This is a genomic window from Micromonospora sp. NPDC005163, assembly GCF_053599835.1.
Genome location: NZ_JBSFYP010000005.1, coordinates 1 through 54,554, shown reverse-complemented (window position 1 = coordinate 54,554; position 54,554 = coordinate 1). Strand labels below are relative to the sequence as shown.

Genomic DNA, 54,554 nt, shown 5'->3' with positions numbered 1-54,554 from the left:
CCTCGGTGATCGCGGTCGCCTTCGGCGTCATCTTCTGGGCCTGGGGCCTGGTCTGGAGCGCCACCGAGGGGGCGTTCGCCTTCTTCCCGCCGGCACAGACGCTGATCTACGGCGTCTGGCTGATGCCGGCCGTGGTGGGCGGCCTGGTCATCCGCAAGCCCGGCGCCGCGCTCTACTGCGAGACGGTCGCCGCGGTCCTCTCCGCGCTGCTGGGCAGCCAGTGGGCCGGCACGGTGATCCCGCAGGGCATCGTGCAGGGCCTCGGCGCCGAGTTGGCCTTCGCGGCCTTCCGGTACCGCTCGTTCCGGCTGCCGACCGCGGCGCTGGCCGGCGCGCTGACCGGGCTCAGCGCCGCGCTGTTCGACTTCTTCGTCTGGAACGCCGAGTACGAGCTGGTCGACTACCGCATCCCGTACGCGCTGCTCACCATCGTCAGCGCCACCGTGATCGCCGGCGTCGGCGGTTGGGTCCTCACCCGCGCGATGGCAGACACCGGCGTCCTGGACCGCTTCCCGGTCGCCCGCGACCGCGCCGCCATCTGACCCCCACGTCTTCCCCGTTGATCAAGAGGTTTGCGTCAACAAGGGGCGGCGAACTGACGTAAACCTCTTGATCAACGACGTGAGAGCGGCCCGGGCGGGGGAAGGGGGGTGTGGTGAGCGGGGTCCAGCTACGGGGGTTCGGGTGGCGGCACGCCGGGCGGCTCGCGTGGGCCGTACGCGGTGTGGACCTGCGGGTCGAGGCTGGGGAGCGGGTGTTGTTGCTCGGCCCGTCGGGGGCCGGCAAGAGCACGCTGCTCAGCGCGCTGGCCGGGCTGCTGCCGGAGGACTCCGGCGAGCAGGAGGGCACCGTCGAGATCGATGGGCTCGACCCGCGCAAGGGTCGGGAACGGGTCGGCATCGTCTTCCAGGACCCGGAGACCCAGCTGGTGATGGCCCGTAGCGGCGACGACGTCGCCTTCGGGCTGGAGAACCGGGGGGTGCCGACGGACGCGATCTGGCCCCGGGTGGACGAGGCGCTGCGCCGGGTCGGCTTCCCGTACGACCGGGACCGGCCCACCGCCGCGCTCTCCGGCGGCGAGCAGCAACGCCTCGCCCTCGCCGGTGCGCTGGCCCTGCGCCCCGGCCTGCTGCTGCTCGACGAACCGACCGCCAACCTCGACCCGGCCGGGGCAGACCTCGTCCGGCGGGCGGTGGCCGGCGCGCTGGACGCCGACACCACGCTGGTCCTGGTCGAGCACCGGGTCGCCGAGGCGCTTCCGCTGGTCGACCGGGTGGTCGTCCTGGAGCCCGGCGGCGGGGTCCGCGCGGACGGCCCGCCCGCGGCGGTCTTCGCCGCGCACGGCGCCGCCCTCGCCGCCGAGGGCGTCTGGGTGCCGGGTCATCCCGTGGCCATCCGGCGGGCGACCGCCGCCCCCGGCGAGCTGCTGCTCACCGCCGACCGGCTCGGCCTGCCACCCCGGCTGGCCCCCACCGACCTGGCGGTACGCGCCGGCGAGGCGCTCGCCGTGCGCGGGCCGAACGGGGCCGGCAAGTCGACTCTCGCGCTGCTGCTCGGTGGGCTGCTCCGGCCGGGTGCCGGCCGAGTCACCGCGTCCGCCGAACTGGCCGGGCCGGACCACCGCACCGCCCCGCACCGGTGGCGGGCGCCCGCGCTGGCGCGACGGATCGGGTCGGTGTTCCAGGACCCTGAGCACCAGTTCGTCACCAGCACCGTCTTCGACGAGCTGGCGCTCGGCCCGCGCCGGACCGGCCAGCCCGAGGCGGCCGTCAAGGAGACCGTGGCGGGGCTGCTGGACCGGCTGCGGCTGACCCGGCTCGCCGCGGCCAACCCGTACACCCTCTCCGGTGGGGAGGCCCGGCGGCTGAGCGTGGCGACCGCCCTGGCCACCGCGCCCCGCCTGCTGATCTGCGACGAACCCACCTTCGGTCAGGACCGGCGGACCTGGCGGGAGCTGGTCGATCTCTTCGCCGATCTCCGCGACGCCGGGCACGGCGTGGTCACCGTGACCCACGACCCGGACTTCGTCGCCGCGCTCGCCGACCGCACCGTCACCCTGGAGCGATCGTGACCGGCCGCTCGATGATCAGCATCGAGCCGGTCGCCGCGCCCGGTGCGCCGCTGGCCCGCCGTAACCCGGTGGCGAAGGTCGCCGCCGCGCTGGTCTTCTCGTTCACCCTGCTGGCCACCCTGGACCCGGTGGCCCCGGCGATCGCCATCGCCGTCGAACTCGCCGTGCTGCCGCTGTTCGGCATCCGTTACGGGGTGCTGGCCCGGCGGGCCTGGCCGCTGCTGGTCAGCGCCGTCGGCATCCTGGTCACCCTGGTGCTCTTCGCCTCCGACCGGTCCGGTCGGGTCCTGCTGGACGCGGGGCCGGTGCTGGTGACCACCGGAGTGCTGCTCACCGCGCTCGGCCTGATCCTGCGGGTGCTCGCGGTCGCACTGCCCGGCGTCATCGTCTTCGCCACCACCGACCCCACCGACCTGGCGGACGCGCTGATCCAGAACGCGAAGGCGCCGGCCCGGTTCGCCATCGGGGCACTGGCAGCGTTCCGGCTGGTGCCGCTGCTCGGTCAGGAGTGGCAGATGATCAGCATGGCCCGGCGGGCGCGGGGCGTCGACGCCGGACGTAACCCGGCGGCGAAGCTGCGGCTGTTCGCCTCGACCGGGTTCGCGCTGCTGGTCGGGGCGATCCGTCGGGGCACCCGACTGGCCGTGGCGATGGACGCCCGCGGTTTCGACGCCGGCACCCCCCGCACCGTGGCCCGCCGTCAGCCCTTCGGCCTCGCCGACGGACTGCTCATCGCCGGAGCGGTCGCGCTGGCCGGCGCGGCCCTGACGGTGAGCGTGCTGCTCGGCACCTTCCGCCCCCTGCTGGGCTGAGGCTCCCCCACGATCCTGCGGTTGCCGCCCCCGCTGCGGCGGAGGCGGCAACCGCGATTCTCGCGGGGCGGGGCCGGTCAGCTGCGGCGGAAGGCGTAGCGGCGAGGTTGACCGGCTCGCTGGCTCTTGCCACCGGCGGAGCGGGCCGCCCCGGGCAGCGGCGGGCCGGCCTTGGGCGCCGCCGACCGCCCGGCCACCGACGACGCGTCGACCACCGGGGGAACGTCCAGCGCCGCCGGCACGTCGACCACCACGGGCACGTCGATCGCCGCCGGCACCTCGACGGCCGGTGGCACCCCGACCGGCCGGGCCGGCTCGACCGGTATCGCCGGCAGGGCCGACTTGACCGGCAGGGCCGGCAGGTCGGACCGGGTCGACACGGCCGGAAGCGGGCCGCGGCCGGCCGCCGGCTCGGTGCCGGGCCGCGTCAGTGCGGGAGTACGGGACGACTTCTTCTTCGGGTTGCGCCTGGCAGGCATCCGGGCCTCCTTCGTGCCGACCCGTTCCCGCGTTCCGCGGTCGGTCGGCTCGGCTGGTGACCGTCGCACCGCGACGGTCGAGAGGGAAGGGACTGCTCACCGGGGTCGGGCAGGGCCAGCACCGCCGCACGGCGGGTGGGGATGCGGGACGCCCGGGAGCGCTCGGACCGCGGCGCGGGGCGGCGGGCCGGCTCGGAAATGGGGCGTCAGTTACGCATGCCCGCACGCTATCCCGTGGGCGGGCACCGGCGCATCCGTTTTCCCCGACAGCATCGGCGGCCTGCTGGCCGACGCGCTCAACACGACGGTGACCGCGTGGAGAATCGGCTGGTCCGGGGCCGAGCGCCACCGGCCGGTGACTGGCTGTCGACGAGGCGGCCCGCTCCGCCGCGCACCGCGATACGGTCGCAGCACGGCAGTACGACGGTGAGAGGTGGCGGCACGGATGGCTGAGCAGGCGACGGCGCAGATCGGCGTGACGGGGCTGGCGGTGATGGGCCGCAACCTGGCCCGCAACCTGGCCCGCAACGGCTTCACCGTGGCGGTGCACAACCGTTCGCCGGAGCGCACCCGCAGCCTGGTCGCCGAGCACGGCGACGAGGGCACGTTCGCGGCCGGCGAGTCGATGGCCGACTTCGTGGCGTCGCTGGAACGGCCCCGCGCGGTGATCGTGATGGTCAAGGCGGGCGCCCCCACCGACGCGGTGATCGACGAGCTGGTGCCCCTGCTGGAGGAGGGCGACATCGTCGTCGACTGCGGCAACGCCCACTTCGCCGACACCCGCCGCCGCGAGGAGGCGTTGCGCGGGTCCGGGCTGCACTTCGTGGGCACCGGCGTCTCCGGCGGCGAGGAGGGCGCGCTGCTCGGGCCGAGCATCATGCCGGGCGGTTCGGTCGAGTCGTACGCCAAGCTCGGCCCGATGTTCGAGAAGATCTCCGCCCACGTGGACGGGGTGCCGTGCTGCATGCACGTCGGGCCGGATGGCGCCGGGCACTTCGTCAAGATGGTGCACAACGGCATCGAGTACGCCGACATGCAGCTCATCGCCGAGGCGTACGACCTGCTCCGGGCTGGCCTGGGCGCGGAGCCGGCGGAGATCGCGGAGATCTTCCGTGACTGGAACAGCGGCGAGCTGGAGTCCTTCCTCATCGAGATCACCGCCGACGTGCTGGCGCACCGCGACGCCGCCACCGGCCAGCCCTTCGTGGACGTGGTGCAGGACCGGGCCGAGCAGAAGGGCACCGGGCGGTGGACGGTGCAGAGCGCGCTGGACCTGGGCGTGCCGATCACCGGGATCGCCGAGGCGACCTTCGCCCGCTCGCTCTCCGGGCACGTCGACCAGCGCGATGCGGCCCATCGGGCGTTCCCGGACGCCGGCGAGAGGTGGCAGGTGGCCGACCGGGAGGCGTTCATCGAGGACGTCCGGCGCGCGCTGCTCGCCTCGAAGATCGTCGCGTACGCGCAGGGCTTCGACCACATCCGCGCCGGGAGCCAGGAGTACGACTGGGACATCGACCTCGGAGGCACGGCGACCATCTGGCGGGGCGGCTGCATCATCCGCGCCCGCTTCCTGAACCGGATCCGTGAGGCGTACGACAAGCAGCCCGACCTGCCCACGCTGCTGGTGGCGCCGTACTTCGCCGACGCGGTCGCGGCCGGCGTGCCGAGCTGGCGGCGGGTGGTGGCCGACGCGGTCCGGGCCGGGGTGCCGACGCCGGCGTTCTCGTCGTCGCTGGCGTACTTCGACGCGCTGCGCGCCGAGCGCCTGCCGGCCGCGCTGATCCAGGGTCTGCGGGACAACTTCGGCGCGCACACCTACCAGCGCGTCGACCGCGAGGGCTCGTTCCACACCACCTGGGCGGGAGACCGCACCGAGTCCCCGGCCTGACGGCCCGCCGCCTGGCCCCTCTCCCGACGTCGAGTGCGGGGTCAGGCGATGGTGGCGTGCATCTCCCAGACGAGGATCTCGGCCGGCTCGTCGGCGGTGACCCGACGGCCGCCGGTCATCGTGAGCCGGGCCGCGTCACCGGTGTCGAGCGGGCCGCTGCCCTCCAGGTTCACCGTGCCGTTGGGCACGTACAGGTGCACGAAGGGCGCGTCCGGGAGGGTGACCTCGTCGCCGGGGGCGAGTCGGGCGGCGTGCAGGGTGGCGTACCGGTTGCGGATCCGGATCGCGGATGCCCCGTCGTAGCGTTCCATTCCGGAGGCGACCGGCACGAGGCCGCCGCGCAGCAGCTCGTCCTCGATCTCCAGCTGCTCGTAGCCGGGGTCGACGCCCTCCTCGTCGGGGAGCACCCACATCTGCACGAAGTGCACCGGGTCGCTGTGCGGCTCCTGGTTGTTGAGCCGCCAGGCGTCGTTCTTCTCCGAATGCAGGATGCCGGTGCCGGCGCTCATCCGCTGGGCCAGCCCCGGGTAGATCACCCCGGAGTGCCCGGTGGAGTCCTGGTGCACGAGGGAACCACGCAGCACCCAGGTGACGATCTCCATGTCCTGATGCGGGTGGGTCTCGAAGCCGGCGCCCGGGCGGACCACGTCGTCGTTGTTGACCAGCAGCAGCCCATGGTGGGTGTTGGCCGGGTCGTAGTGCCGGGAGAACGAGAAGGAGTGCTTGGAGTCCAGCCAGGAGATCCGGGTGGCGAAGCGGTCCTCGGCCCGGCGTACGTCGACCGCTGGGGCGGACGCGGTCACCAGGCACGCTGCCCGGTGTCGGCGGACGACGGCGCCCAGGTCAGGGCCGGGTCCCCGGTGGCCAGCTCGGCGATCTCGCCGGTACGCAGCTGCGGAGTGTGGCCGAACTCGGCGCAGTGCTGCTCGGCGATCTCCGCGCAGATCTCGGCCACCTGCTCGCAGATCGGGTCACCCAGATCGGCCGCGTTCAACGCCATGATCATCTTGTACCGGAGATCCCGCACATCCCACCCCCGACCGCCGCAACCCCACCACTCTCGGACCCTACCCGCCCGCACCCGCCACAACTCCAAAACCACCACACCCCCCGCCCCCACCATGGGGGAGGGCGGGCCGAGGTGGAGATGCGGCGGTGCCGCTCGCACGGATGTGGGAGCGGCACCGGGTGGTTCGGGCTTACCAGAATCGGCGGCGCTTGGCCTTCTGGGGGCGCATGAAGTCCGCGCCCTTTGTCAGCAGCCGGGTCGCCCCGGAGGGACCACGCCGGGCCTCCAGGGTGTGGCTGAGTCGGCGGGCGCCAGCCGCGGCCAACGGCACCGCGATCGCCATCACCGCCCACTGTGCGATGCGCTTCTGGATCATGTGGGTTCACCTCCGTCAGTGGCTCCTGACAGCAGTGGTACCCAGCGTGACGTGCCGGTAAGCCTGGGCTCAGCCCACCGGGGCGACCGGGTTGGGCAGCGCGCCGCCGAACCGCCGGTCACGCTGGGCGTACAGCTCGCACGCGTACCAGAGGTGACGGCGGTCGAAGTCCGGCCAGAGCGTGTCCAGGAAGACCAGCTCGGCGTACGCGGTCTGCCAGAGCAGGAAGTTGGAGATGCGCTCCTCCCCGGAGGGGCGCAGGAACAGGTCCACCTCCGGGATCTCCGGGTGGTAGAGGTACTTCGCCACGGTCTTCTCGGTGACCTTCGCCGGATCCAGTCGGCCGGCCGCGACGTCGCGGGCGATCGCGGCGGCGGCGTCGCCGATCTCCGCCTGCCCGCCGTAGTTGACGCAGAACTGCAGGGTCAGCGTCGAGTTGCCGCGGGACATCTCCTCGGCGGTCTGCAACTCGGAGATGACGCTCTTCCACAACCGCCCGGGCCGGCCCGACCAGACCACCCGGACGCCGAGATCGACCATCTGGTCGCGGCGGCGGCGGATGACGTCCCGGTTGAACCCCATCAGGAACCGGACCTCGTCCGGCGAGCGCCGCCAGTTCTCCGTGGAGAACGCGTACGCCGACAGGTAGGGAATGCCCATCTCGATGGCGCCCTCGATGGTGTCGAAGAGGCTGTGCTCCCCCGCCTCGTGACCCTTGGTGCGGGGCAGCCCACGCTCCTTGGCCCACCGGCCGTTGCCGTCCATCACCACGGCGACGTGCTTCGGCACCGCCTCGGTCGGCAGCGCCGGCGGCCGGGCGCCCGACGGGTGCGGTGTCGGCGGCACCGGCTCACGCCGGCCGGCCCTCATCGATCGGATCACTCGGCTCTCTCCCTGTTCGCACCGTCCGCCCCGGCCACCACGTCGCCGTGCGGCCGGAGCGTCGCGGCCCCCGCGCCGCCCGGCGGCGGGACCGCGCCGGCCGCCGAGGGACCCCGGTCGACCAGCGGCAGCGAGCGTAGCGCGCGTTCCAGGTGCCACTGCAGGTGAGCCGCCACCAGCCCACTGCACTCCCGGCGCACGCCGGCCTCGGTGGCGTCGGCGATCACCCAGTCGCCGGTGGTCAGCGCGGACATCAGGTCGATGGTGGCCGGCGCGGGATGGGCCGCGCCGGGCGGCCGGCAATCCGGGCACACCGCGCCGCCGGCCGGCACGGAGAACGCCCGGTGCCGCCCCGGTGTGCCGCAGACCGCGCACGCGATCAGCGCCGGCGCCCAGCCCGCGAGGGCCATCCCGCGCAGCAGGTACGCGTCGAGCACCAGGGTGGTGGCGTGCTCGCCCCGGGACAGCGCCTTCAACGCGCCCACGGTGAGCTGGAACAGGCGCAGCGACGGCTCCCGCTCCACCGGGGTCAGCCGCTCGGCGGTCTCGGCGATCGCGCTGGCCGCCGTGTAGCGGGGATAGTCCCCGAGGAACCGCTTGCCGTACAGGTCGATGCCCTCGACCTGGCTGACGGTGTGCAGCGAGCTGCCCAGGTTGCCCTTCGGGTCGCCGGCGAGCTGAAGATCGACGTGGCCGAACGGCTCCAGCCGGGCACCGAACTTGCTGGTGGTGCGACGGATCCCCCGGGCGACCGCGCGCAGCCGGCCGTGCCGGCGGGTCAGCAGGGTGATGATCCGGTCGGACTCGCCGAGCTTCTGCACGCGCAGCACCACCGCGTCGTCGCGGTAGAGCTGTCGGCGGTACCCGGCCATCGGACCATTCTCCCTCGGGGTGTGAAATCAGGGTCGGCTCGGGGTGGATGCGCGGAGGAACCCCGATGCGTCGGGCCGATGACCGGCCGTAGCGTGCTCGCCATGGCAATGCACCAGACCACCGCCGACCTCCGCCGTCGCGCCGCCGCCCCCATCGCGCTGGGGCTGACCACCGCCCTCATCCTGCTCGCCGGGTGCGACAACCTGTCCTTCCGCCGGCTCGACTATGACAACACCGAGACGGTGAAGATCGCCACGATCCGGGTGCAGGGGGGCTCTGGCGATGTGGTGGTCCGGGGCACCGGCCCGGCCGGGCAGGCGCGGATCAAGCGGGTGGTGCGCTACCAGGGCGGCGAACCGGACAACGCAAGGTACGAGATCGAGGGCAGCGAGCTGGTGCTGGACACCGACTGCGGCTCGCGGTGCAGCATCTCCTACGAGGTGACCGTGCCGGAGGGTGTGGCCGTGCAGGGCGAGGTCGGCTCCGGCAACGTCGAGCTGAGCCGGGTCGGCACGGTGGAACTGCGGCTGGGCTCGGGCGACGTACGGGTCGCCGACGCCTCCGGCGCGCTCGGGGTGGAGACCCGTTCCGGCAACATCGACGTGAGCGAGACCAGCGCGGCCGTACGGCTGCATGCCACGTCCGGGGACATCACCGCACGTCGACTGGGTGGCACGGTCGACGCCGAGGCCAGCTCCGGCAATGTCATCGTCGAGCTGGAGACGCCCGCCTCGGCCCGCGCGCACGCCTCCAGCGGGGACGTCACCCTGCTGGTGCCGGCGGGCAGCTACCGGGTCCGCTCCAACGCCGGATCCGGTGACGAGCGGATCACCGTCGCCGACAACCCGGCCGCGTCCCTGGTGCTCGACGGTTCGGCCGGCAGCGGCAACGTCACGATCAGCGAGCGCTGACCTCGGCGGTGGCCGCGTCCCCGGCCACCCGCTGGGCCGGCACCACCGCTCGTCCGGTGGTCTCCCCGGCCGGCCCGGCTCCGGACCGGACCGCCGGGTCGGCGGGACGCGACCGGCGGCCGGGCACCAGCTCCGGCGGTCGGCGGGCGGCGATGTCCTCGACCCAGCCGACGGCCAGGGTGACCAGCCCCACCAGCGCGAAGACCAGCAGCACCCGGACGGCCAGTCCCAGCGGGTCCTGGTGGGACCAGCCGACCACGTCCACCAGCGGGGTGAGCGCCACCACGAACGGCATGTGCCAGAGGTAGACGGTGAGCGCCCGCCGGTTGACCACGGTCACCGCCCGGTCGGCCAGCCGGCTACGGCCCAGCCAGGCGATCCCCGCCGGCGCCCGACCCAGCACGATCAGGACGAACGCGGCGGACCAGAGGGCGTTGCCGAGGTGGTTGTCGTTGAGGTCGTACCCCCGTGGGCCCGGATGCGCGACGATCCAGGCCCCGCCGCCCACCAGGAGCGTCAGCGCCAGCGGGTAGACCAGCCGGCCGGCCAGGCGGCGCAGCATCCCGGCGTGGTAGGCGAAGCCGAGCAGCCACGCGCCGAAGTAGAGCCCGAACTCGCGCAGCACCGGCGGCGCCGGGTAGATCCCCGCCTCGATCGTCACCAGCAGGAGGTACGGGGCGAGCAGAGTGGGCAGCGGGGCGCGCCGGAACAGCCAGAACGCGACCGGTGAGGCGAGCACGAACCAGAGGTAGTCGCGCAGGTACCAGATGACGCTCAGCGCCAGGGCGCCCCAGTGGTTCGCCGGTGGATCGGCGATCGGGAACAGCCACAGCAGCAGCCGGGGCGACAGCGGCAGCCCGGTGATCAGCATGGCCGGTACGAAGATCACCGCCAACACCCACAGCGACGGCAGCAACCGGCGCAGCCGGCGGCCGACCGCCGCCGGTCCGGAGCGGGTCAACGAGGCGGCCATCAACGAGCCGGCCAGCGCGAACATCACGGACATGGCCGGGAAGACGAGAGTGAGGGTCGCCCACCCGGTGACGTGGTAGACGACCACCCGGACGATGGCGAGGAAACGGAGCAGATCGAGGTATCTGTTGCGCATCAGCCTGCATCTGGTCGGGGACGCCGGGCGTACCTCCCCTACCCTTCGCGGCCGCCGCGCCAAACGGTCGGCACCCCGATCAAACGTGACATTGCCCCTCAGCCCGACCGAAGACGATCATCGCGCCCCGGTCCGACCGGAATGCCTGGCCGGACCGGTGGGGTCGGTCAGAAGCCCAGCTTGCGCAGCTGCTTCGGGTCGCGCTGCCAGTCCTTCGCGACACGCACGTGCAGGTCCAGGTAGACCCGACCGCCGAGCAACTCCTCGATCTGCCGGCGGGCGGTGGTGCCGACCTCCTTGAGCCGGCTCGCCTTGTGACCGAGAACGATGGCCTTCTGACTGGGCCGTTCCACGTACAGGTCGGCGTAGATCTTCATGACCTGGCCCTCGGGGATCATCTCCTCCACCACCACGGCGATGGAGTGTGGCAGCTCGTCACGGACCCCCTCCAGGGCGGCCTCGCGGATCAGCTCCGCGACCAGCACCTGCTCGGGATCGTCGGTGAGCATGTCGTCCGGGTAGAGCTGCGGTGACGGCGGCAGGTAGCTGGTCATCACGTCGACCAGCGTGTCCACCTGGTGCCCGGAGACCGCGCTCACCGGCACGATCTCGGCGAACTCCCCCATCTGGCTCACCGCGAGCAGCTGCTCCGCCAGGCGACGCTTGTCGACCAGGTCGGTCTTGGTGACCACCGCCAGCACGGTCGCCTTCAACTCGGCCAGCTCGCCGGTGATGAACCGGTCGCCCCGGCCGACCGGCTCGTTGGCCGGAATGCACAGGCCGATCACGTCGACCTCGGTCCACGTCGATCGGACCAGGTCGTTGAGGCGCTCGCCGAGCAGCGTACGGGGGCGGTGCAGGCCCGGCGTGTCGACCAGGACCAGCTGCGATTCGGGCCGGTGCAGCACGGCCCGGATGACGTGACGGGTGGTCTGCGGCTTGTTCGAGGTGATCGCGATCTTGGTGCCGATGATGGCGTTGGTCAGCGTGGACTTGCCGGCGTTGGGCCGGCCGACGAAGCAGCCGAACCCGGCCCGGTACGGGCGACCGTCCGGATCCTGCACGGGGGTCACTGGGTCACCGTGCCGAGCACGGTGCCGTCCGGCGCCGCCAGATGGATCGGCGCGTCCACGGCGAGGTCACGCACCGCCGCATGCCCGGCGCCGTCCAGCGTCGACGCCTCGGTCACCACCACCGCCGCCTCCAGCCGGCTCGCCCCGGCCGCCACGGCCGAGGCCACCGCCAGTTGCAACGCCGTGAGGGTCAGCGAGGGCAGCGCGACGCTGGCCGCCGCGTACGTCCGGCCATCCTGGTCCCGGACCGCGGCGCCCTCGACGGCACCGACCCGCCCACGGGCTCCGCGGGCCAGGACGACAAGCTTGCCGTCCTCGGCGCTCAGCGGGGCCGGCGCGGTGGGGGTGGGCCGGGCGGCGGGCGCGGCGGATGTGTCAGGCATCGGCGGGTTGCCTCTCCTCGTCTCGATAGTGGTCCTGGCCGTCCCCGGGGCCGGCGTGCTCGCCACGCCCCGCGGTGTCCTGCTCATCGCCCGGTTCCACCCGGCTGACCAGAACGGTGTCTATGCGGTTGCGCCGGCCGGTGGTGCCCTCGGCGACCAGCCGGAGGCCGGCCACCTCGGCCTGCGCTCCGGGGATCGGCACCCGCCCCAGCGACTGGGCGAGCAGGCCCCCGACCGTCTCCACCTCATCGGTGGGCAGGTCCGTGTCGAACAGCTCGCCCAGATTCTCCACCGGCAGGCGGGCGGTGACCCGCACCGAGGAGTCCGCCAGGCGTTCGACCGGCGGGCGTTCGACATCGTACTCGTCGGTGATCTCGCCGACGATCTCCTCCAGGATGTCCTCGATCGTGACCAGGCCGCCGGTGCCGCCGTACTCGTCGACGACGATGACCAGGTGGTTGCGGGCGGCCTGCATCTCCGACAGCAGGTCGTCGACCGGCTTGGACTCCGGTACGAAGGTGGCCGGACGCATCAACTCGGCCACCGGCAACTGCTCAGCGTCCGGGTCACCGCCCCGGGACCGCCGGATCAGGTCCTTGAGGTAGAGCACACCCAGCACGTCGTCGACGCTCTCGCCGATCACCGGGATCCGGGAGAAACCGGACCGCAGGAACAGCGCCAGCGCCTGTTCGAGGGTCTTGCCCTCCTCGATCCACACCATCTCGGTACGCGGCACCATCACCTCACGCGCGATGGTGTCGCCGAGCGCGAAGACCGAGTGGATCATCTGCCGCTCGCCGTGCTCGACCACGCCGCGCTGCTCGGCCAGGTCGACCAGCTCGCGCAGCTCCACCTGGGTGGCGAACGGACCCTCCCGGAAGCCGCGCCCCGGGGTGACCGCGTTGCCGATGAGGATGAGCAGCGACGCGAGCGGGTTGAGCGCCCGGCCCAGCCAGCGGACCAGCGGCGCCACCGCCCGCCCCACGGCGTACGCGTGCTGCCGGCCGATGGTGCGCGGGGCGACCCCGACCACCACGAAGCTCACCACGGTCATCGCGCCGGCGGTGACCAGCGCGGCCCGCCAGCCGGCGCCGAAGGTGTCCACCGCGACCAGTGCCACCAGCGTGGTGGCGGTCAACTCGGCGAGCAGCCGCAACAGCAGGAGCAGGTTGAGGTGCCGGACCACGTCGGCGGCGACGGTCTGGAGGGTACGGGCACCACGTACGCCGTCCCGGGCCAGCTCGGCGGCCCGGGCCGGGGAAACCGCGGCGAGCGCCGCCTCGGTCATCGCGATCAGGCCGGCCAGCACCACCAGGCCGGCCGCGAAGACGATCAGTTGCAGGTCGGGCAGGCCGGCCGTGGGGCCGACCGCCAGTAGCGGAGTGGGCATCACTGGGTGCGGGTCGACCGCCAGCTCGCCAGCAGTCGGGCCTGGAGCGCGAACATCTCCCGCTCCTCCTCCGGCTCGGCGTGGTCGTAACCGAGCAGGTGCAGCACCCCGTGCACGGTGAGCAGGTGCAGCTCGTCGGCCGGAGCGTGCCCGGCGGTCGCCGCCTGCTTGGCCGCCACCTCGGGGCAGAGCACGATGTCGCCGAGCAGGGCCGGCTCGCCGCCGGACGGGGCACTCTCGCCCGGGCCGTGGTCGACGCTGCCCTCGTCCATGGGGAACGCGAGCACGTCGGTCGGGCCTTCGCCACCCATCCAGCGGTGGTTCAGCTCGGTCATGTAGTCGATGTCGACCAGCAGCACGGACAGCTCGGCGAGAGGGTTGACCCCCATCTCGTCGAGAGCGTGCCGGGCGACGGCGAGCACGGCGTCGGTGTCGACCTCGACACCGGACTCGTTGGCGATCTCGATGGACAACTGCTTTCCTCTGCTTTAACGGCGGCGGCCGGCACGGCCGCCCTGGGCGGGTCGCCCGGGCACCGCGTGGACGCCCTGCGCCTGCTGGGTCTCCCGCTCATCCCAGCGGGCGTACGCGTCGACGATCTGCCCGACCAACTGGTGGCGGACCACGTCGGAGCTGGACAACTGGGCGAAATGCACGTCCTCGACGTTTTCCAGGATCTCCCGGACCACCCGCAGACCGCTGGTCGTGCCGCCGGGAAGGTCCACCTGGGTGACGTCACCGGTGACGACGATCTTGGAATTGAAGCCGAGCCGGGTCAGGAACATCTTCATCTGCTCGGGCGTGGTGTTCTGCGCCTCGTCTAGGATGATGAACGCGTCGTTGAGCGTCCGGCCGCGCATGTACGCCAGCGGGGCGACCTCGATCGTGCCCGCGGCCATCAGCTTCGGGATCGACTCGGGGTCGAGCATGTCGTGCAGCGCGTCGTAGAGCGGGCGCAGGTACGGGTCGATCTTCTCGTTCAGCGTGCCGGGCAGGAAGCCCAGTCGCTCACCCGCCTCGACCGCCGGCCGGGTCAGGATGATCCGGTTGACCTGCTTGGCCTGCAACGCCTGGACGGCCTTCGCCATCGCCAGGTAGGTCTTGCCGGTGCCGGCCGGGCCGATGCCGAAGACGATGGTGTGCGAGTCGATCGCGTCGACGTACCGCTTCTGCCCGAGGGTCTTGGGGCGGATGGTGCGTCCGCGCCGGGAGAGGATGTTGAGCGTCAGGACCTCGGCGGGCCGTTCGGCGCTGCCCTGCTCGAGCATGCCGACGGTACGCCGAACCGCGTCAGTGGTCAGGGTCTCGCCTTTCTCGATGAGTTCGAGCAGCTCAGTGAAGACCCGCTCGGCGAGGGCGTTGTCCGCGGGCGCACCGGTGATGGTGATCTCGTTGCCACGCACGTGCACGTCACTGGTGACCGAGCGTTCGACGAGTCGCAGGATCTCGTCACCTGCGCCGAGCAGATTGACCATGATCTTCGAGTCGGGCACGGTGATCCTGGTCTGCACCCGGGGCGGGCCGGGAGGTGGGGTGCCAGTCATAGGTCGGGCCGAAGGGCCCTGCGCACCTGCTCTCGATCTCTGCGCCGGCCCTGCTGGCACGGCGTGCGGACGTCACCCCCATCGTATCCGTTCAACGCGGCCCGCATCGCGTCCATTTCCGCTGGCCGCGATCAGCTCCCGGCCCGGAAGTCGTACCGGTCGAAGGTCTCCTGGTGGCGGGTGAAGCGGTACGTCGCCCAGTGCATCCGGACCACGGCGCCCGACTCGTCCCGGGTCAGCCTCAGCAGCTCGCCGGCCTCCCGACCGGAGACCGTGCGGAACACGTCCGGCCGGTCCGGCAGCGGGGTGAAGACCGCCGGTGGGCGTCCCGCCGGGTCGCCGGCCCCACGCGCCTGCAGCGTGCCGTCGTGCCAGGAGAAGACGTACTCGAAACCCTCGCCCCACCAGCGACCGAGCAGACCCCGCAGTGCGGCCGGAGCGGGTGCGCCGGGCCGCCACGGCTCGATCTCGGCCGGGTCGTGCTCGACCGCCGCGGCGAGCAGCCGGTGCGGCAGGTCGAACAGCTCCGCCGCCGTGCCGGAGGAGCCGAGCACCGCGGCGCCCATCGCGCCCGCCGTGCCGTCGCCGCCCCTTCTGCCGTACGCCGCGGCCAGGAAACCGGGCATGGCCCCGTCGTGCCCCACGTGCACCACCCGCTCGCCCTGCGGCACCAGGATCAACCCGAGCCCGAAGCCGGCCCCCCAGAGCGTCTCGTCGGTGGTGGTCACCGGCCAGCGCATCTCGTCCAGCGTGGCGGGGGCGAGCACCGCGCCGGCCGGGTCCAACGCGGCCGGGTCGGCGAGGAACGCCGCCCAGCGGGCCATGTCCGTCGCGGTGCTCCAGAGCTGGGCGGCCGGGCCGACCGCGCCGAAGTCGGTCGGCGGCTCCGGGTGCGCCTCGTCGGAGTACGCGTCGACGAGGAACCCGGTGGCCGCCGCAGGCCCGGGCGTCACGGTGGTGTCGGTCAGCCCCAGCGGCGTCAGCACCCGCTCGGCGAGCACCTCGGCCCAACTGCCGCCGCGCAGCCGGGCGACCAGCTGGCCGAGCACGGCCAGGCCAAGGTTCGAGTAGTGGAATCGGCGGGCCGGCGGCAGCACGCGCTCGGCCCGGTCCAGCTCGGCCACCAACTGCCCGGCGTCCGGCGCGCGCAGGCTGTCCCAGACGTCGCCGAACGGCTCGCGTTGCAGACCACCGGTGTGCGACAGCAGTCGGCGGACGGTCAGCTCACCGTGCGCGGGCAGGTCCAGGTGCCGGCCCACCGGGTCGTCCAGGTCCAGCAGCCCGTCGTCGCGGCACTGGAGGGTGAGCACCGCGGTGAAAGTCTTGGTGACCGAGCCGATCCGGAACTGGGTGCGTGGCCCCAACGGGCTGTCGGTGCCGGTGCCGCCGACGGTGCAGCTCCACAGCGGACGGTCGGCCCGGTGCAGCGCCGCCGACACCGCCGGCACCCGGGCGTCGGCCTGCACCCGGCGGACCAGCCGGCCCAGCCGCTCGTCCACGACTCGGGTCGACGCCGCCTCGGTGCTCACGCCAGGTCCCGGGCGAGCATCGGGCCGAGCGGCGCGCCACCGAGCAGGTGCGCGTGCGCGTGGAACACCTCCTGGCCGCCGTACGCGCCGGTATTGAACATCAACCGGAAGCCGTCGCCGAGCAGCCCCTCGTCCTCGGCGACCGCGGCGGCCGTGGCCAACACCTCCCCGGCCAGCGCCGGGTCACCCTGGGCGAGGGTGGCGATGTCGGCGTAGTGCTCCTTCGGAATCACCAGGACGTGCACCGGCGCCTTCGGGCCGATGTCCCGGAAAGCGAGCGTGGTGGCGGTCTCCCGGACCACGGTGGCCGGGATCTCCCCGGCGACGATGCGGCAGAACAGGCAATCGGATCCCATCGGGGCAGTCTAAGGAAGGGTCCCGTCCCGACATCCGCGGCGGCTACGGCAGGATGTCCGGCGTGACGAATCGGGCGGTACTGGTGACCGGGGCCTCGCGCGGGATCGGCCGGGCGGTGGCGACGGCGTTCGCGGCCGGCGGCGACCGGGTGGCCATCCACCATCGCGACTCCGCGGACGCCGCTGAAGAGCTACGCGCCCAACTGCCCGGCGCGGGGCACGTGGTGGTCCGCGCCGACCTCACCGACCCGGACGAGGTCCGGGCCATGGTGGACCGGGCCGCCGAACTGCTGGGCGGCCTGGACGTGCTGGTCAACAACGCCGGGGTGTACGGCGACCGGGACGACCCGCACCCGATCTTCGGCGCCTCCTACGAGCAGTGGCAGAAGCGCTGGCGGCAGGTGCTCGAGACCAACCTGACCGGCGCCGGCAACGTCACCTGGTGCGCCGCCCAGCACATGCGGGAGCGCGGCGGGCGGATCGTCAACGTCTCATCCCGGGGTGCGTTCCGGGGCGAGCCGTCGCAGCCGGCGTACGGCGCCAGCAAGGCGGGGCTGAACGCGCTGGGCCAGTCCCTCGCGGTGGCGCTCGCGCCGTACGGCATCGCCGTCGCCACCGTCGCGCCGGGCTTCGTGGCGACCGACATGACCACCGAGCACCTGCGCGGTGAGCCGGGCGCGGCGATCCGGGCGCAGAGCCCGTTCGACCGGGTGGCCCGGCCGGAGGAGATCGCCGCTGCGGTGCACTGGCTGGCCTCGCCCCAGGCCGAGTGGGCGTCCGGCACCATCGTCGACCTCAACGGCGCCTCCTACCTGCGCAGCTGACCGCCGGTTCCGCGATCGAGCCGGACCCGCCGGTTGTCGAGTCGCCCGACCTGCTCATCGCGCCTTTGCTCTGCTTCAACGGGCGCAACACCCGACGGCCGCAAGTGTTGCGGTGGTTGAAGCAGAGCAAAGGGCGCGGGCAGGGTGGTTGGGGGAGCTGGGACGTCGGGGGCAGGACAGCCGGGGCGGGCGTCGCCCTCGGGGGTGGGAACGGCTCCGAGCCCGGACTACCAGCGGCCGAGCCGGGTGGCGAGCACGCTGAGCGCGGCCACCCCGGCGGTGGACGTCCGTAGCACCGCAGGGCCGAGCCGGACCGGTCGGCCGCCCGCCTCGCGGAAAGCGGTCAGCTCGGCCGGGGCGATGCCGCCCTCGGGGCCGACCACCAGGACGATCTCCCCGGCCGGCGGCAGGTCGGCGACGGTCAGCCGTTCGTCGGCCTCCTCGTGCAGCACGAACCCGGCGGCGGCACCGGCGATCCGGCGGGTCACCGTGGCGGTCGACTCGTCCGGCGCCCCGGCCACCACCGGCAACCAGGGGCGGCGGGCCTGCTTGGCCGCCTCCCGGGCCGTGGCCACCCATTTCTCCCGGGCCCGTACGCCCCGGTCGCCGCGCCACTGGGTGACCGAGCGGACCGCCGCCCAGGGCACGATCTCGTCCACCCCGACCTCGGTCATCGCCTGCACGGCCAGCTCTCCCCGGTCGCCCTTGGCGATGCCCTGCACGATCACCAGCCGGGGTACGGGCGCGTCCACGTATCCCCGAGAGGTGATCGTGAGTTCCAGGCTGCCCCGGCCGACGGCGGTGACCACGGCGGCGGCCGTGCCGCCCCGGCCGTCGGCGAGCAGCAGCTCCTCGCCGACCCGCAGCCGCTGCACGGTGGCGGCGTGATGCCCCTCGGGACCGTCGAGGGTCATCGTGTCGGCGGTGGGCAGCGACTCGACCAGGAACAGTGGGGCGGACACGATGATCAGGCTAGCCGCGCCGGTCAGGCGTGGCCGTTGAACGCGTCGCGCATCCGGGAGAAGAAGCCGCCCTGCTTGGTCAGCTCGGCGACCTCCTCGCCCCGGGTCTTGGCGAAGTCGCGCAGCATCTTCTCCTGGTCCGGGTCGAGCTTGGTCGGCGTCCGGACGTCCAGGTGCACGTAGAGGTCGCCCCGCCCGGTGCCACGCAGGTGCGGCACACCGCGGGCGCGCAGCCGCAGCGTGCTGGCGGGCTGGGTGCCTGCCTTGACGTCGACCGTCTCCTCGCTGTCCAGCGTCTTGATGGTCAGCCGGGTGCCCAGCGCCGCCGCCGTCATCGGGACGGTGACCCGGCAGTGCAGGTCGTCGCCCTTGCGGGAGTACACGTCGTGCGGCCGCTCGTGAATCTCCACGTAGAGGTCACCGGCGGTGCCGCCACCCGGGCCCACCTCGCCCTGCTGGGCCAGCCGGATCCGCATGCCGTCCTCGACGCCGGCGGGGATCTTCACGGTCAGCGAACGGCGGGTGCGCACCCGGCCGTCGCCTGCGCAGGTGGGGCAGGGGTGCGGGATGGTGGTGCCGTAGCCCTGGCAGACGGTGCACGGCCGGGCGGAGACCACCTGGCCGAGGAAGGTGCGCTGCACCGACTGCACCTCGCCCCGGCCGCCGCACGCCTCGCAGGTGGCCAGGTGGGTGCCGGCGGCCGTGCCGGCGCCGGAACAGGTGGTGCAGAGCACCGCGGTGTCGACGGTGATCGGCGCCTCGACCCCGAACGCCGTCTCGTGCAGGTCCAGCTCCAGCCGCAGGATCGCGTCGGCGCCCGGCCGGGTCCGCGGGCGCGGGCCGCGCGCGCCACCCGCCGCGCCGCCGAAGAACGCGTCCATGATGTCCTGGAACCCGACGAACGGGCCGGCGCCGCCCGGACCACCCGGGCCGCCGGCGCCGCCGCCACCCGGGGCGAGCGGATCGCCACCGAGGTCGACGATCTGCCGCTTCCGGTCGTCCGAGAGCACCTCGTACGCGGCGTTGATGTCCTTGAACTTCTCCTGAGCCTCCGGGTCCGGATTGACGTCCGGGTGGAACTGGCGCGCCAGCTTGCGGTAGGCGCGCTTGATCTCGTCATCGGAGGCTTCCCGGCTCACACCGAGAATGCCGTAGTAGTCCCTGGCCACTGCGTTCCGTGTCCTCATGTTCGTCTCGCGTTGCGCCGGTCGGCGGCCGCAGCCGGCCGTCGGCCCTGACTGGTCAGTTCTGGGCCAGCAACTCGCCCACGTAGCGTGCCACGGCGCGCACCGTGGCGATGGTGCCGGGGTAGTCCATCCGGGTGGGCCCCAGCACCCCCAGGCCACCCACGATGGTGGCGCCCGGGCCGTACCCGGTGCTGACCACCGAGGCGGCACGCAGGTTGTCGAACTCGTTCTCGTCGCCGATCAGCACCCGGGTCGTGCTCGGCTCGGTCTCGCCGATGAGCTTGAGCAACACGACCTCCTCCTCCAGCGCCTCGAGGATCGGCCGCAGCGAGCCCTGGAAGTCGAGCAGCCCGCCCCGGGTGAGGTTGGCGGTGCCGGCCAGCGCGATGCGCTCCTCGTGCCGCTCGACCAGCGTCTCCAGCAGCACGGTGGAGAGCGTGGTCATCGCCGGGCGCAGCTCGGACGGCGCCTCTTCGACCAGCGCCTGCACCAGCGGCGGCGTGTCGGACAGTCGGGCGCCGGCGAGCTTCTCGTTGACCAGTCGGCGCAGGTCGGTGACGTCGTCGGGATGCACCGGCCCGGGCAGCTCCACCAGCCGCTGCTCCACCCGCCCGGTGTCGGCGATCATGACGAGCATCAGCCGGGTGGTGGAGATCGGCACCAGCTCCAGATGGCGCACCGAGGAGCGGGCCAGGCTCGGGTACTGCACCACGGCCACCTGCCGGGTCAATTGGGCGAGCAGCCGTACGGTGCGGTGCACGACGTCGTCGAGGTCGACCGCGCCGACCAGGAAGCGCTCGATGGCCCGGCGCTCGGCCGGGCTGAGCGGCTTTACCCGGGACAGCCGGTCCACGAAGAGCCGGTAGCCGCGGTCGGTGGGCACCCGGCCGGCACTGGTGTGCGGCTGCCGGATGTAGCCCTCCTCCTCCAGCACGGCCATGTCGTTGCGGACCGTGGCCGGGGAGACACCGAGCTGGTGCCGCTCGACCAGCGCCTTGCTGCCGACCGGCTCCTGCGTGGAGACGTAGTCCTCGACGATGGCGCGGAGCACGGCGAGCTTGCGGTCGTCCAGACCCATCCTCCGCACCTCCTGTCGCACGTCGGCCGCCGGCACGGCGGGGCCGGCGGGCCGTACTGGCACTCGACTGTAACGAGTGCCAGTCTACGTCGGCGTGCCCCCCAGCGCGATGATCAAGGCCGCCGCTGTCCGTTCAGACAGGCTGGCCCGGCGGTGTCGCTCTGGTGGGCGTTGCCACGGGCCCCTACCGTGACATCCATGACTGAACCACCTCGCCCTCCCGGTGCGGGAGACCCCGGCGATCAGCCGCCGGAGCCGACCTACCCGCCGGCCGCTCCCGGCCCGGCCTCCTCGGCCGAGCCACCCACCGCACCACTGTCCGGGGCACCCGGCCCGGGCGGCTATCCCCCGGCCGGTGGCTATCCGCCGCCCACCGGTGACCAACCGCCGTCGGGCGGCTACCCTCCGCCACCCGGGGGCTATCCCCCTGGCGGCTATCCGACCGGCGGCGCCTACGGCGGCCCCGGCGGCGGCTACGCCAGCAACGAGGACAAGACCTGGGCACTGGTCGCGCACTTCGGCGGCGCCGCCGGCGCGCTGATCAGCTTCGGCCCGCTGGGCTTCGTCGCCCCGCTCATCGCCTATCTGGCCCGCGGTCAGCAGTCGCCGGCCGTCCGGGCGCAAGCCCTGGCCGCGCTGAACTTCCAGATCCTCTGGTCGATCATCGCGTTCGTGCTGCTCTTCGTGAGCTGGTGCCTGCTCTTCCTGCCCAGCATCGCGGTGGTGGTGATCCAGATCCTGTTCGGGATCATCGCCGGGATGAAGGCCAACGAGGGCCAGCTCTACCGCTACCCGATGTCGGCCAGTTTCATCAAGTGACCCGGGTCGGCCGCTCCCCCGGCCGACCCGGTGCACCGCCGTCGGTCGACCGGCGGGCCGACTGCCGACGGCCGTCGGGCCGACCGGCGGCGGCACGCCGGCTCAGGGCAGCAGGTCGCGCACCACGGCGTCGGCGAGCAGTCGGCCGCGCAGGGTGAGCACCGCCCGGCCGGCCGCGTACTCCGGTGCGGCCAGCAGTCCGTTGGCCAGCGCCCGTTCGGCGCCGGCCCGGCCGGTGGCGTCGAGCACCGCCAGCGGCAGCCCGGTGGCGAGCCGCAGCCGGAGCATGACGTCCTCCATGTGCGCCTCGTCGCCGGTGAGCACCTCCCGGGCGAGGCCGGGTGACGCGCCGGCGGCCAGCCGCTCAGCGTACGCCGACGGGTGCTTGACGTTCCACCAGCGCACCCCGCCGACGTGGCTGTGCGCCCCGGGGCCCAGCCCCCACCAGTCGGCGCCGGTCCAGTAGAGCAGGTTGTGCCGGCACCGGGCCTCGTCGGTGCGGGCCCAGTTGGAGACCTCGTACCAGGACAGGCCGGCGGCGTCGAGGGCAGCCTCCGCGGCCAGGTAACGGTCCGCGGCGACGTCGTCGCTGGGGTACGGCAGTTCGCCGCGACGCATCCGGGCGGCCAGCCGGGTGCCGTCCTCCACGATCAGGGCGTACGCGCTGACGTGGTCCACCCCGGCTGCGACCACCTGCTCCAGCGAGGCGGCGAAGTCCTCGGCCCGCTCCCCCGGGGTGCCGTAGATCAGGTCCAGGTTGACGTGCTCGAAACCGGCGTCGCGCGCCTCCAGGGCGGCGGCGGTGGCCCGACCGGCGCTGTGCTTGCGGTCCAGGATCGCCAGCACCCCCGGGGAGGCGGACTGCATGCCGAGCGAGATCCGGGTGTAGCCGGCGGCCCGCAGCAGCTTCAGCGACTCCGGGGTGACCGACTCCGGGTTGGCCTCGGTGGTCACCTCGGCGTCGGCGGCCAGCCCCCAGGTGCGGTCGATGCCGTCGAGGATGCGGGCCAGGTCGTCGGCGGGAAGCAGAGTGGGCGTGCCACCGCCGACGAAGACGGTGTCGACCCGGGGCGGTGGGTTGTCGCCGAGCACCCGGGCGGCGAGCGCCAGCTCGGCCAGCACGGTGTCGGCGTACCCCTCGCGGCTGGCGCCGCCGCCCAACTCGGCCGCGGTGTAGGTGTTGAAGTCGCAGTAGCCGCAGCGGCTGGCACAGAACGGCACGTGGACGTACACGCCGAAGCCGCGCGCGCCGACCGCGGTGGTGGCGGTGGCGGGCAGCGATCCGTCGGCGGGGACGGTCTCACCATCTGGAAGGACGCCGGGCATGGCCACTAGTGTGCCCGGCATGACCTCTCCCGACGTGCTCGTGCGGGTCTCCACGGCCCGCGGGGTGACCACCCTCACCCTGGACAGCCCGCACAACCGCAACGCGCTCTCCACCGGCCTGATGACCCAGCTGCTGGCCGGGCTGGCCGACGCGGTGGCCGACGACGCGGTCCGGGTGATCGTGCTCGACCACACCGGTCCGGTGTTCTGCTCGGGCGCGGACCTGAAGGAGACCGCCGCCGCGTATGCCAGCGGGACGGTGCCGGCCGGAATGCTGGGCGACGTGCTCGCCGCGCTCTGGGAGTGCCCGAAGCCGGTGCTGGCCCGGGTCGCCGGGCCCGCGCGGGCCGGTGGGTTGGGCCTGATCGCGGCCGCCGACCTGGCGGTCTGCACCGAGGAGGCGACGTTCGCCTTCACCGAGGTGCGGATCGGGGTGATCCCGGCGGTGATCTCGGCGACCGTGCTGCCCCGGCTGCACCCGCGCGCCGCCGCCGAGCTGTACCTGACGGGCGACACCTTCGACGGCCGGCGGGCCGCCGAGATCGGCCTGGTCACCGCCGCGGTCCCGGTCGAGGGGCTGGACTCGGCGGTCAGCCGGTACTGCGACTCCTTGGTGCGCGGCGCCCCGGGTGCGCTGGCCGGCGCGAAGGAGTTGCTGCGCCAACCGGGCACCGCCGAGCTGCGCGCTGAGCTGGCCCGGCTGTCCGCTCTGTCGACCGGCTACTTCCTCTCCGACGAGGGACGCGAGGGGGTCACCGCGTTCCGGGAGAAACGACCGGCGCACTGGGTGCCCGCTCTCGACGTCTAAGCAGAGCAAACGGCCTCGATGAGGGTGGGGCGCCGCCCGGGAAAGGCGGCGCCCCGAGGTCCGTCACCACGCGGTCGCGCCGCCGTCGACCGGGTAGTTCGCGCCGGTGATGTACGAGGCCCGGTCGGACGCGAGGAAGACCACCAGCTCGGCGACCTCCTCGGGTTGGGCGAAGCGCTTGACGAGCGTCTTGCCGGTGATCGCGTCCCGGGCCGCCTGGTTGTCGCCGAGGTCGCGTTCGCTGGCCGGGCTCACGATGGGCCCGGGACTGATCGCCACCGCCCGGATCCCGTGGGGCGCGCCCTCGAGCGCGAGTTGTCGGGTCATGCCGATGATGCCGGCGTTCGCCGCGGCGTGCCCGACCATCGGGGGGACATGGCCACCGATCATTCCGGCCATGGAAGCGGCGCTGATGATGACGCCGCCGCCGCGCCGGACCAGGTGCGGCCAGGCGAACTTCGACACGAAGAAGGGAATGTCGAGTTCGCCGGTGATCGTGTACCGCCAGTCCTCGACGGAGAAGTCGGGCATCGGGCCGAAGCGGAGCGCGGCCGCGTTGTTGTAAACCACGTCAAGCCCGCCGTACGCCGCCACCGCGTCCTCGACGAACTGGCGCACCTGTTCCGGGTCGGTGAGATCGACCGGTGCGATGCCCGTCATCTCCCCACCGGCTTTCCGGACGAGGTCGACCGTTTCGTTGTTGCCATCGATCTGGATGTCGGCCCCGACGACCCGTGCACCTTCCCGCGCGAAGGCCAGCGCCGCGACGCGGCCCAGACCTCCACCGGTGCCGGTGATGAGCACGACCTCGCCATCCAGCGTTCCCATGGGACTCCTCCTCGGTCCGTGGCCCAGGTCCTGACGGGCCCGGGTAATTGACGTGTCATGTCAGGCAACCGCTTGACCGATCAAGCACTTTCCACCGAACTCGGCCATCGTGACGCTGACGACAGACCATTGGGGATAAATTCGGAGAATCCGGGCAATAGTCCTGCGATCAGGAAGTCGGGTGAGACCCCGACCGGAGGGGGAATCTCCAGTCGGCGTAGGTCGGTCCCGTCGGTTCGAAACCGGTCGGACGACCCGGATTGGTCGCCGGGGGACGTACTCTTGTCGGACTGTCGATCTGGGGGTGTGGGTGCGAACTCGGGCAACCGTGGCGGGTGGCGTGGTCCTCGTCCTCGTCGCCGTGATCGCAATCTGGCTCGTCCTGCGGCAGGTCGGAGACGAGCTGCGACTGCCGCTGTCCTCGCGGACCTGCACGGTCCAGGCCGACGGTCGGGTCGCCCTGGACGCCGACCAGATGGCCAACGCGGCGACCATCGCGGCGATCGGCGCCCAGCGCGGGATGCCCGAGCGGGCCGTGGTGGTCGCGCTGGCCACGGCTTACCAGGAATCCGGGCTACGCAACCTCGCTGACGGCGACCGTGACTCGGTCGGCCTGTTCCAGCAGCGCCCGAGCCAGGGTTGGGGCAGCCCGAAGCAGATCCGCGACCCGCGCTACGCGGCGAACCGGTTCTACGCGGCGCTGAAGAAGGTGCGCGGCTGGGAGTCGATGCGGGTCACCGACGCCGCCCAGCGGGTGCAGCGCTCGGCGTTCCCCGAGGCGTACCAGAAGTGGGCCGACGACTCCGAGGTACTCAGCCGGGCGCTGCTGGGCGACGTCACCGGCGCGGTCGCCTGCTCGGTGGGGCGTACCCCGGTGATGCGCGGCGCGGCGGCGGCCGCCCAGTTGACCCGCAACCTGGTGCTGGACTGGGGGGTGTCGAGCACCGACCCGGACGACCAGACCGGGCTGGCGGTGACCGCGGGCGACCAGCGCGACGGCTGGCGGTACGCGCACTGGCTGGTCTCGCACGCACAGGACCACGGGGTGAAGCGGGTCCGCTTCGGCGGGCTGGAGTGGACGGCCCGGGACGGCACCTGGGGGCGGGTGAGTGGCGAGCAGGGCCCCGCCGGTCAGGTGGTGGCCGAGGTGTTCGCCGAGGCGTGACACCGCCCCGATTTCTTAACCGGCAGTCACCGCACAATCGGACAACGGCCCACAGAGGCTGCTATTGATCACGCAAATTTGACCATCCGTGACAGTCCCGCTGCGCGCGGTCCGACCGGTGTCCAACCGCTCCGCACGCCCTCCCCAATGCCGAGGTATGCGCGTTACGATCGGCGGCCTGTGCCAGAAATGGTTTCACCTCATGGGGAGGGGTACGACGCGGTGTTCGATTACGGCGACCGGACCGGCTACGAACCGATCAGCGACACTGACCGCAAGGAGTTCCACGAGCAGGGTTTCCTCCTGCTGCGCAACGTCCTGACCGAGGATCACCGGGCGGCGCTGGAGGCGGCGGTCGACCGCGTCTACGCGGAGGAACAGGCCAAGGGCAACACCAAGAAGGACGGCACGCTGCACCTGCTGGGCTTCCTGGAGCGCGACGAGCTCTTCGGTGAGCTGCTCACCCACCCGATCGCCTTCCCGTACATGTGGGGGCTGGCGGGCTGGAACATCTACACCCACCACAACCACCTGGACGTCACCCCGCCGGCGCTCCAGCCGGAGAAGCCGTACTGGGGCTGGCACCAGGACGGGTACCGCCAGAACTCCGACCCGGAGACGATGGACCCGAACCTGCCCCGGCCGATGTTCTCGCTCAAGGTCGCGTACGTGCTCTCCGACCTCTCCGAGACCGGTCGCGGCGCCACCAAGGTCATCCCGGGCAGCCACCTGTTGAACTCGCTGCCCCGGCCGAAGGACCTCAGCGTGCACAACCCGGACCCGGAGGGCACGGTGGAGATCACCGCCAACCCGGGTGACGCCTTCATCTTCGACCGCCGCCAGTGGCACTCGCGGTCGACGAACCTGTCGTCCATCACCCGCAAGATGCTCTTCGTCGGCTACACGTACCGGTGGATCCGCCCGCTGGACGAGCTGCACCCGGACCTGGACGGCGAGTGGTACCGCAACCGCACGCCGGTGCAGCGCCAGCTGATCGGCGAGGGCACTCACACCGCCAACTACTGGGGCATCAACTGGGACGGGTACGTCGACGACGAGATCCCGCTGCGCAAGGAGCTCAAGGAGCGCGGCCTGTTGGACCGCAGCGTCCCCTGGCTCCGCTGACCCGCTGACCGCGAGAGCCCCTGCCGTCTGGAGATGGCAGGGGCTCTTGCGCGTCCGCCGGGCGTTCGTCAGGCGCGGCCCACGAGCCGGCGGCGGACCTTCTCCCGGATCGGCTCCGGCAGGTCCTCGGCGTCGAGCAGCCGGGGCAGCAGCTCCGGCTCGAGGCTGGTCGCCCGGAACACCTCGCCGATGGTCACCCCGTGCGCGGGCCGGTCCACCACCTCGACCGGGTCGCCCGGGCCCACCTCCCCCTCGCGCAGCACCCGCAGGTAGGCCCCGGGCAGCGCCCGGACGGTGAACCGCTTGATCAGGTCCGGTACGCCCCAAAAGCCGGCGAAGGTGGTGCACGGCGTTCGAGGCTTGGTCACCTCAAGCAGGGCGGACCCGATCTGCCACTGCTCACCGATCACCGCGCCGGTCACGTCGACCGCATACGTGGTGAGGTTCTCGCCGAAGCCGCCGGGCCCGATGTCCCGGCCCAGTTCGGTCGCCCACCAGGCGCCGTCCTCCTCCGCGTAGGCGTAGACCGCCTGATCCTCGCCGCCGTGGTGGGCTCGCTCGCCGATGAAGTCGCCGACCACCCCGTCGACCCGGATCAGCACCGGCGCGTCCACCGGCCGCTTGTCGATGCCGCTGCGACCGCTCGCGTCGCCGGCCCACTCGGCCTCGGTGACCACACCGAGGTTCACCGCTGCCACCCTGCCCGTCATGGCGGTCAGCCTAGCGGGACCCGACGGGGTGGCGCGTCGCCAAGATCGCCGACAGCCGTGGGCGGCCGTCAGCCCTTGACGGCGCCGGCGACCAGGCCGGAGACCATCCGCCGCTGCACCAGCAGGAAGAAGATGATGACCGGCAGGGTGAACAGGGTGGAGGCGGCCATCACCGGGCCCCAGTTGGTGTCGTCCCGGCCGAAGAAAAAGGTCATCGCCACCGGCAGCGTGTACCGATTCTGGTCGTTGATGAACGTCAACGCGAAGATCAGCTCGTTCCACGCGGTGATGAAGGAGAAGATGCTGGTGGCCACCAGGCCGGGTGCGACCAGCGGGAACAGGATCCGCCGGAAGATCTGGGCCCGGCTGGCTCCGTCGATCGCGGCCGCCTCCTCCAGTTCCTTGGGCACCGCCGCGACGAAGCCGCGCAGCATCCAGACCGCGAACGGCAGCGAGAAACCGAGGTACGTGAGGATCAGGCTGGGCAGGGTGTTGTAGAGCCCGAGCCGCTGGATCATCAGGAACAGCGGGATGACCAGCGCCTCCAGCGGGATCATCTGCACCACCAGCAGCATGATCAGGAAGCTGGTCCGCAGCCGGAACCGGAACCGGGCCACCGCGGTCGCGGCGAGCAGCGCGACGAGGCCGCTGAGCACCACCGTCGAGACTGCGACCAGGGCGCTGTTGAGGAAGAAGTCGGCGAAGCTCACGCCGGGGATCAGGTTGCCGGTCAGGATCTCCCGGTAGTGCGCCAGCGTCGGGTGGGTCGGCACCGGCTGCGGGGTGGACGAGAAGATCTCCTTGCTCGGCTTCAGCGAGGTGGAGATCATCCAGTAGACGGGGAACGCCGCGAAGAGCGCGACCAGCAGCCCGGCGCCGTTGAGGGCGAACTTCTTCACGACTCGTCCTCCTGCCTGAGCACCATCCGTACGTAGAAGCCGGTGACCAGGAGCAGGATCAGCGTGAGGATCACCGCGATGGCCGCACCGAGGCCGTACTTCGGCGGTGGCGAGAACGCCTCCGCGTAGGAGTAGATGGAGAGCATGAACGTCGGCCGGTCCTGTGTGCCTCCGGCCAGTACGAACTGCTGGGTGAAGACCTTGAAGTCCCAGATGGTGGAGAGCACGATCAGGATCCCGAAGACCGGGCGCAGCAGCGGGAACGTGATCTTCCAGAACGCCCGCCAGGGGCCGGCGCCGTCCACCCGGGCGGCCTCGTGCAGCTCGCTCGGCACGCTCTTCAGGCCGGCGAGCACGCTCACCGCGATGAAGGGGAACGAGTGCCAGACCACCACCAGGGTGAGGATGGCGAAGAAGAGCAGCGGCGAGTTGAACCAGCCGTAGCCGGTCCAGTCACTGTGGCCGAAAAGGGCGTTGGACAGGCCGTCCGGCAGCGCGTTGAACAGCCAGGTGACCAGACCGCTGGTGTCGTCGAAGATCCACTTCCAGACGATCGTCCCGGTCAGTGCCGGGGTCGCCCAGGCGAGCATCACGCAGCTGGCCACGAAGGTGGCCATCTTGCGGCCGAGCCGGTTGAGCAGCAGCCCGACCAGGGTGCCGAGGACCATCGTGAGCAGCACGTTGGCCGCGGCGAACAGGACCGTGTTGCGCAGCACGGTCAGGAAGAACGGATCGGTGAGGATGTCGGCGTAGTTGCCCAACCCCACCCACGGCCACTCCCGGTCGCCGCGTAACTGCCGGACGCTGTTCAACCGGTAGAAGGACATCACCACGACCTGGCCGAGCGGCCAGAGCAGCAGCACCCCAATGATCGCCAGTGCGGGCAGCAGCAGCAGGTACGGCAGGCGGTCGACTCGGCGACGCCGCCGCGCGGGGTTCTCCCGCGCGGCTGCCGTCTCCGGCACCTCGGTCAGCGTGGTCACTTGGCGTTGAGAATGCTTTCCATCTCAGCGGCCGCGTCGGCGGTGGCCTTCTCGACCGTCTTCTGACCCTTCATGACCGAGCTGTTCATCGCCTGGGTCACCGTCTTGGTTCGGCTGACCTCCACCCACTTCGGGGTGAGCGGCGTGAGCTTGGTGTTCTGCATGGTGGTGGCGAACGCCGCCATCACCTTGTCGTTGGTGTACGTGTCGCTGGCGACCAGGTCCTTGTAGACCGGGAAGAAGCCGAGGCTGCTCGCGAAGCTCTGCGAGTTCTTCTTGTTCAGCAGCACGGTCAGGTAGTCCCAGGCCAGGTCCTGACGCTCGCTGTCCTTCCAGATCGCCACGTCCGAGCCGCCGGCGAAACCGGGCGCGGCCTTGCCGTCCGGGCCGGGGATCGGGAACGTACCCCAGACCTTCTCGATCTCGGGGTTGTCCTTCTTGATGGCGCCCTGCTGCCAGCTGCCGGCGAAGGCCATCGCGGCCTTTCCGGTGGCGAACTGGGTACGCGCGTCGATCTCGTTCCAGCCCGCGGCGGCCGGCGGGGCCACCTTGTGGACGGTCACCATGTCGGTCCAGAACTTGACGGCCCGCTGCGCCTCCGGCGTGGTGTAGCCGGACTTCCAGGCGCCGCCCTGGTTGCTGGCGATCTCGCCGCCGGCGCCCCAGAGGAAGGAATAGAAGGGCAGCTCGGAGTTGCCCGGCAGGGCGATGCCGTAGGTGCCCTTCTTCTTCGCCTGCACGGCCTTGGCCACGCTGATCAGCTCGTCCCAGGTCTTCGGCGGCTGCACGCCCGCCTCGGCGAACCAGTCGGTGCGGTAGTAGATGGCCCGTACGCCGGCATACCACGGCACGCCGTACTGCTTGCCGTCGAGCTGCGCGTTGCGTACCAGGTCAGGCAGCAGGTCCTTGCCGTCGGCCCAGCCGCCCATCCGGCCGCTCACGTCGGCGAGCGCCTCCTGGGCCGCCCAGCCCTGGGTCTCGGTGTTACCCAGCTCGGTGATGTCCGGTCCCTCACCGCCGGCGAGCGCGGCCTGGAACTTCTTGGGCGCCTCGAGCCAGGGGATGTACTGCACCACCACGTCGGTGTCGGGGTGCTTCTGCCGGAACTCGGTCTCCACCCCGTCGAGGAAGGTGTTCTGCGCGTCCCCGCCCTCGCCCATCATCCAGACCGTGAGCTTGCTGTCGTCTGCCGCGTCGTCGCCGGAGCCCCCGCCGCAGCCGGTCAGCACCATCGCGGCCGAGGCCACCACGGCGGTGACCGGGGCCAGCCGTTTCCACCTGTTCACGCCACTTCTCCCCTCGCGCCGCCTGGAACTAACCTTCTCCGCCGCACCTTAGTACGAAGGATTCCTTTACAACAGTGGGCGTGCCGGCGGAAGCGTGGCGACCGTACCGCAGGGGGCCGGCGAAAGGCGCTGTGGCATCGGGCCGAAGTCGGGCACTCCCACACGAAAGAGCGCCCGGCCGAGGGCCGGGCGCTCTTTCCAGTGGTGCGGTGGTGCCAGGTGATGCCGGGTTGTTATCGGGTGATGCTGCGGCGGCGACCCACGCCGGCCACCAGCGCAACCGCGATGGCCGCCACGACGACCTGCACCAGCAGCTCGCCCCAGTCGATGCCGCTGGTCTCGGTCGCGATGCCGATCGCCCGCGCCAGCACGGTGCCCAGCAGGGCCGCGCCGACACCGATCAGCATGTGCAGCCAGATCGGCATGTTCTGCCGGCCCGGAACGACCAGGCGGCCCAGCGCGCCGACGATGAGACCAACAACAAGCGCAGTGATGATGCCCCACACGGTGAGCTCCACGGTCGCCCTCCTTCAAAGAATGTCTGACACACGCGGTGTGTGCTTCCTGTCGTGACCGCTAAGTTCCCGACCCGCCGAAAATCCAAACCGACTTCCCGCACCAGACGATCACGACTGGGCGTACACGGACAGGTTCCACCGCCCCCTGCCTCTTGCGGCCGAGGGCGACGGGCGCGGGACGGGCGACAGACGGCGGGCCATGCCGGACGGCCGACGGGCCACGGCGGGCAGCGGGCGGTGTGCGCGGGGCTGGCCGCGGGCGGCTGCGAGCGGCGACGGGCGCGCTGGGGGCAGGTGCACGGGCTGCGGGCGAGCGCCGACGGCGGCGAACGGCCGCCGCTGGCGTGATCGACACGAGTTCACGGATATCGGGGTGTCCCGGCAGCAGGGACACCGCGAGATCCCTGATGTCGAGTGGATCAAAGGCGGGCTGGCGCCAGGACGAGACCGTCGGGCATGAACGCGAAGGGCACCCGACCAGTCGGTCGGGCGCCCTTCGGATGTGTCGCGGTGGTGCGGGTGTTATCGGGTGACGCTGCGGCGGCGACCCACGCCGGCCACCAGCGCAACCGCGATCGCGGCCACGACGACCTGCACCAGCAGCTCGCCCCAGTCGATCCCGTTGGTCTCGGTCGCGATGCCGATCGCCCGCGCCAGCACGGTGCCCAGCAGGGCCGCGCCGACACCGATCAGCATGTGCAGCCACATCGGCATGTTCTGCCGGCCCGGAACGACCAGGCGGCCCAGCGCGCCGACGATGAGACCAACAACAAGCGCAGTGATAATGCCCCACACGGTGAGCTCCACGGTCGCCCTCCTTCAAAGAATGTCTGACACACGATGTGTGCTTCCTGTCGTGACCGCTAAGTTCCCGACCCACCGAAAATCCAAACCGACTCACCATCGACACCAACGGTGGGCGTCAATGCGCCACGGCTGCGTCGGTTGACACAGGGCGCGTCCACACAGGTCACCCGCCCTGTCGTGGGGGCCACCCGCCACCGGCGAGGCCCGAAAAAATCTCCGCCCCGGCCGGGTCGGCCCGTTGCCACGACCCGCCAGCCGGCGAGAAACGGCGGTGCCGCCGGCCGGGGTACGGCGACGGCCGGCACCCCGTCGGGCGATCGGTCGTCGCGACCGGCCCGGCCGGGGCACCGGCCGTGTTCGTCAGTCAGCGCCGGCGCACCGGCGCCGGTGTCACTTCTTGCCGGCGGCCTTGCCGTCGCCGGAGTCGGAGGAGAGGGCGGCGATGAAGGCCTCCTGCGGCACCTCGACCCGGCCGACCATCTTCATCCGCTTCTTGCCTTCCTTCTGCTTCTCCAGCAGCTTGCGCTTACGGCTGATGTCACCGCCGTAGCACTTGGCGAGCACGTCCTTGCGGATCGCCCGGATGGTCTCCCGGGCGATGACCCGGCTGCCGATGGCCGCCTGGATCGGCACCTCGAACTGCTGGCGCGGGATCAGCGTGCGCAGCTTGGCGGCGATGGTGACGCCGTAGTTGTACGCCTTGTCCTTGTGCACGATGGCGCTGAACGCGTCAACCGGCTCGCCGTGCAGCAGGATGTCCACCTTCACCAGGTCGGACGCCTGCTCGTCGGAGGGCTCGTAGTCCAGCGAGGCGTAGCCCTTGGTCCGGCTCTTCAACTGGTCGAAGAAGTCGTAGATGATCTCTGCGAGGGGCAGCGTGTAGCGCAGCTCCACCCGGTCGGCGGAGAGGTAGTCCATGCCGAGCAGGCTGCCCCGCCGACCCTGGCAGAGCTCCATCACCGCGCCCACGTAGTCATTGGGTGTCAGCACGGTGGCCCGGACCACCGGCTCGTACACCTCGGCGATCTTGCCGGTGGGGTACTCACTGGGGTTGGTGACGACGATCTCCTCGCCGTCATCCGTGATCGCCCGGTAGACGACGTTCGGCGCGGTGGAGATCAGGTCAAGGTTGTACTCGCGCTCCAGCCGCTCCCGGATGATCTCCAGGTGGAGGAGGCCGAGGAAGCCGCAGCGGAAGCCGAAGCCGAGCGCGCCGGAGGTCTCCGGCTCGTAGTCCAGCGCGGCGTCGTTGAGCTTGAGCTTGTCCAGTGCCTCGCGCAGGTTCGGGTAGTCGGACCCGTCGATCGGGTAGAGGCCGGAGTAGACCATCGGCTTCGGGTCCTTGTAGCCACCCAACGCCTCGGCCGCCGGCCGACTGTTGATGGTGACCGTGTCACCGACCCGGGACTGTCGGACGTCCTTCACGCCGGTGATGAGGTAGCCCACCTCGCCGACGCCGAGCGCCTCGGCCTTCACCATCTCCGGCGAGATGACACCGATCTCCAGCAGCTCGTGCACCGCCCCGGTGGACATCATCTTGATCCGGTCCCGGGCGCTGATCCGGCCGTCGATGACCCGGACGTAGGTGACGACGCCGCGGTAGACGTCGTACACCGAGTCGAAGATCATCGCCCGGGCGGGCGCCTCGGCGTCGCCGACCGGCGGGATGAACTGCCGGACGATCTCGTCGAGCAGGTGCGGCACGCCCTCGCCGGTCTTGCCGGAGACCCGGATGCAGTCGGCGGGGTCGCCGCCGATCAGGTGGGCCAGTTCCTCGGCGTACTTCTCCGGCTGGGCGGCCGGCAGGTCGATCTTGTTGAGCACCGGGATGATGCGCAGGTCGTTCTCGAGCGCCAGGTAGAGGTTCGCCAGGGTCTGCGCCTCGATGCCCTGCGCGGCGTCGACCAGCAGCACGGCCCCTTCGCAGGCTGCCAGCGACCGGGACACCTCGTAGGTGAAGTCGACGTGTCCTGGGGTGTCGATCATGTTGAGCACCGCGTGCTCACCGATCCGCTCACCCTCGCGGATGGTCCACGGCATCCGGACGGCCTGGCTCTTGATGGTGATGCCGCGCTCGCGCTCGATGTCCATCCGGTCCAGGTACTGGGCGCGCATCTGCCGGGGGTCGACCACGCCGGTGAGCTGCAGCATCCGGTCGGCCAGGGTCGACTTCCCGTGGTCGATGTGGGCGATGATGCCGAAGTTCCGGATGCGACCGGGGTCGGTGGCACCAGGAGCATTCGCGCCGGGATCGAGCTTCGGTGGCACAGCGGTCCGTTCTGGTCGGCTGACGTGAACAGGCCGGCGCGCCGCCGACCCCCTCTATGTTCCCACGCCGCCGGGGTGCCCCCGCTGCGCGGGCGATGGATCGGCCTGCGAAGCGCCCGCGCCCGTCACTCCACCGGCGGCTCCACGAAGAGCGCGGCCAGCCGGGGCAGCCGACGGCGGGCCTCCTCCTCGTCGTCGAAGTCCCAGAAGTCGTTGAGGTCCGGCGCGCGCACCGGCTCCCGGGCCGCCGGCAGTTCCGACGCGGTGGCCTTGCGGTACGCGTCCCAGGGCACCGCCAGCATCTGCTCGGCGGAGAACTCCTCCCCGCTGAGCGAGGCGGCCCGCACCTGGGGCAGCTCGGCCAGCGAGTCCGGGTCGGCGACCGCGCGGGCGAAGACCGCCCGACCCTGGGTCATCAGCCAGCCCCGGAAGTGCTCGAAGCCGTCCGCCGACGCGCCGCCGTTGATCAGGTACGCCGCCCCCCACAGATCCGCCTTGTGCGACGCGGCCAGCACCCGCGTCTGGTGCCGGGCGTACCCGACGATGTCCTCCGGGTCACGCTGGGCGAGCAGCGCCACAGCGCGCGCGGCCACCGGGCCGGGCTCTCCCCCTCCGCCGGCCCGGGCCTCGTCGATCAGCTGCCAGAAGTCCTCGGTCCTCATGGCTTGGCAGTCTGGCAGTGTCGCCGCGCGCTGTGCACGTACCCCGGGGCAGCATGGTGGGGTGTCCCCGACGCCGCTGCCTCCGGTGCCGTACCACGCGAGCGCGCTGCGCCCGTCGTGGCCGGCGCTGCCGGCGGCGCTGCGGGCCGCGATCGCCGACCGGCTCGGCGCGCCGGTGGTCACCGCCCGGGTGGCCGGCGCGGGCTTCACCCGGGGCTTCGCCGCCGTGCTCGGCACCGCCGACGGCGGCCGGGCCTTCGTCAAGGCCGCGTCCGCCGTCGAGCAACCGCGCCTGGTCGACTCGTACGCCCGGGAGGCCGCGATCCTCGACCGGCTGCCGGCCGGCCTGCCGGCGCCTCGCCCCCGGTGGACCCTGTACGAGGCCGGCTGGTTCGTGCTCTGCACCGACGCCGTCGACGGCCACACCCCGCGGCTACCCTGGGCGCCCGCCGAGCTGGACGCCACGCTCGCCGGGTACGCCGAGGTCGCCGCCGCGCTGGCCGACCCTCCGACCGGGCTGACCGCGCTCGACCTGCCGCACCTGGCCGACCTGGCCCGGTCGGACATCCTCTGGTGGGAGGAGGTCGCCGCCGGCCGGGAGCCACCTCCGGCGCTGCCCGAGCCCGTGCGGGGTCGGCTGCCCGAGCTGGTGGCGCTGGAGTCCCGCCTCCCCCGGTACGCCACCGGGGCGACCGGCCTGACCCACGGTGACCTGCGGGTGGACAACGTGCTCATCGACGCGGACGGCCGGGCCTGGTTCTGCGACTGGACCTGGGTCTGTCACGGGCCGGCCTGGTTCGACCTGGCCGGCCTGCTGCTCACCGCGTACGCCAGCGGCCTAGACGCGGACCGGCTCTTCGCCGCGCACCCGGTGACCGCGGGCGCGCCCCCGGACGCGCTGGACGCCACCCTGGCCGCGCTGGCCGGCTACTTCCTCACCGGCGCCGCCGCGGCCCCGGTGACGGCCTCGCCGCACCTGCCCGCGCACCAGCGGTGGAGTGGCGAGCAGGCGCTCGACTGGCTCGCCCACCGCCAGGGCTGGCGATGACCGGCGGGGGCGTAACCTGGGCCCCGACGGGCCGGATCAGCGGCGCGTTCGGCCGCGCGAGCACGGAGCCGTTTTGGCTCGTCCCGGGCGACCTGGTAACCTGGCTCTTCGCGCAGCGATGACGCATGTTCGTCATCTCGCGCACCTAAGCTGACCAACCCGAGCTATCAAGACGAGGCTGTCGCGTGGCGAACATCAAGTCCCAGATCAAGCGCAACCGGCAGAACGAGAAGGCCCGGCTGCGCAACAAGTCGGTCAAGTCGTCGCTGAAGACCGCCGTCCGGAAGTTCAACGAGGCTGCTGAGGCCGGTGACGTCGAGAAGGCCGCCGCGCTGATGCAGGAGGCCTCGCGCAAGCTGGACAAGGCTGTCAGCAAGGGCGTGATCCACTCCAACCAGGCCGCGAACCGCAAGTCCGCGATCGCCAAGCGCGTGGTGTCGCTCTCCGCCTGACGACTCGCCGTCAGACTGATTCGGAAAGCCCCGGGCCCCGGCCCGGGGCTTCCGTGTGTCCACCCGCGGGCACGTTCTCCGCCCCTACCCCCGGTCAGTCTGACGGGTCGGTGCGGCGGTTGGGTGGCACCTGATCGGCGTTGATCACCACGCCGGGAACGGTGTGCGAGATCCACTCCACCCGGGCCCGGCCGACCACCGGCTCCATCTGCCGGCGGAAGCGGTCCCGTTCCTGCTCGGGCACGAGCGCGGCGGAACGCACCACGATCGCGGCCACCATGTCGTTGAGCTTCACCATCACCGCCACCACGGCGGGCAGCACCAGCACGGCCCACCAGGTGACCAGCTCGGCGAGGGCGAGCAGCACGGCCAGCGCGACCGTGCCCTCGAAGAAGAGGAAGCAGAGCACCCCGCCGGGGTTGACGAACCGCAGGCCGAGGAGCCGGGCGTAGAGCGGCCGATAACGCTCCTCATCGGCGGGGATGGTGGCCCACGCCGTACGGTTCGGCCCCGTCACCGGATGCTGCCCTGCCGGGCCGCCGCGACCGAGAAGACAGCACGTTCCAGGGCGTACGCCCGGTCGTCCGAGCCGCCCTTGACGGCCGCGTTGCACTCGGCGGCGACCTGCATGGCCCGGACCAGCCCCTCGGGCGTCCAGCCGCGCCCCTGCCGCTGCGCCCGCTCGATCTTCCAGGCCGGCATGCCGAGGGTGCTGGCGAGCTGGTACGCGTTGCCCCGCCCGGCCGACGCCACCCGGGCCACCGTGCGGACCCCGTCGGCCAGGGCGTCGGCGATGGGCACCGGGTCGACCCCGACGTGCAGGGCCCAACGCAGCGCCTCCAGCGCGGCCGGCACGTCCCCGACCATGGTGGCGTCCGCCACCGTGAAGCCGCTCACCTCGACCCGGCCCCGGTAGTAGCGGGCGACCGTGTCGGCGCCGATCCGACCGTCGGTGTCGGCGACCAGTTGGGAGCAGGCGGCGGCCAGCTCGCGCAGGTCGTTGCCGACCGCCGCGATCAGCGCCTCGGCGGCGTCGTCGGTGCACCTGCCGCCGGCCCGCCGGATCTCGTCGCGGACGAAGGTCACCCGGTCGCGGTGCCCCTTCTGCCCCTTGGGCAGCTTGGCCGCCGGGATCACGGTCGCGCCCGCAGCCCGCAGCCCGTCCGCGAACGCCTTGCCCTTGGCCCCGCCCAGGTGCAGCACGAGCAGCTGGACCTCCGGGTCGGGGTTTTTCGCATACGCCAGCAGCGCCGCGACCAGGTCCTTGCGGGCGTCCTGCCCGGCGTGCAGCACGAGCAGCCGCCGCCCGCCGAACAGCGACGGGCTGAGCATCTCGGCGATCTCGCCGACGGTGAGCGCACTGGCCTGGTACTCGCGGACGTCCACCTCAGGGTCGACGCTGCGTACCTTCGCGACAGCTTCGGTCACCGCTCGCGTGGCGAGCAACTCCTCATCACCGAGGACGAGCAGAATGGGGGCGAGGCTGGCGGGGGTCACGCCGCCCATATTCGCACGGCCCACGGCGGGATCGTGCCTGGTCATTCGCCGCTCAGTCGGCACAGCCCGCAGTCAGTGCAAATCCCGACATTCACCCTGATCCCCCTCGAAATTCGTATACCCCCAGCATTTACCGCGTTGGTCGCGCAATTTCCACCGGAAGTCACGCCAGCATCCTTCCCCGCCCGGTTCAGGGTCGTCGACCCGGCGGCACGCCTCGGCGCACCACCGCCAGGCCCGCCCCCGTCCCGATCGCCGCCAGATCGCCGTCGGTGTCGGTCCGCAGCACCCGGGCACCGCCCCTGCTCAGCCGGGCGAGCAACCCCGGATTCGGGTGCCCGTAGGTGTTGCCGGTGCCCACCGGCACCAGCGCGACGGCCGGCCGGACCGCGTCGAGGAAACCCAGGTCCTGGTATGCCGACGCATGAGCGCGGCGGGTACCGACAATGATCGGGCCCGGCAGGTGCGCCAACACCTGATCTCCGGGGGACAACGCCGGGCCCGACGCGCGCCGGGACGCTGCGGAGGCCGCCGCCTCCGGTGCGCCCCTGGACGCGGCCACGGTCACCCGGTCGATCCGGGAGCGGCAGGAGCAGGCGCAGGCCGCACAGATCACGGCGGACGGCACCCGGGACGCGGTGGGCCAGGTCCGGCAGCAGGTAGCCGCCGGGATCGAGCAGCGCCGCACGGAGTGGCTGACCTACCTGCACGGCCAGGCCGCCGCCGGACTGGCGCGGCCGGATCTGGTGGTGGCGGAGCTGGTGGTGGCGGAGCTGGAAGCGGCAGTGGCCGACCTGGCCGAGATCGACCGGGTGCGGCAGGTGGTGGAGTCTCCGAGCGGCGGCCGCCTGTTCGGCACCGGGACGACCATCACCGGCAACGCCGTGGAAGCGGCCAGGGAGACCCGGGAGCGCGCGGCGGTGGCGCTGGCGGGCCTGGAGCGCCACGCCGCCAAGGTGGCGCGAGAGAAGGCGTCTCAGCCGGTCTGAGCGGTCACAGACGGACGGCCCGCACCCCCGGATTGGTCTCCTCCGGGTGCGGGCCGTTCTTTCGTGCTGTCTGCGCTCAGTACCGGGCAGGCCGGTTGCCGGCCAGGCGGTGCGCTCTCACCCGGTCCCGGGCCCACCGCAGCGCCGGGCACGCGTCCGTCCGTCCGGCGCACCGTTCGCAGTAGCCCACGATCCAGTGCCGCCGGATGATCCGCTTGGCCAGCATGGGCACCCATTCCGATCGGGGTAGCTCCCGCTCCAGCATGGCCCCACCTCCCATAGTCGGTGCAGGTCCGGGCACCGAGCCCCGCTCAAGTGCCCGGACCGCCCCTATAGGGGACCGAACGAGCGACCCCCTGTCAAGTGTGCAAGGGGGTGGGTGGCGACGGGTGAGCAGCGCGGACGGGTGGCCGCAAGGGGGGTTGCGACTCCGTAAGGGGGTCCGGCCGGGATCCTCGGGGCATGGCCCGGAGGTTGTACGGCTCGGCGGAGCTACAGGAACGCCTAGGCGTGTCGCGCGTCCGGGTCGTCCAGCTCACCAGCCGCCCCGACTTCCCCGAGCCCGTTGACCGCCTGGCCGGTGGCTCCGTCTGGTGGGCCGAAGACGTGGAGCGCTGGATCGCCGAGCACCAGCCGTGGAAGGCGCGCGGCGCGGACGAGCCGCCGCCGCCGGAGAGCTGACCGGTTTCCCCGTCGCGCACTGACGGATGCCATTGCGCGACGGGGAAACTCAGCGCCAGATAATCTCGATCCCGTCCGTGCTGGACCCCGGTCCGCGCCGGCCCCGGTCCACCCGGATCTCCATGAGCAGGCGGACAACGGTCCGGCGCGCGTCCGGGCTGAGTGCGTCCCACGCCTTCTCCACGTCCGCCGCGCTCACCAGTTCCCCGAGCACGGATGCGCGGTCCGGCGGTGGGGCGGCGGCAGCCTCCAGCGCGGCCAGCTCGGGGCGGAGCTGGCCCGTGATCGTGGCGAGCTGGCGGGCCGTGATGACCCCGGCCGCGAAGCTGGCCGCAGCGTCGTCGAGCCGCTGCCGTACCTGCTCCGCCGCCTGAGCGGCCCGTTCCCGCTCTCCCCCGTCATCGTCCGAGGTGAGCAGGGCGGCGGCATCCGGTCGGCTCAGGCGCGCGATCACCACCGCCTCCACGTACTCCTCCAGCCGGTCCCGTCGCCGGCTCACCGTCATCAGATTGAAGCCAGCGAGGCGGTGGTGCAGGTTCGCCTCCCGCCGAGCGGAGGGAAGGTGGAACAGGACCGGCCACGCCCAGGTGCTCATCGCGTAGGGGCGTTCGTACTTGGCGATCTTCTCGGTAAGGACGTCCAGGCATTCGCCGCTGGTGCCGTACTCGAGGAAGAACGGCACCGCCCGTCCGCGCTCGGTCCACATCCCGGCGCCGTCCGGGCGGGGCAGTCCGGTGGGTCCGTGGACCATCATCTGCGGGTTGCCGCCTTTGCGGTAGAGGACGCCGGGTTCGTGGTAGGCGGCTGCCAGCGGATCAACTTGCCGCCCGGGTAAGTGCGGGCGTGGGCGGCGAGGTCGATGAAGACCTGGTTGCCGGCGAGCAGGTGCGGGAGGTCCGGTCGGCGGGTGAGGGACTGTTTGCGGCGGCGAGCTTGGTCCCGGCGTGGTCGGCCGAGTCCGCGTTGGACGCGGACGTGGTCGTAGCCGAGCTGGTCCAGGACGTAGTGGTAGGGGTAGGAGCCTCCGTCGGCTTTGTTGGGCCGGAACCGGTCCACCGCCCGCAGCAGCGTGAGGCGGCGCAGGCGGCGTTGGGTGGAGTCCAGGGACGGGAACAGGGCGGCGGCGATCTGGTCGGTGGTGAACACGCCGTGGTCGTAGAGCCAGCCGAGGAGCCGGTCGTCGCGGGCGGTGATGCTGGCCTGAGGCCGCAGCAGCGGATCCGAGGTCTGTGTGGGTTTACGCATGGGCAGCCCCAGGGGGGAGACCCCAGAGCTGAGGGTCTGTCTGGAGCCGATCAGAGTCGTTGTGAGGGGGGTTGACCTGGGCTGCGAGCGAGGACGGAGGGTCAGGTTGGGGGTCAGGATCAAGGCGGACGGTCGAACGGGGATCGGCGCTGACTCCTACACTGCCGCGCACACCGGGCCCGGCGTGACGACACGGTGAGAGTGTGTGTGAGGCGGGCCGGTGACGGAAGCGGCGACGCGGCTGAGATTCGTCATGTGGGGTGATCACTGTTGTTGCTCCAAGGTCAGAGGTGTGGGTGTGCGGCGGGTGCACCGGCCGCTGTCGCGGGCGGGAGCGCGTGGACAGGTCCGGTCAGGTTCTGTCAGCTCGCGGGCCTGCTGACAGGCGCGCAAGCTGGTCTGACAGCGGCGGCTCGCTCTGACAGAAGCCGCAGGTTGGGGTTCTGTCACGCGGCCTCCCCCGGTGACAGGTTCGGTGCGGGTGAGGTGGTCTCGGCGCGCAGGACGCGTACGAGCGCCGAGGCGGTGGCGTTGGACAACTGGTGTCCGTCCGCGCGTAGCTGTCGGGCGAGGGCCTTGCGGGACATCGGCGTTCCCTCGACGGTGAGGGTGCGGGCGGCGGTCCGGGCGGCCGGGACCAGCGCGGTGACCTCCGGACCGCCGTCATCGGCCGACGGCTGGCCGTCCGGGCGGTCCGGGACCACCTCAGATCGGTCCGCGGCGGCGGGGACCGCGGTCGTGCGGTCCCGGACGGCGGCAGTAATGGTGGCGAGCGGCTGGCGGTTGTCCGGGACCGACGCGTCGACGGTCAGTGGCGGTCCGGGCTCCGTCCGCACGGGCCGGACGGTCGACGGGGGTGGGGCGGGGTCGGCACGGCCGAGGGCGATCTTCACCATCGCCAGAAACCGAGCGCTGGCAGGGCGGCGGCGATCCAGCCGATCAGCGACGCCTCGGCCTCGACGACTTGCGCCGCCAGCGACAGCAGCACCGCCGCGACCAGCATCGTGGCGGGGATCGCGACGTTCTTGCGCAGGCACCGGTTGCGGCGCAACTTCAGGCCAGCGGCGATCGAGGTCAACTCCAACACGATCGCGTCGGCCCAGGCCAGCCAGCCCGGCTGACCGTGCGCCGCGGCGACGGCATGTACGTGTGTGAAGGACGCCACGCCGGCCGTGGCCCGGCGCTCCCTGTACTTCATGCCCGAGGGTGCACAGGGGGTGGAGGTCCCTGCGGTTCACCACTCCGGACGCCACCGACGACCGACTGCACGAGGTTCGTACCGGGACGTCGCCGGCCGGTCAGCCGGACCCCGGTGAGGGTCGGCGGATGACCGTACTCACCCTCAAACACCTCAGCGCGGGGCACCGTCGGGCTCACCCCCGAGGAGGTGGACGCGCATCGACGTGAAGGCCGACGGCGGCGTCGAGCGGGCCGCTCGGAACACCCGGTGATCAAGCCCTCGTGGCGCTGCCGGACCTGCCGGATCGCCTGGCCCTGCTCGGCCGCGAAGCTGCGTCTCCTCGGCGAGTACCGTCATGACCGCCCGGCGCTGCTGATTCACCTGGCGTCCCTTCAGGAGGAAGCCGCGGGTGACCTCACGGCGCTGAACCCGAGCAACCCGCCGACGAACCTCACTGACCGCTTCGTCGACTGACTCGCGTCCGCTGAATCCACTGTTAGCAGAGTTGTCACGCCAGCTGGCGGTCAGCGGTGGCGGCGCGTCCGCTCGCCGAGCGCGCCCGCCGTCACGACAAACCGCTCTCAGTCGAGCGACCGATTGTATTCGTGGAAACCGACGGCCTTTCCGTCCCGAACCAAGATGTGAATGCAATGCCGGGCCGCGTAGGGCTCGTTGAAAGCGACACCCCGAGCCCAGTCCTCGATGACGACGCGATCCTCGGCGACGGTCTTGTGAATGACCTCGACCCTGTCGAATCGGCTGGTGCCGGGGGTGAAGGCACTGAAGAATGCGACCAGTTTCTCCCGCCCTTCGGGCCCGGTGAAGTGGCCGGTCTGCGGCGCCGGCAGAATCAGGTCCACCTCCGCGCCGAAAAGGTCGAAGAAGCTCTTCCACGACCCGGTCTGGAACCCCTGGATCAGGGCGTCATACGCCTGGTCGCCGATCACCCGGACGTCGTCGTTCATCATCTGTTCCTTCCGAGTAAATTCCGCACTGGGACATTCTGCTCGACGAGTGCCTGCCCACGGACGCCGTTGGCTACGGCAAGGCGACTGCTACCTGGTGGTCGGCGGGCGGGATCACCCGCTCGCCCGGGTCCCGGGGATACCCGCCGTGCGCTCGGAGAAGGTCTGGGCGTCGGCGGGCAGCTGGGCTACGTCGGTATGGGCCATGACGCCACCGTGGTCAGCGGGCCTCCGGGTCCAGGCCCAGCACGGCCCGTCCCCCGTCCACCGGCAGCGTGACCCCGTTGATGAAGCTCGCCGCCGGCGACAGCAGGTACGCGACCGCCTCCGCCACCTCGTCGACCGTCCCGATCCGGCCCACCGGGTGCAGCCGGGTCAGCTCGGCGTCGATCCACTCGGCCTGGGTGGGCTCCTGGGCGGCCAGGAAGTCGCCGTGCCGCTCGGTGGCGATCGAGCCGAGCGCGACGGCGTTGGCGCGGATGCCGTGCCGCCCGTACTCGACGGCCAGCGCACGGGTCAGCCCCTCCACGGCGGCCTTCGCTGTCGAGTACGGCAGGGCGCCCGAAACCGGCCGGCGGGCCTGGTGCGACGAGACGTTCACGATGGCGCCACCCGCTCCGGCGGCCAGGAACCGGCGCACGGCCACGGCGGCGCCCACCACGGCCGGGCGCAGGTTCTGCCCGATCAGGTCGAGCACCGCGTCGGCGGACGCCGAGTGCAGGGCGGCGTCCCGGAACACCGCGGCGTTGTTGACCCAGCCGGTCAGTGGCGCGGAGCGCTCCGCCAGGTGGGCGGCGCGCTCGGCCACCTGCTCGTCGCCGGCGTCGCCGATGATCGCGCCCAGCCGGTCGGCGGCCGGGTGCCCGGCCAGCCAGTCGACCGCGTCGGCGTCACGCTCCACCACGACGACGGTGGCACCGGTCGCCACGAGTCGTTGCACCACGGCCCGGCCGACGCCACGGCCGCCGCCGGTCACCACGCACGACGTGGACACCTGGCTCAGCCGCCCGGTCTGCGGTGGACGACGACGCAGGCCAACCCCGGGCCGGCGTGCGCGGCGACGACGGCGCCCGCCTCGGAGACGTACGTGTCGTGCAGCCGGTCGCCGAGTCGCTCGGTGAGGGCGGCGAGCAGTGCTTCTGCTCGCTGCGGAGCTGCCAGGTGGTGCACCCCGAGGTCCACCTCGTCGTCGCCGGCCGCCTCGACGGCCAGGTCGACCAGCCGGGCCACTCCCCGGCTGGCGGTGCGCACCTTCTCCCGCAGCACGATCGAGCCGTCCGGCATGTGCATGATCGGCTTGACCGACAGGGCGGTGCCGAGCAGCGCCTCGGCGGCGTTGATCCGGCCGCCCCGGCGGAGGAATTCCAGCGTGTCGACGTAGAACCAGACGGTGGTCCGGACGACGGTGGCGAGGGCCGCGTCGCGTACACCGGACAGGTCGGCACCGGCCTCGGCGGCCGTGGCGGCCGCGATGGCCGGGAAGCCGAGCCCCATGCCGGCCGAGCGGCTGTCCACGACCTCGACCCGGCCGTCCAGGTCGGCGGCGGCCAGTCGGGCCGCCTCGACCGTGCCGGACAGGCTCGCGGAGATGTGCACCGAGACGATCCCGTCGGCGCCGGCGTCGAGGAGCCGGCGGTACGTCTGGGCGAACTGCTCGGGCGCCGGCCGGGAGGTGCTGGCCGTGACCCGCCGGCCGCTCAGCGCCAGGGTGGCGTCGGCGGGCTGGGTCTCCACCCCCTCCAGTCCCTCCGCGCCGTTGAGCACGACGGTCAGCGGCACGACGGTCAGCCGGTGCGCCTGCACCAGGTCGGGGGGAAGGTAGGCGGTGGAGTCGATGACGACCGCGACGGGCATGCCCGCACGCTAGTCGATCGGGGCGGTGAACGCCGAGGCGCAATCGTGCGACAGGTAGCGGGGCCGGCCGCGATGGACGGCGTTCAGACCGCGTCGACGACGGCCGGGGCGGTGATCATGCCGATGTTGTGCGCCCACAGCTGCCAGCCCCGGACGTCGTCGTGCCGCAGCTCGGTCCAGTGGCAGTTGACCAGCGAGCCGATGCTGCGCAGCACGCCGGCGTCCCAACCGAGCAGGTGACCGATGCCCTGCCGGGAGCCGGCGCCGTGGGTGGCGATCACCACGGTGCCGCCGGGTGTCGCGTCGGCCGCCTCCTGCAACGCGGCGGCGACCCGCTGGCCCAGGTCGTGCAGGGGCTCAAGGCCCGCGCCCGGGGCCGGGTCGCCGGACCGCCAGCGGGCGTACTCCGCGGGGAAGCGCTCGGCGACCTCGGTGAGGTACAGGCCCTGCCACTGCCCGAAGTGCCGCTCGCGCAGCCGGGCGTCGGTGCGGACCGGCAGGCCGGTCAGCGCGGCCAGCGCGGCGGCGGTCTCCGCGGCGCGACTCAGGTCGCTGGACACGATGGCGTCGGGACGCAGCGACGCGAGCAGCGGGGCGGCGTCGCGGGCCTGGTCGCGGCCAAGCTCGTTGAGGGGTACGTCGGTCTGCCCCTGGACGCGGTTGGCGGCGTTCCAGTCGGTGTTGCCGTGCCGCCAGATGATCAGCCGGGTCATTCGGCCGCGGCGGACCCGCTGGCGTCGGCCTCGACGAGGTCGCGGTCGACGAACGGGATCGTGGGGCAGTCCTTCCAGAGCCGGTCGAGCGCGTAGAACTCGCGCTCCTCGGTGTGCTGGACGTGCACCACGATGTCGACGTAGTCGAGCAGCACCCAGCGGCCACCACGCTCACCCTCGCGCCGCACCGGCTTGGCCTTCTCCGGCAGCTCCAGCAGGCGCTCCTCGATGGCGTCGACGATGGCCAGCACCTGACGCTCGTTGGGGGCGGCGGCGAGCAGGAACGCGTCGGTGATGGCGAGCTGGTCGCCGACGTCGATGATGGTGATGTCCTGCGCCTTCTTGTCGGCGGCGGCCTGGGCGGCGGCGATCGCCAGCTCGTGAGCGCGTTCGGAAACTGTCACCGTTCTCCTTCGATCAACCGTGCGATCCTCCAAGCGTCTCATACCCGGCGTCGCCTCGACTTGTCAGTTCTGGTCGATTAGCCGCATGAATGGGGGCGAACCGGGCATGGTCAGCGCTGATACAGGTTCCGTTTGGCGATGTACTGCACCACACCGTCGGGCACCAGATACCAGACCGGTTCGCCCCGGGCCACCCGCGCACGACAGTCGGTCGACGAGATGGCCATCGCCGGCACCTGGATCAGGCTGACGGTGTCGGCGGGCAGGTGCCTGTCGGTGAGTTGGAAGCCGGGCCGGGTCACCCCGATGAAGTGGGCCAGCTCGAAGATCTCGTCGAGGTCCTTCCACGACAGGATGCGTTGCAGCGCGTCGGCGCCGGTGATGAAGAACAGCTGCACCTTGGGGCCGTACTCGGCCTGGAGGTCGCGCAGCGTGTCGACCGTGTAGGTCGGCCCACTGCGGTCGATGTCGACCCGGCTGACCTGGAACCGGGGGTTGGAGGCGGTCGCGATGACCGTCATCAGGTACCGGTCCTCGGCGGGGCTGACCGGCTCGTCGGTCTTCTGCCACGGCTGCCCGGTGGGGACGAAGACCACCTCGTCCAGGCCGAAACGGTCGGCCACCTCGCTGGCCGCGACGAGGTGCCCGTGGTGGATCGGGTCGAAGGTGCCGCCCATGATCCCGATCCGCCGGATGTCTTCCTCCACCCCGTGATCGTAGGCCGGGCATCGTGGACCACCGCTCCGGCCCGGCGACGGGCACACCTGATCCCGCTCCAAACACGCGAGGAAACAAAGGCCATCGACCCGGGGGTCGCGGTGCGACGACTCGTGCGCATATACTCGCCAACAAGTAATCGGGAACGAGAAGGAGGAGGGTGTCGTGCCGAAGCGGCGCAAGGTCGGCAACCTGCTGGCGCTGGCCGTGCTGTCCGCCCTGGTCCAGCGGCCGATGCACCCGTACGAGATCGCCACCGCACTACGCGCCTGGGGCAAGGACCAGGACATGGAGTTCAAGTGGGGATCCTTCTACACGGTGATCCGCAACATGGACAAACACGACATGATCGAGGCCGTGGAAAGCGTCCGTGACGGCCGACGCCCCGAACGCACCGTCTACCGGATCACCGACGTGGGACGGGCGGAGCTGGTCGACTGGGCCCGCGAGCTGGTCTCCACCCCGATGCCGGAGCATCCCCGCTTCCGGGCCGGCCTGTCCGTGCTCGCCGCGCTGCATCCCGACGAAGCCACCGACCTGCTGCGGCAACGGCTCGACCTGCTGGACGACGCCATCGGCCAGGACCGCGCAACGCTCGACGCGCACCTACGGGAGATCCCGCGGCTGTTCCTGGTGGAGTCCGAGTACGACCTGGCCATGCGGGCCGCGGAAGCGGCCTGGCTGCGGGCCCTGCTCGCCGAGCTGACCTCGGGCAGCTACCCGGGTCTGGACACCTGGCGGGCCTTCCACGAGACCGGCGAGATACCGGCAGAGCTGGCCGAGCTGGCGGAGAGGACCAGCACCCCGGCCCCCGACACCCCCGACTGACGGACGGCTCCGGCGGGGTGCGCCAACACCCCGCCGGAGCCCTTACCTCGAACCGACACCTGGGAAGGCGCCCGGCCCGAAGCGGCAACCACGAGGATAACCGCGCTCCCTCCCAGGTCGGTTCGCACGCGCACGAACCGACGACACCCAGGGAGAGAGCATGACCACAGTACGAACCGCGATCGTCATCGGCGGCGGCATCGCCGGTCCGGTGACGGCGCTCGCGCTGCGCCGCGCCGGCATCACCGCCACCGTCCACGAGGCGTACCCCGCCACCGCCAGCGGGGTCGGCGGCATCGGTGGCATCGGTGGCACCCTCGCGCTCGCGCCCAACGGCGTGGCGGCACTGCGCACGGTGGGCGCGGACGAGGCGGTGACCGCGATCGCCACCCCGATCGAGCGCACCGTGATGGCCGTCGGCCGCCGCCGCATCGACCTGCCCACGCTCGCCGGGGTGCCACCGCTGCGCGTGGTGCACCGGGCCGAGCTGCACCGGGTGCTGCACGACCGGGCGGTCGCCGAGGGCGTCCCGTTCGCGTACGGCAAGCGGCTGGTCGCCGCCGAGCAGACGGAGAGCGGCGTGACCGCCCGCTTCGAGGACGGCAGCACCGCCACCGCCGACGTCCTGGTCGGCGCCGACGGCATCCGCTCGACCGTTCGCGGTCTCATCGACCCGGCCGCGCCCGGCCCCCGGTTCACCGGGCTGCTCGGCTTCGAGGCGGTGGCCCGGCACGAGGTGGACGCCGAGCCGGGCACGATGACCTTCGCGTTCGGGCGACGCGGCTACTACCTCTACTGGCCGGAGCCCGGCGGTGGCACCCGCTGGGGTGCCAACCTGCCGCACCAGCGGCCGTTGAGCCTGGTCGAGGCCCGCGCGGTGCCGGCGGCGCAATGGCTGGACACGCTGCGCAGCAGCTACGGCGACGACGATCCGGGCCGGGAACTGACGGCGACCAGCAGCGCCGACGAGCTCCAGGTCGTCGGCGCGTTGCAGATCATGCCGCCCGTGCCGCACTGGCACCGGGGGCGGATGGTGCTGGTCGGCGACGCGGCGCACGCGCCGTCGAACAGCTCCGGTCAGGGCGCGTCACTGGCGATCGAGAGCGCCGTGCAGCTCGCCCGCTGCCTGCGTGACCTGCCGGACGTGGCATCGGCGTTCACCGCGTTCGAGCGGCTGCGCCGCGCGAGGGTCGAAAAGGTCGCCGCCCGAGCGGCGCGGATCAACCACGCCAAGGCGCCGGGGCCGGTCGCCCGGACGCTCATGCCGCTGCTGATGCCGCTGCTGGCGCGCACCGCGATGGACCCGGAGAAGACGGTCGCCGCCGAACAGCGCTACGTCATCGACTGGGACGCCCCGGTCACGACGGAGCCGGCGCTGCGCTGAGCCGGGGCGCGGGGTGGCCCGCCAGCCACCCCGCGCCTGCCCTCTCAGGCCGCCGCGGCGGCCACCGCCGTCCGGGCGACCAGCGCGCGGCGCAGGTCGTCGTCGGCGTCGGTGACCACCCGGCGCAGGCCGGGGGTCAGGTCGTCGCGGGCCAGCAGCGCCGCGGCCGCCTCCCGCGTCGGCTGCGCCACGGCGTAGCGGGGGAACGCCAGGGTGGCCACGCGGTCGGCGGTCCAGGGAGTACGCCGACGCGCGGCGGCCGGCATGTCCGCGAAGTACCGCTCGACGTACGCCGCGGTCAGCTCGCCCTGCTCGGGCTGCCAGAAGCCCTCGGCGGTCGCCTCCAGCAGCCGGTTGGACAGCTCGGTGCCCCCCACGATGATGTCCCACGCCGCCTGCTTCGCGGCGGGATCGGGCAGGGCGGCGCGGCAGCGGGCGGCCCGCTCGGCGCCGGTGGCGCTGCGGTCGGCCGCCACCTCGGCGTCGATCTCCGCCGCGCCGGCCGCGCCCAGCACCACCAGCCGGCGCAGCACCAACCAGCGCAGCTCGGCGTCGACCTTCAGCCCGGTCGGCACGTCGCGGCCGGCGAGCCAGCCGGTGAGCAGGTCGGCGTCGGTGGTCGCGGCGATCCAGCCCCGCGCGGCGGCGAGCTGCAACGACTCCCCCGCCGGCGCGCCGTCGAGCAACTGCCGGCACGCCCCGGCGACCCGGGCCAGCGCCGCGGCGCGGGTCAGCGGATCGAGGTAGCGGTCGACCAGCGACCGGCTCAGGGTGAGCACGTCCTCCGCGATGATCACCTCGGTCTCGGCCGGCAGCGCGGCGACCATCAGCTCGACCAGGCCGGTCACTGGCCGCTCGCCATCGGTCGCCGCGTCCAGCGCCTCGCTCCAGAGCACCGCCCGCGCCAGCGGGTCGGCCAGCCCGGGCAGCACCAGCGGCACGGCGTTCGCCGACGCCGGGTCGAGGCGCACCTTGGCGAACGTGAGGTCGCCGTCGTTGGGCAGCAGCAGCCGGGCCGCCGGGGCGCCGGTCAGCCCGTCGAGCACGGTCCGCCCGCCGTCGGTGGCCGGGTCGAGGTCCACCTCGTCGCGCTCCACCGCGCCGTCCGCCGAGTAGCGGCCCACACCGATCCGGTGCGGACGCAGCACCGGGTGCGACTCGGGCGCGGTCTGCACCACGGCCACCTCGGTGTAACGGCCGTCGGCGTCGACGGCGACCTCGGCGCGCAGCGTGTTGACCTGCGCCTGGCGCAGCCACAGCTCAGCCCAGCCGGACAGGTCCCGGCCACTGGCGGCGGAGAGGCTGGCCAGCAGGTCGGCGAGGGTCGCGTTGCCGAAGCGGTGCGCGGCGAAGTGCGCGTTCAGGCCGGCGAGGAACGCCTCGTCACCGAGCCACGCGACGAGCTGCCGCAGCACGCTGGCGCCCTTGGCGTACGAGATGCCGTCGAAGTTGAGCAGGCCCTCGTCGGCGTCGGCCACCTCCTCCGGAGCGACGGGGTGGGTGGAGGGGCGCTGGTCGGCGGCGTACCCCCAGGCCTTTCGGCGCATGGCGAACGTGGTCCACGCCTGGTCGAAGCGGGTCGCCTCGGCCGTGACCCGGGTGCCCAGGTACTCCGCGAAGGACTCGTTGAGCCACAGGTCGTCCCACCAGCGCATGGTGACCAGGTCGCCGAACCACATGTGCGCCATCTCGTGGGCGATGGTGGTGGCCCGCAGCTCCCGCTGGGTGTCCGTGACCGCCGAGCGGAAGACGTAGTCGTCGCGGAAGGTGACGATGCCCGGGTTCTCCATCGCGCCGGCGTTGAACTCGGGCACGAACGCCTGGTCGTACTTGCCGAACGGGTAGCGCTCGGTGAAGAGCTCATGGAACCGGTCCAGGCACTGCCGAGTGACGGTGAAGATCTCCTCCGCGTCGGCGTCCAGGTGCTCGGCCAGCGACCGGCGGCAGTAGATGCCCAGCGGCACGCCGTCGTGCTCGGCCCGCCGCACGTGGTACGGGCCGGCGATCAGCGAGAAGAAGTAGGTGGCCAGGGGCGCGCTCGGGGCGAACTCCCAACGCCCGGGCGCGGGGTTGGCGGCCACCTCGGCGTTGCTGGCGACCGTCCACTCGGGTGGAGCGGTGACCGTGAGGGTGAACGACGCCTTCAGGTCGGGCTGGTCGAACGCGGCGAAGATGCGCTGCACGTTGTCGAGGAAGGTCACCGCGTAGAGGTAGGTCTCGCCGTCGGCCGGGTCGACGAAGCGGTGCATGCCCTCCCCCGTGTTGGAGTACGCCATCTCCGCTTCGACGAACAGGGTGTTCTCCGCGGCCAGGTTGGTCAGCGGGAGCCGGTTGTCGGTCAACGCGCCGGGGTCGACGTCGCGGTCGTTGAGGCGTACCGCCAGGAGTTTGGCGGGTTTGATCTCGGCGAAGGTCGCGGTGCCGGGGGTCGCCCGGAACCGGATCTCGACGCGGGAGCGGAACAGCTCGCCGCCACCGGTCAGGTCGAGGTCCACCTGATAGGACTCGACAGTAATCGCCGCGCCACGCGCGGTCGCCTCTACACGGGTCAGGCTCGGCATCCGCTTATCCTGCCCGATGGGGATCCGCACGCGGTCACCACACGACCCTCGGCACTGGAGGAAAGAACCATGGCGCAGCACCCCAAGGGCGACTTCGACCTCTCTCGGGCGGTCTGGCAGCGGGCCGACGGGGACACCTCCGACAGCGCCGTCGAGGTCGCGTTCGTCGACGAACTGATCGGGATGCGCAACTCCGCCCAGCCGGAGGGGCCGGTGCTGGTCTTCACCCAGGCGGAGTGGGACGCGTTCGTCGCCGGCGCGCAGGACGGCGAGTTCGACCTGGACTGAACTCGCACGCCGGCTCGGCGGTGTGGGGGTGTTTCGACGCCCGCGGCACTCCCACGTCGCCGACCCGGGGCCGGGCGTCAGCCATCGGTCAACCATCGCCGGGGCCGTCGCCGTCGCCCCAGCCGAGGCCGCCGGGACCGGGGGCGTGGTGGAAGCCGAGATGCTCGGCCACGTCGACGCAGCGCTCGCCGTCCGGGCCGACCGCCCCGCAGAACAGCCGCTCGGCCCGGTGCCAGGCATCGGCCGGCGACAGGGCCGCCGCGCCGAGCGCCAGCTCCGGGCGGAGCAGGCTCAGCGCCTCCGCGTACGCCACCGCCAGCTCGCGGGCGTCGGCCATGCCGGCAGCCGTGAAGCCCAGGTGCACCGTGAAGAACCGGTGCGGCCGGGTGGGCCGCCGGGGCGGCCCGATCAGCGCCCCCCGGTCCCGGATCCGGTCCGCGCCGAGACCCCCGACCGCCCGCCGCTGCCGCCAGTGCGGCGATCTGTTGTCCCGCATACGCCCTCCCCGTGATCCCTTGTCGCGGACCGGCCGCAACACCGGCCCCAGCCGCCCCGGCCCTCGCCGCCGCCGGCCACTCACCCGAAACTCAACCAGGTTCCCGCGCCGGTGGGAGGGGCCAGCGGACGCCGATCCGGTGGCCGAGCCGCACCGGCCAGCCGGCGCGCGACCGATGCCAGCGGTGGGTTCAGGAGCCCCGACCTGGGTAGACGCACCCGGCCGAGCAGACCGGCCGGCATCCGCACGTGAGGAGACCCGATGGCAACCATGCCGGCCGACCGCGGCCCGGACAGCACGCTGGCGTTCCTCCGCGCCGGCTACCGGTTCATCGGCGAGCGCTGCGACCGGTACGGCAGCGACGTCTTCCAGACCCGGATCCTGCTGGCCCCGACCATCTGCCTGCGCGGCCGGCCGGCGGCGACGCTGTTCTACGACGCCGAGCGCTTCCAGCGGCGCGAGGCGATGCCGACGCGGGTACAGCGGACCCTGACCGGCCGGGGCGGCGTGCAGGGGCTGGACGGGCCGGAGCACCGGGACCGCAAGGCGATGCTCATGTCGATCATGACGCCGGCCGCCATCGGGCAGCTCGGCCAACTCTTCGACGACGAGTGGCAGGCTCGGATCCCGGCCTGGGAGAGCGCGACGCCGGTGACGCTCTACGACGAGCTGGGCCGGCTGCTGACCCGGGTGGTCTGCGCCTGGGCCGGGGTGCCGCTGGCCGCGTCGCAGGTCGACCGCCGTACCGTCGAGCTGCACTCCATGATCGAAGCCCCGGCGATGGTCGGTCCCCGGCACTGGCGGGGCCTGCTCGCCCGCCGCCGGGCCGAACGCTGGATCGCCGACATCATCGAGCGGACGCGGATCGGCATTCTCCCGGCCCCCGCCGGCAGCGCGCTGAAGGTGATCGCCGAGCACCGCGACGCGCGGGGCAGGCTGCTCCCCCGGCGGATCGCCGCGGTCGAGCTGCTCAACGTGCTGCGGCCGACGGTCGCCGTGGACCGGTTCATCGTCTTCGCCGCGCTCGCCCTGCACGACCATCCCGCCTGGCGGCAACGGGTCCGCGGCGACGACGAGGCCACCGAGCAGTTCGTGCAGGAGGTACGCCGGTACTACCCGTTCTTTCCGGCCGCCGCGGCCCAGGTCCGGCGCTCCTTCGACTGGCAGGGCCACCACTTCCCGCGAGGGCGGCGGGTGCTCCTCGACCTGTACGGCACCAACCACCACCCCGCGCTCTGGCCCGAGCCGGAGCTGTTCCGCCCGGAGCGGTTCGCCGGCCGTCCCGTGGACGCGTTCCAGCTGATCCCGCAGGGCGGTGGCGACCACTGGACCGGGCACCGCTGCGCCGGCGAGTGGATCACCATCGACCTGATGAAACGGGCGGTCACCAACCTGACCAGCGCCATGCGCTACGAGGTTCCGCCACAGGACCTGGCCCTGGACCTGCACCGGATGCCGGCGCTACCCCCCACCGGTCTCACCCTCACCAACATCCGCCGCACCGCCTGACCCACCGCCTGCCCGGGAGGCACGCTTGCCCTTCGACCCCGGCCGCGGCCGGGACGGTACCGCGCCGCCCCCGTTGCCGATAGCGTACGTGCTGCCGCTGCGCTGGACCGTCGACACCGGCCTGGCCGATCTGACCGACTACCTGCGCTGGCTGGGCGGCCGCGTCGAGCTGATCGTGGTCGACGGCTCCCCACCGGACGTCTTCGCCCGCCACGCCGCGGCGTGGCGCGGGCTGGTCCGCCGGCACCTCCCGCCCGACCCCACCCTGCGCGGGCTGAACGGCAAGGTGACCGGGGTGCTCACCGGCGTCCGCGCGGCCGGCCACGAACACGTCGTGATCGCCGACGACGACGTCCGGTACGACGAGGCCGGGCTGCGCGCGGTGCACCGGCTGCTCGGCCGGGTGGATCTGGTCCGGCCGCAGAACTACTTCGCCCCGCTGCCCTGGCACGCCTGGTGGGACACCGGTCGGACGCTGCTCAACAGGGCGCTCGGGGCGGACTACCCGGGCACCCTGGCGGTGCGCCGCAACACCTTCCTCGGCATGGGCGGGTACGACCCGGACGTGCTCTTCGAGAACCTGGAGCTGATCCGCACCGTGCGGGCGTACGGCGGAACCGAGGCCACGCCGGCCTGGCTGTACGTACGCCGGCTGCCACCGGACGCCGCGCACTTCCGCGGCCAACGGGTCCGCCAGGCGTACGACGATCTGGCCCAGCCGGTCCGCCTGCTGACCGCGCTCGCGGTCCTGCCGGCGCTGGCGGCGGCGGTCGCGGCCCGCCGGTCCGGGCTGCTGCTCGGCGC

General features: G+C 72.3%; 60 protein-coding genes and 2 pseudogenes (1 of these 62 running past the window's edge). 20 read left to right on the top strand and 42 right to left on the bottom strand.

The features are described from left to right. The 3 genes from ACWD6N_RS06230 to ACWD6N_RS06220 all read left to right on the top strand — a co-directional run. Nucleotides 1-542 carry the 3' portion of an ECF transporter S component gene (locus ACWD6N_RS06230; RefSeq protein WP_354965571.1) on the top strand. Its footprint begins 49 nt before the window's first position, so 542 of the gene's 591 nt are visible here — the last part of the coding sequence; the start codon falls outside the window, past its left edge; the stop codon is at nucleotides 540-542. Between the two features lie 113 nt (nucleotides 543-655). Beyond that, nucleotides 656-2,071 (top strand): ABC transporter ATP-binding protein, encoded by a 1,416-nt coding sequence (locus ACWD6N_RS06225; RefSeq protein ID WP_354965572.1) that lies wholly within the window; start codon nucleotides 656-658, stop codon nucleotides 2,069-2,071. Between the two features lie 11 nt (nucleotides 2,072-2,082). After that, the gene (locus ACWD6N_RS06220; RefSeq protein WP_354965657.1) at nucleotides 2,083-2,883 is read left to right on the top strand and encodes an energy-coupling factor transporter transmembrane component T family protein; all 801 of its coding nucleotides are present in this window, start codon (nucleotides 2,083-2,085) and stop codon (nucleotides 2,881-2,883) included. 77 nt (nucleotides 2,884-2,960) lie between these two features. Here the strand turns inward: ACWD6N_RS06220 and ACWD6N_RS06215 are convergent, their stop codons facing one another. Next, the gene (locus tag ACWD6N_RS06215; RefSeq protein ID WP_354965573.1) at nucleotides 2,961-3,362 is read right to left on the bottom strand and encodes a hypothetical protein; all 402 of its coding nucleotides are present in this window, start codon (nucleotides 3,360-3,362) and stop codon (nucleotides 2,961-2,963) included. A gap of 445 nt (nucleotides 3,363-3,807) precedes the next feature. On the opposite strand from ACWD6N_RS06215, the gene gndA reads away from it, so the two are divergent. Further along, nucleotides 3,808-5,250, top strand: coding sequence for an NADP-dependent phosphogluconate dehydrogenase (gene gndA / locus ACWD6N_RS06210; protein ID WP_354965574.1), 1,443 nt, complete (start codon nucleotides 3,808-3,810; stop codon nucleotides 5,248-5,250). A gap of 41 nt (nucleotides 5,251-5,291) precedes the next feature. Here gndA and ACWD6N_RS06205 read toward each other — a convergent pair whose 3' ends face one another. The 5 genes from ACWD6N_RS06205 to recO form a co-directional block, all read right to left on the bottom strand. Then, complete coding sequence (locus tag ACWD6N_RS06205; protein WP_354965575.1) at nucleotides 5,292-6,053, bottom strand: pirin family protein; 762 nt, start codon at nucleotides 6,051-6,053, stop codon at nucleotides 5,292-5,294. Beyond that, nucleotides 6,050-6,250: a thioredoxin reductase gene (locus ACWD6N_RS06200; protein ID WP_354965576.1), complete on the bottom strand. Its 201-nt coding sequence runs from the start codon at nucleotides 6,248-6,250 to the stop codon at nucleotides 6,050-6,052. Before ACWD6N_RS06200 ends, ACWD6N_RS06205 begins: the two co-directional genes overlap by 4 nt. Before the next feature lie 199 nt (nucleotides 6,251-6,449). Further along, nucleotides 6,450-6,635: a hypothetical protein gene (locus ACWD6N_RS06195; RefSeq protein WP_354965577.1), complete on the bottom strand. Its 186-nt coding sequence runs from the start codon at nucleotides 6,633-6,635 to the stop codon at nucleotides 6,450-6,452. Nucleotides 6,636-6,704: 69 nt separating this feature from the next. Continuing rightward, nucleotides 6,705-7,505 carry an isoprenyl transferase gene (locus ACWD6N_RS06190; protein ID WP_354965658.1) on the bottom strand — a complete coding sequence of 267 codons (801 nt, stop codon included), beginning with the start codon at nucleotides 7,503-7,505 and terminating at the stop codon, nucleotides 6,705-6,707. Between the two features lie 8 nt (nucleotides 7,506-7,513). Then, a complete protein-coding gene (gene recO, locus ACWD6N_RS06185) occupies nucleotides 7,514-8,389 on the bottom strand; it encodes a DNA repair protein RecO (RefSeq protein ID WP_354965578.1) in 876 nt (291 codons plus the stop codon). Between the two features lie 102 nt (nucleotides 8,390-8,491). On the opposite strand from recO, the gene ACWD6N_RS06180 reads away from it, so the two are divergent. Next, nucleotides 8,492-9,301 carry a DUF4097 family beta strand repeat-containing protein gene (locus tag ACWD6N_RS06180; RefSeq protein WP_354965579.1) on the top strand — a complete coding sequence of 270 codons (810 nt, stop codon included), beginning with the start codon at nucleotides 8,492-8,494 and terminating at the stop codon, nucleotides 9,299-9,301. On the opposite strand, the gene ACWD6N_RS06175 is transcribed toward ACWD6N_RS06180, so the two are convergent. The 8 genes from ACWD6N_RS06175 to ACWD6N_RS06140 form a co-directional block, all read right to left on the bottom strand. Further along, on the bottom strand, nucleotides 9,288-10,409 hold the full coding sequence (locus ACWD6N_RS06175; RefSeq protein ID WP_450004526.1) for an acyltransferase family protein: 1,122 nt from the start codon (nucleotides 10,407-10,409) through the stop codon (nucleotides 9,288-9,290). The genes ACWD6N_RS06180 and ACWD6N_RS06175 overlap by 14 nt on opposite strands. A 167-nt stretch (nucleotides 10,410-10,576) precedes the next feature. After that, nucleotides 10,577-11,473: a GTPase Era gene (gene era, locus ACWD6N_RS06170; RefSeq protein ID WP_354965659.1), complete on the bottom strand. Its 897-nt coding sequence runs from the start codon at nucleotides 11,471-11,473 to the stop codon at nucleotides 10,577-10,579. 5 nt (nucleotides 11,474-11,478) lie between these two features. Beyond that, nucleotides 11,479-11,865 carry a cytidine deaminase gene (locus ACWD6N_RS06165; RefSeq protein ID WP_354965581.1) on the bottom strand — a complete coding sequence of 129 codons (387 nt, stop codon included), beginning with the start codon at nucleotides 11,863-11,865 and terminating at the stop codon, nucleotides 11,479-11,481. Further along, nucleotides 11,858-13,279, bottom strand: coding sequence for a hemolysin family protein (locus ACWD6N_RS06160; RefSeq protein WP_387323966.1), 1,422 nt, complete (start codon nucleotides 13,277-13,279; stop codon nucleotides 11,858-11,860). The genes ACWD6N_RS06165 and ACWD6N_RS06160 overlap by 8 nt, the downstream gene beginning before the upstream one ends. Further along, entirely contained in the window at nucleotides 13,255-13,728 is a 474-nt protein-coding gene (ybeY, locus tag ACWD6N_RS06155) for an rRNA maturation RNase YbeY (protein WP_210912337.1), read from the bottom strand. Before ybeY ends, ACWD6N_RS06160 begins: the two co-directional genes overlap by 25 nt. A 15-nt stretch (nucleotides 13,729-13,743) precedes the next feature. Continuing rightward, nucleotides 13,744-14,799, bottom strand: coding sequence for a PhoH family protein (locus tag ACWD6N_RS06150; protein ID WP_354965583.1), 1,056 nt, complete (start codon nucleotides 14,797-14,799; stop codon nucleotides 13,744-13,746). 131 nt (nucleotides 14,800-14,930) lie between these two features. Continuing rightward, the gene (locus ACWD6N_RS06145; protein ID WP_354965584.1) at nucleotides 14,931-16,328 is read right to left on the bottom strand and encodes a serine hydrolase domain-containing protein; all 1,398 of its coding nucleotides are present in this window, start codon (nucleotides 16,326-16,328) and stop codon (nucleotides 14,931-14,933) included. Beyond that, complete coding sequence (locus tag ACWD6N_RS06140; RefSeq protein ID WP_089019445.1) at nucleotides 16,325-16,684, bottom strand: histidine triad nucleotide-binding protein; 360 nt, start codon at nucleotides 16,682-16,684, stop codon at nucleotides 16,325-16,327. Before ACWD6N_RS06140 ends, ACWD6N_RS06145 begins: the two co-directional genes overlap by 4 nt. A gap of 62 nt (nucleotides 16,685-16,746) precedes the next feature. Between ACWD6N_RS06140 and ACWD6N_RS06135 the strand changes: the two genes are divergently transcribed. Beyond that, nucleotides 16,747-17,508: an SDR family NAD(P)-dependent oxidoreductase gene (locus tag ACWD6N_RS06135; RefSeq protein WP_354965585.1), complete on the top strand. Its 762-nt coding sequence runs from the start codon at nucleotides 16,747-16,749 to the stop codon at nucleotides 17,506-17,508. A 227-nt stretch (nucleotides 17,509-17,735) separates the two neighbouring features. On the opposite strand, the gene ACWD6N_RS06130 is transcribed toward ACWD6N_RS06135, so the two are convergent. The 3 genes from ACWD6N_RS06130 to hrcA all read right to left on the bottom strand — a co-directional run bounded on the left by ACWD6N_RS06130 (nucleotide 17,736) and on the right by hrcA (nucleotide 20,735). Next, nucleotides 17,736-18,470: a 16S rRNA (uracil(1498)-N(3))-methyltransferase gene (locus tag ACWD6N_RS06130; protein WP_354965586.1), complete on the bottom strand. Its 735-nt coding sequence runs from the start codon at nucleotides 18,468-18,470 to the stop codon at nucleotides 17,736-17,738. A 23-nt stretch (nucleotides 18,471-18,493) separates the two neighbouring features. After that, nucleotides 18,494-19,639, bottom strand: a complete 1,146-nt coding sequence (gene dnaJ, locus ACWD6N_RS06125) for a molecular chaperone DnaJ (protein ID WP_172899204.1) — start codon at nucleotides 19,637-19,639, stop codon at nucleotides 18,494-18,496. Nucleotides 19,640-19,712: 73 nt separating this feature from the next. Continuing rightward, nucleotides 19,713-20,735, bottom strand: coding sequence for a heat-inducible transcriptional repressor HrcA (hrcA, locus tag ACWD6N_RS06120; protein ID WP_074313627.1), 1,023 nt, complete (start codon nucleotides 20,733-20,735; stop codon nucleotides 19,713-19,715). A gap of 198 nt (nucleotides 20,736-20,933) precedes the next feature. On the opposite strand from hrcA, the gene ACWD6N_RS06115 reads away from it, so the two are divergent. Next, nucleotides 20,934-21,554 carry a DUF4870 domain-containing protein gene (locus ACWD6N_RS06115; protein WP_354965587.1) on the top strand — a complete coding sequence of 207 codons (621 nt, stop codon included), beginning with the start codon at nucleotides 20,934-20,936 and terminating at the stop codon, nucleotides 21,552-21,554. A 102-nt stretch (nucleotides 21,555-21,656) separates the two neighbouring features. On the opposite strand, the gene hemW is transcribed toward ACWD6N_RS06115, so the two are convergent. Continuing rightward, nucleotides 21,657-22,880 (bottom strand): radical SAM family heme chaperone HemW, encoded by a 1,224-nt coding sequence (gene hemW, locus ACWD6N_RS06110; RefSeq protein ID WP_354965660.1) that lies wholly within the window; start codon nucleotides 22,878-22,880, stop codon nucleotides 21,657-21,659. A 19-nt stretch (nucleotides 22,881-22,899) separates the two neighbouring features. On the opposite strand from hemW, the gene ACWD6N_RS06105 reads away from it, so the two are divergent. Continuing rightward, the gene (locus ACWD6N_RS06105) at nucleotides 22,900-23,688 is read left to right on the top strand and encodes an enoyl-CoA hydratase-related protein (RefSeq protein WP_354965588.1); all 789 of its coding nucleotides are present in this window, start codon (nucleotides 22,900-22,902) and stop codon (nucleotides 23,686-23,688) included. 63 nt (nucleotides 23,689-23,751) lie between these two features. On the opposite strand, the gene ACWD6N_RS06100 is transcribed toward ACWD6N_RS06105, so the two are convergent. Next, nucleotides 23,752-24,516 carry an SDR family NAD(P)-dependent oxidoreductase gene (locus ACWD6N_RS06100; RefSeq protein ID WP_354965589.1) on the bottom strand — a complete coding sequence of 255 codons (765 nt, stop codon included), beginning with the start codon at nucleotides 24,514-24,516 and terminating at the stop codon, nucleotides 23,752-23,754. A gap of 304 nt (nucleotides 24,517-24,820) precedes the next feature. Between ACWD6N_RS06100 and ACWD6N_RS06095 the strand changes: the two genes are divergently transcribed. After that, on the top strand, nucleotides 24,821-25,681 hold the full coding sequence (locus ACWD6N_RS06095; RefSeq protein ID WP_354965590.1) for a hypothetical protein: 861 nt from the start codon (nucleotides 24,821-24,823) through the stop codon (nucleotides 25,679-25,681). Between the two features lie 222 nt (nucleotides 25,682-25,903). Beyond that, nucleotides 25,904-26,806, top strand: coding sequence for a phytanoyl-CoA dioxygenase family protein (locus ACWD6N_RS06090; RefSeq protein WP_354965591.1), 903 nt, complete (start codon nucleotides 25,904-25,906; stop codon nucleotides 26,804-26,806). A 68-nt stretch (nucleotides 26,807-26,874) separates the two neighbouring features. Here ACWD6N_RS06090 and ACWD6N_RS06085 read toward each other — a convergent pair whose 3' ends face one another. From ACWD6N_RS06085 to ACWD6N_RS06050, 8 genes are all read right to left on the bottom strand, one after another. Beyond that, complete coding sequence (locus tag ACWD6N_RS06085) at nucleotides 26,875-27,516, bottom strand: MOSC domain-containing protein (RefSeq protein ID WP_354965592.1); 642 nt, start codon at nucleotides 27,514-27,516, stop codon at nucleotides 26,875-26,877. Nucleotides 27,517-27,584: 68 nt separating this feature from the next. Beyond that, a complete protein-coding gene (locus ACWD6N_RS06080; RefSeq protein WP_354965593.1) occupies nucleotides 27,585-28,415 on the bottom strand; it encodes a carbohydrate ABC transporter permease in 831 nt (276 codons plus the stop codon). Continuing rightward, nucleotides 28,412-29,398: a carbohydrate ABC transporter permease gene (locus ACWD6N_RS06075; protein WP_354965594.1), complete on the bottom strand. Its 987-nt coding sequence runs from the start codon at nucleotides 29,396-29,398 to the stop codon at nucleotides 28,412-28,414. Before ACWD6N_RS06075 ends, ACWD6N_RS06080 begins: the two co-directional genes overlap by 4 nt. Continuing rightward, a complete protein-coding gene (locus tag ACWD6N_RS06070) occupies nucleotides 29,395-30,684 on the bottom strand; it encodes a sugar ABC transporter substrate-binding protein (RefSeq protein ID WP_354965595.1) in 1,290 nt (429 codons plus the stop codon). The genes ACWD6N_RS06075 and ACWD6N_RS06070 overlap by 4 nt, the downstream gene beginning before the upstream one ends. Before the next feature lie 233 nt (nucleotides 30,685-30,917). Beyond that, on the bottom strand, nucleotides 30,918-31,202 hold the full coding sequence (locus ACWD6N_RS06065; RefSeq protein ID WP_354965596.1) for a GlsB/YeaQ/YmgE family stress response membrane protein: 285 nt from the start codon (nucleotides 31,200-31,202) through the stop codon (nucleotides 30,918-30,920). Nucleotides 31,203-31,724: 522 nt separating this feature from the next. Then, nucleotides 31,725-32,009 carry a GlsB/YeaQ/YmgE family stress response membrane protein gene (locus ACWD6N_RS06060; RefSeq protein WP_074313648.1) on the bottom strand — a complete coding sequence of 95 codons (285 nt, stop codon included), beginning with the start codon at nucleotides 32,007-32,009 and terminating at the stop codon, nucleotides 31,725-31,727. A gap of 390 nt (nucleotides 32,010-32,399) precedes the next feature. After that, nucleotides 32,400-34,277: a translation elongation factor 4 gene (gene lepA / locus ACWD6N_RS06055; protein ID WP_354965597.1), complete on the bottom strand. Its 1,878-nt coding sequence runs from the start codon at nucleotides 34,275-34,277 to the stop codon at nucleotides 32,400-32,402. Between the two features lie 125 nt (nucleotides 34,278-34,402). Further along, the gene (locus ACWD6N_RS06050) at nucleotides 34,403-34,939 is read right to left on the bottom strand and encodes a DUF4240 domain-containing protein (protein ID WP_354965598.1); all 537 of its coding nucleotides are present in this window, start codon (nucleotides 34,937-34,939) and stop codon (nucleotides 34,403-34,405) included. A gap of 61 nt (nucleotides 34,940-35,000) precedes the next feature. On the opposite strand from ACWD6N_RS06050, the gene ACWD6N_RS06045 reads away from it, so the two are divergent. Continuing rightward, a complete protein-coding gene (locus tag ACWD6N_RS06045) occupies nucleotides 35,001-35,987 on the top strand; it encodes a phosphotransferase (protein ID WP_354965599.1) in 987 nt (328 codons plus the stop codon). 185 nt (nucleotides 35,988-36,172) lie between these two features. Beyond that, nucleotides 36,173-36,439 carry a 30S ribosomal protein S20 gene (gene rpsT, locus ACWD6N_RS06040; protein WP_210912321.1) on the top strand — a complete coding sequence of 89 codons (267 nt, stop codon included), beginning with the start codon at nucleotides 36,173-36,175 and terminating at the stop codon, nucleotides 36,437-36,439. Between the two features lie 94 nt (nucleotides 36,440-36,533). Here rpsT and ACWD6N_RS06035 read toward each other — a convergent pair whose 3' ends face one another. The 3 genes and pseudogenes from ACWD6N_RS06035 to ACWD6N_RS06025 all read right to left on the bottom strand — a co-directional run. After that, complete coding sequence (locus ACWD6N_RS06035; protein WP_354965600.1) at nucleotides 36,534-36,956, bottom strand: hypothetical protein; 423 nt, start codon at nucleotides 36,954-36,956, stop codon at nucleotides 36,534-36,536. Then, a complete protein-coding gene (gene holA, locus ACWD6N_RS06030; protein ID WP_354965661.1) occupies nucleotides 36,953-37,945 on the bottom strand; it encodes a DNA polymerase III subunit delta in 993 nt (330 codons plus the stop codon). Before holA ends, ACWD6N_RS06035 begins: the two co-directional genes overlap by 4 nt. Nucleotides 37,946-38,126: 181 nt before the next feature. Further along, nucleotides 38,127-38,363 (bottom strand): annotated as a pseudogene (locus tag ACWD6N_RS06025) (hypothetical protein); the annotation flags it as partial. 211 nt (nucleotides 38,364-38,574) lie between these two features. Here ACWD6N_RS06025 and ACWD6N_RS06020 point away from each other — a divergent pair. Continuing rightward, nucleotides 38,575-38,925, top strand: a complete 351-nt coding sequence (locus tag ACWD6N_RS06020) for a hypothetical protein (protein ID WP_354965601.1) — start codon at nucleotides 38,575-38,577, stop codon at nucleotides 38,923-38,925. Nucleotides 38,926-39,001: 76 nt separating this feature from the next. On the opposite strand, the gene ACWD6N_RS06015 is transcribed toward ACWD6N_RS06020, so the two are convergent. Beyond that, nucleotides 39,002-39,190: a hypothetical protein gene (locus ACWD6N_RS06015; RefSeq protein WP_354965602.1), complete on the bottom strand. Its 189-nt coding sequence runs from the start codon at nucleotides 39,188-39,190 to the stop codon at nucleotides 39,002-39,004. Nucleotides 39,191-39,387: 197 nt separating this feature from the next. On the opposite strand from ACWD6N_RS06015, the gene ACWD6N_RS06010 reads away from it, so the two are divergent. After that, nucleotides 39,388-39,606, top strand: a complete 219-nt coding sequence (locus ACWD6N_RS06010; protein ID WP_354965603.1) for a helix-turn-helix transcriptional regulator — start codon at nucleotides 39,388-39,390, stop codon at nucleotides 39,604-39,606. 49 nt (nucleotides 39,607-39,655) lie between these two features. Here ACWD6N_RS06010 and ACWD6N_RS06005 read toward each other — a convergent pair whose 3' ends face one another. The 3 genes and pseudogenes from ACWD6N_RS06005 to ACWD6N_RS05995 all read right to left on the bottom strand — a co-directional run bounded on the left by ACWD6N_RS06005 (nucleotide 39,656) and on the right by ACWD6N_RS05995 (nucleotide 42,049). Next, the gene (locus tag ACWD6N_RS06005) at nucleotides 39,656-40,360 is read right to left on the bottom strand and encodes a replication-relaxation family protein (protein ID WP_354965604.1); all 705 of its coding nucleotides are present in this window, start codon (nucleotides 40,358-40,360) and stop codon (nucleotides 39,656-39,658) included. After that, a complete protein-coding gene (locus ACWD6N_RS06000) occupies nucleotides 40,357-40,851 on the bottom strand; it encodes a replication-relaxation family protein (protein ID WP_354965605.1) in 495 nt (164 codons plus the stop codon). The genes ACWD6N_RS06005 and ACWD6N_RS06000 overlap by 4 nt, the downstream gene beginning before the upstream one ends. 446 nt (nucleotides 40,852-41,297) lie before the next feature. Then, nucleotides 41,298-42,049, bottom strand: a pseudogene (locus tag ACWD6N_RS05995) (DUF2637 domain-containing protein). Nucleotides 42,050-42,298: 249 nt separating this feature from the next. Here ACWD6N_RS05995 and ACWD6N_RS05990 point away from each other — a divergent pair. Beyond that, on the top strand, nucleotides 42,299-42,505 hold the full coding sequence (locus ACWD6N_RS05990) for a flavin reductase (protein WP_354965607.1): 207 nt from the start codon (nucleotides 42,299-42,301) through the stop codon (nucleotides 42,503-42,505). Nucleotides 42,506-42,612: 107 nt separating this feature from the next. Here ACWD6N_RS05990 and ACWD6N_RS05985 read toward each other — a convergent pair whose 3' ends face one another. The 6 genes from ACWD6N_RS05985 to nadD form a co-directional block, all read right to left on the bottom strand. Beyond that, a complete protein-coding gene (locus ACWD6N_RS05985) occupies nucleotides 42,613-42,996 on the bottom strand; it encodes a nuclear transport factor 2 family protein (protein WP_354965608.1) in 384 nt (127 codons plus the stop codon). A gap of 220 nt (nucleotides 42,997-43,216) precedes the next feature. After that, complete coding sequence (locus ACWD6N_RS05980) at nucleotides 43,217-43,990, bottom strand: SDR family NAD(P)-dependent oxidoreductase (RefSeq protein ID WP_354965609.1); 774 nt, start codon at nucleotides 43,988-43,990, stop codon at nucleotides 43,217-43,219. A gap of 5 nt (nucleotides 43,991-43,995) precedes the next feature. Beyond that, the gene (locus tag ACWD6N_RS05975) at nucleotides 43,996-44,850 is read right to left on the bottom strand and encodes a DegV family protein (RefSeq protein ID WP_354965610.1); all 855 of its coding nucleotides are present in this window, start codon (nucleotides 44,848-44,850) and stop codon (nucleotides 43,996-43,998) included. An 83-nt stretch (nucleotides 44,851-44,933) separates the two neighbouring features. Further along, entirely contained in the window at nucleotides 44,934-45,563 is a 630-nt protein-coding gene (locus ACWD6N_RS05970) for a histidine phosphatase family protein (protein ID WP_354965611.1), read from the bottom strand. Next, nucleotides 45,560-45,967: a ribosome silencing factor gene (rsfS, locus tag ACWD6N_RS05965; RefSeq protein WP_354965612.1), complete on the bottom strand. Its 408-nt coding sequence runs from the start codon at nucleotides 45,965-45,967 to the stop codon at nucleotides 45,560-45,562. Before rsfS ends, ACWD6N_RS05970 begins: the two co-directional genes overlap by 4 nt. A gap of 110 nt (nucleotides 45,968-46,077) precedes the next feature. Next, a complete protein-coding gene (gene nadD, locus ACWD6N_RS05960) occupies nucleotides 46,078-46,674 on the bottom strand; it encodes a nicotinate-nucleotide adenylyltransferase (protein ID WP_354965613.1) in 597 nt (198 codons plus the stop codon). Between the two features lie 175 nt (nucleotides 46,675-46,849). On the opposite strand from nadD, the gene ACWD6N_RS05955 reads away from it, so the two are divergent. Next, nucleotides 46,850-47,512, top strand: coding sequence for a PadR family transcriptional regulator (locus tag ACWD6N_RS05955; protein WP_354965614.1), 663 nt, complete (start codon nucleotides 46,850-46,852; stop codon nucleotides 47,510-47,512). 160 nt (nucleotides 47,513-47,672) lie between these two features. Continuing rightward, complete coding sequence (locus ACWD6N_RS05950; RefSeq protein WP_354965615.1) at nucleotides 47,673-48,896, top strand: FAD-dependent monooxygenase; 1,224 nt, start codon at nucleotides 47,673-47,675, stop codon at nucleotides 48,894-48,896. Nucleotides 48,897-48,940: 44 nt separating this feature from the next. Here ACWD6N_RS05950 and pepN read toward each other — a convergent pair whose 3' ends face one another. Next, nucleotides 48,941-51,457, bottom strand: coding sequence for an aminopeptidase N (pepN, locus tag ACWD6N_RS05945; protein WP_387323644.1), 2,517 nt, complete (start codon nucleotides 51,455-51,457; stop codon nucleotides 48,941-48,943). A 69-nt stretch (nucleotides 51,458-51,526) separates the two neighbouring features. Here pepN and ACWD6N_RS05940 point away from each other — a divergent pair, with 69 nt between their 5' ends. Beyond that, entirely contained in the window at nucleotides 51,527-51,745 is a 219-nt protein-coding gene (locus ACWD6N_RS05940; protein WP_354965617.1) for a DUF397 domain-containing protein, read from the top strand. Between the two features lie 88 nt (nucleotides 51,746-51,833). Here the strand turns inward: ACWD6N_RS05940 and ACWD6N_RS05935 are convergent, their stop codons facing one another. After that, nucleotides 51,834-52,241 carry a hypothetical protein gene (locus ACWD6N_RS05935; protein WP_354965618.1) on the bottom strand — a complete coding sequence of 136 codons (408 nt, stop codon included), beginning with the start codon at nucleotides 52,239-52,241 and terminating at the stop codon, nucleotides 51,834-51,836. Nucleotides 52,242-52,502: 261 nt separating this feature from the next. On the opposite strand from ACWD6N_RS05935, the gene ACWD6N_RS05930 reads away from it, so the two are divergent. Together ACWD6N_RS05930 and ACWD6N_RS05925 are read left to right on the top strand one after the other, a co-directional pair. Further along, complete coding sequence (locus ACWD6N_RS05930; protein ID WP_354965619.1) at nucleotides 52,503-53,750, top strand: cytochrome P450; 1,248 nt, start codon at nucleotides 52,503-52,505, stop codon at nucleotides 53,748-53,750. Nucleotides 53,751-53,775: 25 nt separating this feature from the next. After that, nucleotides 53,776-54,554 (top strand): glycosyltransferase (locus ACWD6N_RS05925; RefSeq protein ID WP_450004525.1); only part of this gene is annotated, 779 nt, incomplete at its 3' end.

Bases quoted from the DNA above. Each gene is read 5' to 3' on its own strand.
- ACWD6N_RS05935 (WP_354965618.1), bottom strand. From the start codon at position 52,241: ATGCGGGACAACAGATCGCCGCACTGGCGGCAGCGGCGGGCGGTCGGG.
- pepN (WP_387323644.1), bottom strand. From the start codon at position 51,457: ATGCCGAGCCTGACCCGTGTAGAGGCGACCGCGCGTGGCGCGGCGATT.
- ACWD6N_RS06005 (WP_354965604.1), bottom strand. From the start codon at position 40,360: ATGATGGTCCACGGACCCACCGGACTGCCCCGCCCGGACGGCGCCGGG.
- ACWD6N_RS06180 (WP_354965579.1), top strand. From the start codon at position 8,492: ATGGCAATGCACCAGACCACCGCCGACCTCCGCCGTCGCGCCGCCGCC.
- ACWD6N_RS06150 (WP_354965583.1), bottom strand. From the start codon at position 14,799: ATGACTGGCACCCCACCTCCCGGCCCGCCCCGGGTGCAGACCAGGATC.
- hemW (WP_354965660.1), bottom strand. From the start codon at position 22,880: ATGCCCGGCGTCCTTCCAGATGGTGAGACCGTCCCCGCCGACGGATCG.
- hrcA (WP_074313627.1), bottom strand. From the start codon at position 20,735: ATGGGTCTGGACGACCGCAAGCTCGCCGTGCTCCGCGCCATCGTCGAG.
- ACWD6N_RS06175 (WP_450004526.1), bottom strand. From the start codon at position 10,409: ATGCGCAACAGATACCTCGATCTGCTCCGTTTCCTCGCCATCGTCCGG.
- ACWD6N_RS05975 (WP_354965610.1), bottom strand. From the start codon at position 44,850: ATGCCCGTCGCGGTCGTCATCGACTCCACCGCCTACCTTCCCCCCGAC.
- ACWD6N_RS05970 (WP_354965611.1), bottom strand. From the start codon at position 45,563: ATGACCCGGCTGATCATCTGGCGGCACGGCAACACCGACTGGAACGCC.
- ACWD6N_RS06100 (WP_354965589.1), bottom strand. From the start codon at position 24,516: ATGGGAACGCTGGATGGCGAGGTCGTGCTCATCACCGGCACCGGTGGA.
- ACWD6N_RS06050 (WP_354965598.1), bottom strand. From the start codon at position 34,939: ATGAGGACCGAGGACTTCTGGCAGCTGATCGACGAGGCCCGGGCCGGC.
- ACWD6N_RS05950 (WP_354965615.1), top strand. From the start codon at position 47,673: ATGACCACAGTACGAACCGCGATCGTCATCGGCGGCGGCATCGCCGGT.
- ACWD6N_RS06220 (WP_354965657.1), top strand. From the start codon at position 2,083: ATGATCAGCATCGAGCCGGTCGCCGCGCCCGGTGCGCCGCTGGCCCGC.
- ACWD6N_RS06115 (WP_354965587.1), top strand. From the start codon at position 20,934: ATGACTGAACCACCTCGCCCTCCCGGTGCGGGAGACCCCGGCGATCAG.
- ACWD6N_RS06140 (WP_089019445.1), bottom strand. From the start codon at position 16,684: ATGGGATCCGATTGCCTGTTCTGCCGCATCGTCGCCGGGGAGATCCCG.
- ACWD6N_RS06000 (WP_354965605.1), bottom strand. From the start codon at position 40,851: ATGCGTAAACCCACACAGACCTCGGATCCGCTGCTGCGGCCTCAGGCC.
- ACWD6N_RS06165 (WP_354965581.1), bottom strand. From the start codon at position 11,865: ATGCCTGACACATCCGCCGCGCCCGCCGCCCGGCCCACCCCCACCGCG.
- ACWD6N_RS05930 (WP_354965619.1), top strand. From the start codon at position 52,503: ATGGCAACCATGCCGGCCGACCGCGGCCCGGACAGCACGCTGGCGTTC.
- gndA (WP_354965574.1), top strand. From the start codon at position 3,808: ATGGCTGAGCAGGCGACGGCGCAGATCGGCGTGACGGGGCTGGCGGTG.
- ACWD6N_RS05940 (WP_354965617.1), top strand. From the start codon at position 51,527: ATGGCGCAGCACCCCAAGGGCGACTTCGACCTCTCTCGGGCGGTCTGG.
- ACWD6N_RS06195 (WP_354965577.1), bottom strand. From the start codon at position 6,635: ATGATCCAGAAGCGCATCGCACAGTGGGCGGTGATGGCGATCGCGGTG.
- ACWD6N_RS06015 (WP_354965602.1), bottom strand. From the start codon at position 39,190: ATGCTGGAGCGGGAGCTACCCCGATCGGAATGGGTGCCCATGCTGGCC.
- ACWD6N_RS06105 (WP_354965588.1), top strand. From the start codon at position 22,900: ATGACCTCTCCCGACGTGCTCGTGCGGGTCTCCACGGCCCGCGGGGTG.
- recO (WP_354965578.1), bottom strand. From the start codon at position 8,389: ATGGCCGGGTACCGCCGACAGCTCTACCGCGACGACGCGGTGGTGCTG.
- ACWD6N_RS06085 (WP_354965592.1), bottom strand. From the start codon at position 27,516: ATGACGGGCAGGGTGGCAGCGGTGAACCTCGGTGTGGTCACCGAGGCC.
- ACWD6N_RS06010 (WP_354965603.1), top strand. From the start codon at position 39,388: ATGGCCCGGAGGTTGTACGGCTCGGCGGAGCTACAGGAACGCCTAGGC.
- holA (WP_354965661.1), bottom strand. From the start codon at position 37,945: ATGGGCGGCGTGACCCCCGCCAGCCTCGCCCCCATTCTGCTCGTCCTC.
- ACWD6N_RS06190 (WP_354965658.1), bottom strand. From the start codon at position 7,505: ATGAGGGCCGGCCGGCGTGAGCCGGTGCCGCCGACACCGCACCCGTCG.
- ACWD6N_RS05985 (WP_354965608.1), bottom strand. From the start codon at position 42,996: ATGAACGACGACGTCCGGGTGATCGGCGACCAGGCGTATGACGCCCTG.
- ACWD6N_RS06215 (WP_354965573.1), bottom strand. From the start codon at position 3,362: ATGCCTGCCAGGCGCAACCCGAAGAAGAAGTCGTCCCGTACTCCCGCA.
- ACWD6N_RS06200 (WP_354965576.1), bottom strand. From the start codon at position 6,250: ATGGCGTTGAACGCGGCCGATCTGGGTGACCCGATCTGCGAGCAGGTG.